Source organism: Chromatiales bacterium, assembly GCA_014762505.1.
Classification (GTDB): Bacteria; Pseudomonadota; Gammaproteobacteria; order SpSt-1174; family SpSt-1174; genus SpSt-1174.
This window is the reverse complement of the sequence record JABURS010000042.1, coordinates 223972-277590: the sequence shown is the minus strand read 5'-3', so window position 1 is coordinate 277590 and position 53619 is coordinate 223972. Positions and strand designations below refer to the sequence as shown.

General features: G+C 58.4%; 53 protein-coding genes, 3 tRNA genes and 1 pseudogene (1 of these 57 only partly in view). 44 read left to right on the top strand and 13 right to left on the bottom strand.

Annotation, left to right across the window (positions count from 1 at the left end; translation table 11 throughout):
- The 5 genes from HUJ28_11775 to HUJ28_11755 all read left to right on the top strand — a co-directional run.
- On the top strand, positions 1-632 hold a 632-nt coding region (locus HUJ28_11775; GenBank protein ID MBD3620139.1), incomplete at its 5' end, for a TauD/TfdA family dioxygenase.
- A 1-nt stretch (position 633) separates the two neighbouring features.
- Positions 634-819, top strand: coding sequence for a sulfur relay protein DsrC (locus HUJ28_11770; GenBank protein ID MBD3620138.1), 186 nt, complete (start codon positions 634-636; stop codon positions 817-819).
- Positions 820-832: 13 nt separating this feature from the next.
- Positions 833-1528: a type I-MYXAN CRISPR-associated protein Cas6/Cmx6 gene (cas6, locus tag HUJ28_11765; GenBank protein ID MBD3620137.1), complete on the top strand. Its 696-nt coding sequence runs from the start codon at positions 833-835 to the stop codon at positions 1526-1528.
- A gap of 37 nt (positions 1529-1565) precedes the next feature.
- Complete coding sequence (locus HUJ28_11760) at positions 1566-1907, top strand: TusE/DsrC/DsvC family sulfur relay protein (protein ID MBD3620136.1); 342 nt, start codon at positions 1566-1568, stop codon at positions 1905-1907.
- A gap of 112 nt (positions 1908-2019) precedes the next feature.
- On the top strand, positions 2020-2211 hold the full coding sequence (locus HUJ28_11755) for a hypothetical protein (GenBank protein ID MBD3620135.1): 192 nt from the start codon (positions 2020-2022) through the stop codon (positions 2209-2211).
- A gap of 76 nt (positions 2212-2287) precedes the next feature.
- On the opposite strand, the gene HUJ28_11750 is transcribed toward HUJ28_11755, so the two are convergent.
- Positions 2288-2968: a Fe2+-dependent dioxygenase gene (locus tag HUJ28_11750; GenBank protein ID MBD3620134.1), complete on the bottom strand. Its 681-nt coding sequence runs from the start codon at positions 2966-2968 to the stop codon at positions 2288-2290.
- A 76-nt stretch (positions 2969-3044) separates the two neighbouring features.
- Here HUJ28_11750 and HUJ28_11745 point away from each other — a divergent pair, with 76 nt between their 5' ends.
- Together HUJ28_11745 and HUJ28_11740 are read left to right on the top strand one after the other, a co-directional pair.
- A complete protein-coding gene (locus tag HUJ28_11745) occupies positions 3045-3368 on the top strand; it encodes a hypothetical protein (GenBank protein ID MBD3620133.1) in 324 nt (107 codons plus the stop codon).
- A gap of 12 nt (positions 3369-3380) precedes the next feature.
- Entirely contained in the window at positions 3381-3731 is a 351-nt protein-coding gene (locus HUJ28_11740) for a hypothetical protein (protein ID MBD3620132.1), read from the top strand.
- A 3-nt stretch (positions 3732-3734) separates the two neighbouring features.
- Here HUJ28_11740 and HUJ28_11735 read toward each other — a convergent pair whose 3' ends face one another.
- Both HUJ28_11735 and HUJ28_11730 read right to left on the bottom strand, forming a co-directional pair.
- Positions 3735-4334, bottom strand: coding sequence for a 2OG-Fe(II) oxygenase (locus tag HUJ28_11735; protein MBD3620131.1), 600 nt, complete (start codon positions 4332-4334; stop codon positions 3735-3737).
- Positions 4335-4448: 114 nt separating this feature from the next.
- Positions 4449-5495, bottom strand: a complete 1047-nt coding sequence (locus HUJ28_11730) for a hypothetical protein (protein ID MBD3620130.1) — start codon at positions 5493-5495, stop codon at positions 4449-4451.
- Between the two features lie 165 nt (positions 5496-5660).
- Here HUJ28_11730 and HUJ28_11725 point away from each other — a divergent pair, with 165 nt between their 5' ends.
- Positions 5661-6215, top strand: a complete 555-nt coding sequence (locus HUJ28_11725; GenBank protein MBD3620129.1) for a hypothetical protein — start codon at positions 5661-5663, stop codon at positions 6213-6215.
- 117 nt (positions 6216-6332) lie between these two features.
- Here HUJ28_11725 and HUJ28_11720 read toward each other — a convergent pair whose 3' ends face one another.
- On the bottom strand, positions 6333-6527 hold the full coding sequence (locus tag HUJ28_11720) for a hypothetical protein (protein ID MBD3620128.1): 195 nt from the start codon (positions 6525-6527) through the stop codon (positions 6333-6335).
- Between the two features lie 46 nt (positions 6528-6573).
- Entirely contained in the window at positions 6574-7692 is a 1119-nt protein-coding gene (locus HUJ28_11715; GenBank protein ID MBD3620127.1) for an anthranilate phosphoribosyltransferase, read from the bottom strand.
- A gap of 245 nt (positions 7693-7937) precedes the next feature.
- On the opposite strand from HUJ28_11715, the gene HUJ28_11710 reads away from it, so the two are divergent.
- From HUJ28_11710 to HUJ28_11680, 7 genes are all read left to right on the top strand, one after another.
- Positions 7938-8345, top strand: coding sequence for a sel1 repeat family protein (locus tag HUJ28_11710; protein MBD3620126.1), 408 nt, complete (start codon positions 7938-7940; stop codon positions 8343-8345).
- A 34-nt stretch (positions 8346-8379) separates the two neighbouring features.
- On the top strand, positions 8380-9423 hold the full coding sequence (locus HUJ28_11705; protein MBD3620125.1) for a MoxR family ATPase: 1044 nt from the start codon (positions 8380-8382) through the stop codon (positions 9421-9423).
- A 13-nt stretch (positions 9424-9436) separates the two neighbouring features.
- Positions 9437-10717 carry a hypothetical protein gene (locus HUJ28_11700; GenBank protein ID MBD3620124.1) on the top strand — a complete coding sequence of 427 codons (1281 nt, stop codon included), beginning with the start codon at positions 9437-9439 and terminating at the stop codon, positions 10715-10717.
- Positions 10718-10734: 17 nt separating this feature from the next.
- Positions 10735-11850 carry a sulfur reduction protein DsrS gene (locus tag HUJ28_11695; GenBank protein ID MBD3620123.1) on the top strand — a complete coding sequence of 372 codons (1116 nt, stop codon included), beginning with the start codon at positions 10735-10737 and terminating at the stop codon, positions 11848-11850.
- Between the two features lie 12 nt (positions 11851-11862).
- Positions 11863-12399: a hypothetical protein gene (locus HUJ28_11690; GenBank protein MBD3620122.1), complete on the top strand. Its 537-nt coding sequence runs from the start codon at positions 11863-11865 to the stop codon at positions 12397-12399.
- Positions 12400-12500: 101 nt separating this feature from the next.
- Complete coding sequence (cobA, locus tag HUJ28_11685; protein ID MBD3620121.1) at positions 12501-13901, top strand: uroporphyrinogen-III C-methyltransferase; 1401 nt, start codon at positions 12501-12503, stop codon at positions 13899-13901.
- A gap of 14 nt (positions 13902-13915) precedes the next feature.
- Positions 13916-14680 carry a DUF3050 domain-containing protein gene (locus HUJ28_11680; protein ID MBD3620120.1) on the top strand — a complete coding sequence of 255 codons (765 nt, stop codon included), beginning with the start codon at positions 13916-13918 and terminating at the stop codon, positions 14678-14680.
- Positions 14681-15067: 387 nt separating this feature from the next.
- Here the strand turns inward: HUJ28_11680 and HUJ28_11675 are convergent, their stop codons facing one another.
- The gene (locus HUJ28_11675; protein ID MBD3620119.1) at positions 15068-15736 is read right to left on the bottom strand and encodes a Bax inhibitor-1/YccA family protein; all 669 of its coding nucleotides are present in this window, start codon (positions 15734-15736) and stop codon (positions 15068-15070) included.
- 170 nt (positions 15737-15906) lie between these two features.
- On the opposite strand from HUJ28_11675, the gene HUJ28_11670 reads away from it, so the two are divergent.
- The 7 genes from HUJ28_11670 to folD all read left to right on the top strand — a co-directional run bounded on the left by HUJ28_11670 (position 15907) and on the right by folD (position 21020).
- Positions 15907-15994: transfer RNA gene (locus HUJ28_11670), tRNA-Ser, on the top strand.
- A gap of 323 nt (positions 15995-16317) precedes the next feature.
- Positions 16318-16953: a response regulator gene (locus HUJ28_11665; GenBank protein ID MBD3620118.1), complete on the top strand. Its 636-nt coding sequence runs from the start codon at positions 16318-16320 to the stop codon at positions 16951-16953.
- A gap of 63 nt (positions 16954-17016) precedes the next feature.
- Positions 17017-18858: an excinuclease ABC subunit UvrC gene (uvrC, locus tag HUJ28_11660; GenBank protein MBD3620117.1), complete on the top strand. Its 1842-nt coding sequence runs from the start codon at positions 17017-17019 to the stop codon at positions 18856-18858.
- Positions 18859-18871: 13 nt separating this feature from the next.
- Positions 18872-19441: a CDP-diacylglycerol--glycerol-3-phosphate 3-phosphatidyltransferase gene (gene pgsA, locus HUJ28_11655; GenBank protein MBD3620116.1), complete on the top strand. Its 570-nt coding sequence runs from the start codon at positions 18872-18874 to the stop codon at positions 19439-19441.
- Between the two features lie 43 nt (positions 19442-19484).
- A tRNA-Gly gene (locus HUJ28_11650) sits at positions 19485-19560 on the top strand.
- 77 nt (positions 19561-19637) lie between these two features.
- A tRNA-Cys gene (locus HUJ28_11645) sits at positions 19638-19711 on the top strand.
- A 457-nt stretch (positions 19712-20168) separates the two neighbouring features.
- Positions 20169-21020: a bifunctional methylenetetrahydrofolate dehydrogenase/methenyltetrahydrofolate cyclohydrolase FolD gene (folD, locus tag HUJ28_11640; GenBank protein ID MBD3620115.1), complete on the top strand. Its 852-nt coding sequence runs from the start codon at positions 20169-20171 to the stop codon at positions 21018-21020.
- A 214-nt stretch (positions 21021-21234) separates the two neighbouring features.
- On the opposite strand, the gene HUJ28_11635 is transcribed toward folD, so the two are convergent.
- Together HUJ28_11635 and lexA are read right to left on the bottom strand one after the other, a co-directional pair.
- Positions 21235-22773: a CDGSH iron-sulfur domain-containing protein gene (locus tag HUJ28_11635; protein MBD3620114.1), complete on the bottom strand. Its 1539-nt coding sequence runs from the start codon at positions 22771-22773 to the stop codon at positions 21235-21237.
- Between the two features lie 55 nt (positions 22774-22828).
- Positions 22829-23440 carry a transcriptional repressor LexA gene (gene lexA / locus HUJ28_11630; GenBank protein MBD3620113.1) on the bottom strand — a complete coding sequence of 204 codons (612 nt, stop codon included), beginning with the start codon at positions 23438-23440 and terminating at the stop codon, positions 22829-22831.
- Between the two features lie 279 nt (positions 23441-23719).
- On the opposite strand from lexA, the gene HUJ28_11625 reads away from it, so the two are divergent.
- Complete coding sequence (locus tag HUJ28_11625; protein ID MBD3620112.1) at positions 23720-24307, top strand: response regulator; 588 nt, start codon at positions 23720-23722, stop codon at positions 24305-24307.
- Between the two features lie 2 nt (positions 24308-24309).
- Positions 24310-24885, top strand: a complete 576-nt coding sequence (locus HUJ28_11620) for a response regulator (GenBank protein MBD3620111.1) — start codon at positions 24310-24312, stop codon at positions 24883-24885.
- A 12-nt stretch (positions 24886-24897) separates the two neighbouring features.
- Here HUJ28_11620 and HUJ28_11615 read toward each other — a convergent pair whose 3' ends face one another.
- Positions 24898-27912: a Tn3 family transposase gene (locus tag HUJ28_11615; protein MBD3620110.1), complete on the bottom strand. Its 3015-nt coding sequence runs from the start codon at positions 27910-27912 to the stop codon at positions 24898-24900.
- 96 nt (positions 27913-28008) lie between these two features.
- Here HUJ28_11615 and HUJ28_11610 point away from each other — a divergent pair, with 96 nt between their 5' ends.
- The 10 genes and pseudogenes from HUJ28_11610 to HUJ28_11565 all read left to right on the top strand — a co-directional run bounded on the left by HUJ28_11610 (position 28009) and on the right by HUJ28_11565 (position 37170).
- The gene (locus tag HUJ28_11610) at positions 28009-28317 is read left to right on the top strand and encodes a hypothetical protein (protein MBD3620109.1); all 309 of its coding nucleotides are present in this window, start codon (positions 28009-28011) and stop codon (positions 28315-28317) included.
- On the top strand, positions 28310-28672 hold the full coding sequence (locus HUJ28_11605) for a helix-turn-helix domain-containing protein (protein ID MBD3620108.1): 363 nt from the start codon (positions 28310-28312) through the stop codon (positions 28670-28672). The genes HUJ28_11610 and HUJ28_11605 overlap by 8 nt, the downstream gene beginning before the upstream one ends.
- Positions 28673-28893: 221 nt before the next feature.
- A complete protein-coding gene (locus HUJ28_11600) occupies positions 28894-29262 on the top strand; it encodes a hypothetical protein (GenBank protein ID MBD3620107.1) in 369 nt (122 codons plus the stop codon).
- Positions 29263-29343: 81 nt separating this feature from the next.
- Positions 29344-29760 carry a hypothetical protein gene (locus tag HUJ28_11595; protein ID MBD3620106.1) on the top strand — a complete coding sequence of 139 codons (417 nt, stop codon included), beginning with the start codon at positions 29344-29346 and terminating at the stop codon, positions 29758-29760.
- A gap of 17 nt (positions 29761-29777) precedes the next feature.
- Positions 29778-31016: a TolC family protein gene (locus HUJ28_11590; protein MBD3620105.1), complete on the top strand. Its 1239-nt coding sequence runs from the start codon at positions 29778-29780 to the stop codon at positions 31014-31016.
- A 15-nt stretch (positions 31017-31031) separates the two neighbouring features.
- A complete protein-coding gene (locus HUJ28_11585) occupies positions 31032-32438 on the top strand; it encodes an efflux RND transporter periplasmic adaptor subunit (GenBank protein MBD3620104.1) in 1407 nt (468 codons plus the stop codon).
- Between the two features lie 15 nt (positions 32439-32453).
- On the top strand, positions 32454-35651 hold the full coding sequence (locus HUJ28_11580; GenBank protein ID MBD3620103.1) for an efflux RND transporter permease subunit: 3198 nt from the start codon (positions 32454-32456) through the stop codon (positions 35649-35651).
- A gap of 62 nt (positions 35652-35713) precedes the next feature.
- Positions 35714-36631 carry a cation transporter gene (locus tag HUJ28_11575; GenBank protein ID MBD3620102.1) on the top strand — a complete coding sequence of 306 codons (918 nt, stop codon included), beginning with the start codon at positions 35714-35716 and terminating at the stop codon, positions 36629-36631.
- Positions 36632-36645: 14 nt separating this feature from the next.
- Positions 36646-36798: pseudogene (locus HUJ28_11570) on the top strand (hypothetical protein).
- A 96-nt stretch (positions 36799-36894) separates the two neighbouring features.
- The gene (locus HUJ28_11565; GenBank protein MBD3620101.1) at positions 36895-37170 is read left to right on the top strand and encodes a YnfA family protein; all 276 of its coding nucleotides are present in this window, start codon (positions 36895-36897) and stop codon (positions 37168-37170) included.
- Positions 37171-37182: 12 nt separating this feature from the next.
- On the opposite strand, the gene HUJ28_11560 is transcribed toward HUJ28_11565, so the two are convergent.
- The gene (locus HUJ28_11560; protein MBD3620100.1) at positions 37183-38211 is read right to left on the bottom strand and encodes a site-specific integrase; all 1029 of its coding nucleotides are present in this window, start codon (positions 38209-38211) and stop codon (positions 37183-37185) included.
- 205 nt (positions 38212-38416) lie between these two features.
- Here HUJ28_11560 and HUJ28_11555 point away from each other — a divergent pair, with 205 nt between their 5' ends.
- Positions 38417-39466, top strand: a complete 1050-nt coding sequence (locus HUJ28_11555) for a DNA-binding protein (protein MBD3620099.1) — start codon at positions 38417-38419, stop codon at positions 39464-39466.
- 178 nt (positions 39467-39644) lie between these two features.
- Positions 39645-40145 carry a hypothetical protein gene (locus HUJ28_11550; GenBank protein MBD3620098.1) on the top strand — a complete coding sequence of 167 codons (501 nt, stop codon included), beginning with the start codon at positions 39645-39647 and terminating at the stop codon, positions 40143-40145.
- 63 nt (positions 40146-40208) lie between these two features.
- Here HUJ28_11550 and HUJ28_11545 read toward each other — a convergent pair whose 3' ends face one another.
- On the bottom strand, positions 40209-42044 hold the full coding sequence (locus tag HUJ28_11545) for an adenosylcobalamin-dependent ribonucleoside-diphosphate reductase (protein MBD3620097.1): 1836 nt from the start codon (positions 42042-42044) through the stop codon (positions 40209-40211).
- 148 nt (positions 42045-42192) lie between these two features.
- Between HUJ28_11545 and HUJ28_11540 the strand changes: the two genes are divergently transcribed.
- From HUJ28_11540 to HUJ28_11530, 3 genes are all read left to right on the top strand, one after another.
- Positions 42193-42504 (top strand): hypothetical protein, encoded by a 312-nt coding sequence (locus HUJ28_11540; GenBank protein ID MBD3620096.1) that lies wholly within the window; start codon positions 42193-42195, stop codon positions 42502-42504.
- 91 nt (positions 42505-42595) lie between these two features.
- Positions 42596-42820: a hypothetical protein gene (locus HUJ28_11535; protein MBD3620095.1), complete on the top strand. Its 225-nt coding sequence runs from the start codon at positions 42596-42598 to the stop codon at positions 42818-42820.
- A gap of 63 nt (positions 42821-42883) precedes the next feature.
- Positions 42884-43282: a TraR/DksA family transcriptional regulator gene (locus HUJ28_11530; GenBank protein MBD3620094.1), complete on the top strand. Its 399-nt coding sequence runs from the start codon at positions 42884-42886 to the stop codon at positions 43280-43282.
- Between the two features lie 241 nt (positions 43283-43523).
- Here HUJ28_11530 and HUJ28_11525 read toward each other — a convergent pair whose 3' ends face one another.
- Positions 43524-44882 carry an adenosylmethionine--8-amino-7-oxononanoate transaminase gene (locus tag HUJ28_11525; protein MBD3620093.1) on the bottom strand — a complete coding sequence of 453 codons (1359 nt, stop codon included), beginning with the start codon at positions 44880-44882 and terminating at the stop codon, positions 43524-43526.
- 102 nt (positions 44883-44984) lie between these two features.
- Entirely contained in the window at positions 44985-46349 is a 1365-nt protein-coding gene (locus HUJ28_11520) for a lysine 2,3-aminomutase (protein ID MBD3620092.1), read from the bottom strand.
- Positions 46350-46600: 251 nt separating this feature from the next.
- Between HUJ28_11520 and HUJ28_11515 the strand changes: the two genes are divergently transcribed.
- The 5 genes from HUJ28_11515 to HUJ28_11495 form a co-directional block, all read left to right on the top strand.
- Positions 46601-47740: an aminotransferase class V-fold PLP-dependent enzyme gene (locus HUJ28_11515; protein MBD3620091.1), complete on the top strand. Its 1140-nt coding sequence runs from the start codon at positions 46601-46603 to the stop codon at positions 47738-47740.
- A gap of 92 nt (positions 47741-47832) precedes the next feature.
- Entirely contained in the window at positions 47833-48765 is a 933-nt protein-coding gene (locus HUJ28_11510; GenBank protein ID MBD3620090.1) for a hypothetical protein, read from the top strand.
- Positions 48766-48781: 16 nt separating this feature from the next.
- The gene (locus tag HUJ28_11505) at positions 48782-51208 is read left to right on the top strand and encodes an acyl-CoA dehydrogenase (GenBank protein MBD3620089.1); all 2427 of its coding nucleotides are present in this window, start codon (positions 48782-48784) and stop codon (positions 51206-51208) included.
- Positions 51209-51280: 72 nt separating this feature from the next.
- Positions 51281-52597, top strand: a complete 1317-nt coding sequence (locus tag HUJ28_11500) for an acetyl-CoA C-acetyltransferase (protein MBD3620088.1) — start codon at positions 51281-51283, stop codon at positions 52595-52597.
- A 2-nt stretch (positions 52598-52599) separates the two neighbouring features.
- A protein-coding gene (locus HUJ28_11495; GenBank protein ID MBD3620087.1) for an enoyl-CoA hydratase/isomerase family protein crosses the window boundary here: on the top strand, positions 52600-53619 show its 5' end (the start). The gene runs 1020 nt beyond the window's last position; the window shows 1020 of its 2040 coding nt (coding positions 1-1020); the start codon lies at positions 52600-52602; its stop codon lies beyond the right edge, outside the window.

Genomic DNA, 53619 nt, shown 5'->3' with positions numbered 1-53619 from the left:
GCGCCGAGGCGGACAGCATTACGTCGTTGACGGTGATCCCGGGGGGTAGACAAAATGGATATATGCCCTACTCAAACCGTCAATTAAACTGGCACACCGATGGTTACTACAATGCCGACGAGGCCCAGATTCGAGGTGTGATCCTGCACTGTGTCCAGGATGCGGCGCAAGGCGGACACAATGCGCTACTCGATCATGAGCTGGTGTATCTAATGATGCGTGATGCCGATCCGGCGATGGTCAAGGCCATGATGGCGCCGGATGTGATGTCGATTCCGCCCAATGTTGAAGGCGGCGAAGAGATCCGTGGTACACAGAGTGGGCCGGTCTTTTCCATCGACGAGCATGGCAACCTGCATATGCGTTACACCAAGCGCAAGCGCAATATCGACTGGAAAGCCGATGGCGCGACGCAGGAGGCGGTGGCCTTTATTGAAGAGTTGCTGGACTCCGACAGTCCCTACATCTTCCGCCATCACCTGCAGCCCGGTCAGGGCCTGATCTGCAATAACGTATTACACAGTCGGACCGAATTCGAAGACGATGAAATAGTGGGTAGCAAACGTCTTCTGTACCGGGCGCGATATTACGACAGAATCGCCCGGACAAATGTCACTGTAGAGGATATTTAACATGCTGTACTTGAGCGAAGTTCTGATACAGGAACACGAACTGGCTACCTTCAAAGAGTTGCTGGATGTTGTCAAACAACGTGGACAGTCGGGTGAGCGCTTCTTCCAGATGGATGTAAAGCCACCCTTCAAGGATACACCGGACGATTGGGAAGAACGCCTCGAAAGCGCGTTCACCTCACGCTAGTCGGAGTCGAGATATGTTTTGGGTCGAAGACGACAAGCAGGACGAATCACAACTGCAAGAGAACGCAGTCGATGTCGTGTTTACCGTGTCGGGTAAAACCCTTCCGGTGGATCACGCCCACGATTTGCATGAGACGATTGTTGATGAGCTGCCCTGGATGCAGGAAGAAGAAGACTGCGGTATCCATCTCATACATGTGGCAGAATCCGGCAACGGTTGGGAGCGGCCGGATGGAGATTTTCTCTATCTTTCCCGGCGAACCAAGTTTACAATACGCGTCCCCAAACAGCGCGTAAGTGACGCACAGCAACTGATAGGCAAGGTAGTGAATGTCGCAGGCCACGAGCTTGAGTTTACTAAGTCCGTGGTGCGCCCTTTCAATGCTCTGCCAACCATGTTCTCGCGTTACGTGTTGGGACACGCAAGCGAAAGTGAAAATGATTTTCTTCAACGCTGTGCATCGGAGTTGAAGGAACTGGGTATACCAGTGCGCAAGATGATGGCCGGTAAGACCCACACCTTCGAATTGCCAGAAGGTGAAAGACTGACACGTACACTGTTAGTTGCAGACTTGTCGCCCGAACACGCCTTATTGTTGCAACAAAAAGGCCTGGGCGAAGGACGTATGAAAGGTTTCGGACTTTTTATTCCACACAAGGGCATCACCGCGGTGACCAGTGAGGATGGGAAAGCCCAATCTATGGATTAATCTTACGTAAACTTCAAGACGAGGAGGTAGAAATACCATGGCTTACGAAGTGAATGGTAAAACTATCGAAGCTGATGCAAACGGTTACCTGGTTAACCTGGAAGACTGGAACGAAGATGTGGCCAAGGTCATCGCGGAAGCTGAGAGTATCGGCGAACTGACCGACAAGCACTGGGACATCATCAACTATCTGCGCGATGAGTACATAAACAACGGCAACAATCAGCCCAACGAGCGCACCATCCTCAAGGCGATGGGTGACAAATGGGGTGGCCGTATCGGGCAGAAGGATACCTTCGCACTGTTCCCGGGCATGCCCTCCAAGCAGGCCGGTAAGGTCGCGGGGCTGCCGGAAACTCGCCGTAAAGGCGGTTATTAATCTTTTTTGTAACCCGCACGGGGTGGGGTATACTACCAATTGGATATAGGTAGTTTCCCCCGCCCCGTGCTATAAAATGGCCCACCGTAACTCGGGCATAGAGGTAAAGAAAATGAGCGAAAAAGCAGCTTTGATCAAAGAAATGCTGGAAATGCAGCAGAAGTTCATGGAAGCCGAGCGTGCTGGCAAGATTTCCTCTCAGGAATACTTCGTAGGTGAGTACGTAGAGTATCGCCAGAAGTACAGCGAACTGGCAGCCAAGGTCAACGAAATGGCCCATGCCGACAAGGGTTCACGCCCTTAAGTTGCTGGCTTGAACCGTTTCCTGAGAAAAGGGCCGCTTATGCGGCCCTTTTCTTTTGCAATGAGTTTGTGTTGATTCAGACCTCGGACCACATCCGTACCAGGTTGACGTAACTGCGATCGACCTGTTTGGTCTCGGCGGCCTCGGGCGCAGACTTCAACAACTGCTCACGCGCCTGGTTGAGTTCGTACAGCAATTCTCGTTTTTGCGGGTCCCGTATCATGCTCTGCAGCCAGGTAACGGCAACAACACGCTCTCCGGATGTGATCTCGGCAACGTGATGGATGCTGGAGGAGGGATACATGATGGCATCCCCCGCCGGTAACTTGATGCTGCGATCACCGAAAGATGTTCGCACCACCAGCTCGCCGCCTTCATAATCCCCAGGATCATTTAGAAATACGGTAATGGAGAGATCGGAGCGGTACTGTTGTCCTGGACCCGGGCCCATGACCGGATCGTCGACGTGGTCGCCATAGGTCATACCCTGTCCATAGCGGGCATAAAATGGTGTGGCGATGCGTAGGGGCAGGGCAGCGTTGAGATAAATCGGATGTTGTACCAGGCGTCCCATGACTACGTTATTGAGCTGCTGCAACAGCTGTGTCTCTTCGCGCGCCACTTCCTGGTTGTTCTTGACGCGTTTTGCGGCCATGCCGGCAGAGAGCTTACCATCGACAAAGCGTGCCTTGCCCAGCAGACCATGGACATGTTCAAGGTCGTTTCGATTCAATACATTGGGAATATGCAACAACATGGACGCTTAACTCCTGGGCATTTATCACGTTACAATGCGTGATAATAACTTACTGTTTTTACACGGGTAAACACACATGATACTCAATGTTATTATCGATGGCCAAACCTTTGAAGTGACGGTGCCGGACTTCATGCTCGGTGAGGCCGATGAAATGTTCAACAAGATGGACGCAGACATGTCCAAGGGCTGGCAGATGGGCCGCACCTGGATCGATGACCCGACCACCAAGGAGCGGTGTCAAATTGTTGCGGATAAATTGCTGACAGCCATCGAGCAGGAAAACCAGAATATGGCAACCATGATGGCCGCTTACATCCTCAAGCGCATGCCCGGTGCAAAAGAGGTTATGTATGATGACGAGGGCGACATGATGCAGACCGAAATCTATGTGCGCTAGATCTAGATAGACATGGCCGAGATCTTTACAGTTACTTCACCCTTGATGATCAAATCACCCCATGGAGGTGAGAAGGTGATCGCCGAATTGTTTCCCCATCCCGACGGGATCCTGTTCTTTGAAATATTCTGGGACCAGATGGAAGCCAACGACGGGATCTATGTGATTAAAGGGGAATTAAAGGGAGAGGGGCCGTGGAAGGTCGGCGACTACATTATCAACCTGCTCGGATGTCAGGGTACGAACCCCGATCTCGCCGAAGACTTTTCTCAGTGGCAGATGTATCTACAGTCGCCTCTGAGTGACTATCCAAGCGAAGCAAGCCGTTTGGCATTGGCTCGCGAACATGGCGCCAGCATATAGCCCTCAGGCGAATACAATCCAGGTGGTTGCGATATACTTGACGCCCTTTTGAACCCGAGCGGCACGATGTTCATGCGTCCAGAAGGGTGGGAACAGGATCAGTTTACCTGCCTCGGGCGTAACCTTTACATCCTGGTATAAAAATTCCGTTTCACCGCCGGGACCGGGCACATCATTGAGATACCACAGGGCTACCAGTTGGCGTTGACTAAAGTCATGACTACCGCCATCAATGTGCCAGTGATAATACTCGCCGGGGTTATAACGCTGCAGGTTATAACCCATGTCCTTGAAGGGGCCCTTGAAATAGGGAAAGGTTTCGCGGAACTCCTTTAGTGCCATGCCCAGTGAGTAGTGCAGACCGTTGTCGACGTCCTTCCAGTTGTCCTTGCCACTGACGACCAGATCGGTGGTTTTCTTGATACTCTGATCCGAGGCAACAATCTGACCGATGCGGCCCTCATATTGTTCGTCTTCCTGTGCTTCGAAGCGGCGTATGATTTCTGCGCAGGCCTCCGCTGGAATGGAATTCCGTTGTTCGAAGATAAAGCTGTTTGGCTTGACCTCGACGATAGACTTGAGCGGTGTGATCTCTTTTTCCATTAATATCTTGGCTGATTAACTCGAATGGACGTGATTATATCATGGCTGGTGTTCGTATCCTGTCTGTCGACAGATACCAAATCGGATACTCGATGACATTAGTGTAATCGATACCTAGTGTGCGGCACTTTGTTCCAGCATTTGCTGCATCGCCTTCATGCCGGAAATACCTTCCTGCTTGTGAAGCTCAACCAGTCGCTGCGCCGTCTCCAGCCAGTGATCACGTCCCATTTGTGCGAAGCGTTCCATTTGCTCCAGATCGCCGCTCTCTATCCAGTGGTCATAGGCCTGCTTGAGACCGGGTGCGAGTTCCTTGCGCATGCCATTGAGGTTGGCGATATAGAGATGCAGGCTGGCCTCGTCCTGTTTCTCGAGCAGGTGAGGAAGGGTGGAGAGACTGTCGGCCAGCAGGTCACGTACGGCTCGGGCCATGAATTCAACACGTGAGCGGGGCAGGGAGATGAGCAAATCATGCCACTCTTCGCCCAACATCTCGCCGGCCTGCACCTCGCCAAACTCATGGTGAAGCACCGTATCGGTCTCGACAGCGGTCATGTGATCCAGTGCGCCTTCCAGGTCGCCTTCAATGTCAAAATGCGTCAGGGCGCGTGCCATGGCGTTCTGTGGCCGGTTCCAGTTCCAGTTCTCGAGACGCTCCCACATGGTTCGCCTGAGCGACTCGCGGCGTATATAGATGGTCTTACCCTGGCTCATGGCGGGGGGCGAGCTGAGATCACGTGCCAGCTCACGTCCGGCAACCAGGATGGTGGTATCGCCTATCTGATGGCGTTGCTCCATCTCGGCGAGGAAGAAGTGGGGGCTGGCGCCGATGCCCAGCCCCGCGCCATAGATATAACCATCTGCGTTGAGGCCCTGGTTGATGTTGTCCACATCGAAAGGCTCGAAGCTTTGCTGGCGTGTCTTGATAGGCAAAAAGTCATTAGCTTCCACCGACTCCCAGAGTGATTCTCGCTCACGCAACCAGTTACCCACCTCGTCCTTGGGCAGATGGTCCTGATAGCCCAGACCATTTTCCCAGCGAAAGAATTCACGCATCTTCATCAGGTAAATGCAGATGGTGTAATCGGCGGCATAGCGTGCGTCGGAGATGTGACAGTTTTGCTGGACATCGGTCTTGAGATCGTCGAGGAAGGTTCCCATAGAATGCACCGTCGTAATTTAAACTTGACTATATTGCTCTGATATTTATCCTAGCAAGCTTGCACAGTGGCTGCCACAGTTAGACAGCCATATTGCCAAAGAGTTACAGGTGACCGGCCCGAAGCGGTGTACAATGGCGCCTATCGCAAACAAGAGGTAGTCACGGTGAGAATCAAGAGCCGTTGGAATGTAAAAGACAAGGAACACAGCATTGAGGAGATCGCCGGTGCGCTCGCCTTTATCGCCTGGCGTATCGCCCAGAACCTGGTGCTGCGTATGGAGAACGAAGACTTTCAGACCGACACGCAGAAACAGCGCCTGGATGTGATCTTCGAAAGCATGGCCTTTCTGATCCATATCGCCGATCGCCTTGCCTATGAGTCCCTGGACGAAGAACAGCGTGCCACCTATGTCACCACCATGGCCATGAACACGCTACGCCAGATGAAAACCAATCTGAATGATTACGGCATGTCCAACGAGGAAGTGGACGCGGAATACATCCCCAAGCTCAATGAACGTATGGCTGACTACGCCGAGTTCAGTTTCGAGAACGAAGAGCCGAGTTTTAATATGTGCCGCTATCTTGGTGAAAAGGTGGCAGGCGCCATGGGGCCGAAGGACAATAAGTGGATACAGTCACAGATTATGGATATCGAGGTGCCCGAGGCGATGAAGAGTTTAAAGAAAGGATTCAATGACCTGTTCAAGACGGACTAGGCAGATCAGTGGATTGCTAACGCCGACGTTATTGTAAGCAGGCTCCTTTTTCCGGGCACAAAAAAAGGCGGGTCACGATGACCCGCCTTTTTTCGATAATCGAATAAAACTATTCGATTACTTGGCCCAGCTTGAGTAGCCGTCGGTCTTGCGAGCCTTGCCGTCTTCGTAACCGGCAGAGTAGGCTTCAGTCACGCGCTGCTCTTCACGCTCGGGGTTGTGCAGGTAACCACCCTGCCAGCCCTGGATGTACTCGGCGTCTACACCGGCCTTTTCCATTGCAACGGTGGTGTCGTAGTAAGTCTGATCCATTTTTTCCTCCTTAACTAACAGGGCCCGATGGATAAACGGGCATAACTTAAGTTAAAGCTCGTTGAAATCTTTCCAGTGCGGAACCATTGTCCAGTACATCCCGTACCGCATCTGCTGCTGACTGAAGTGAATCATAGCGCTTCAGGTGGTGTAAGCAAATCGCGGCAGAATATACCAGAGAATCGCGCATAGGTCCCGCTTTTCCTGATAATGCCTCAACTCCCATCTCGGCAGAGATGCGAGCCAGGGCATCGATATCGACAGCGCTGTCGATTTCATCCTTTTGTGAAGCAGCAGCGGGGACACTTTCCGGAATCGGAACCGCACGGCTGGCCTGATCGATGCCAACGCTTTTCGGATCCAGTTCCTGCATCTGCTCTTCACCCTTGTCGTAGTAGTACCAGTACTTGCCTGCCTGTTGCAGGGAAGGAATGATACCACCTTCTACACCACGGACGATCATGGCGGAGTCGAAGCCTGACTGGCGAGCCAGCCGGGCGTAGATGGGCGGATAGGCCTTGTGCACGTATCCGGTCATCAAGTGTGTCTGCTTGCGGCCGCGGATGGGACCGACCAATACCTCGACGGTGGTCATCACCTGGCGTTTGATCATGCGGGCACGCAAGGGAAGTAGCTCATGCAAACCGGGGTTGTAGACCTTCTGGTCGATATAGGCCCAACCGATATCGGGGTTTGCGATCTGTGCCTTGGCTTCATCCACGCTCATGTCCACCTTTTTACCGGCGGCTCTGAGGATCTTGTGATGAGTGGCACCGTACTTGGGACCGATGCTCTCGGCACCATGAGAGACGGCAGCGACGCCACAGGCCGCCAGTACCGGTGCCAGGAAGGGCGAGGCGGGAACGCCACGGGCATAGCCGTCATAGGGATCGGCAATGTCCACCAGTTCATCGACCTCGGCAGTGGCCGGTTTGACGTGATCCAGTATGGCTCGCAGGACACCCTCGTTTTCCTCATCGCTTTCGCGCTTCATACGCAGGGCGATGAAAAAGATACCGGCCTGGACGGGATCGGCCTGGCCCGACAGAATATGTTCCATGGAGACTCGGGTCTCTTCCACATTCAGGTCCTTACTGTATTCGGGACCGGTGGCGACCTTTTGTATGCTCTTTCGCAACACAGTTGCGGCGTCTTGTTCGTTCATGCGTATTGCTGTGCCTTTGGGTTAAGGGTTCGAACGACGGTGGGGAAGTATAGCCTTGCGGATCAGGTGCTTGAATATCCCCATGGAGCAGGTTCTATGGGCCCGTCGGTGAGATTTCAATACCCGATCTCTCGAAGGGGGTATACGCCGTCCGTATTTCTGGCGATAATATACATGAGTATTTTGGTAAGAAATAGGCCGAGCATCAAACCATGATCGAAACCGATATGAACGACAAGGAAATGATGGAATTCAACAGCGGCATGTCCGCCTTCGAATCCAAGCATTTCTCCCGCGCCATCCAGTATCTCTCCCCCTTTGCCGAGCAGGGCAATGCCGAGGCCCAGTACCGCGTTGCCATTATGCTGCAAAATGGACTGGGCATGGCCCCCAATCCCGAGAGCGCCCTGAAATGGATGCGGGCCGCGGCCGAGCAGGGGCACGCCATGGCCCAGCATGGCCTGGGATTCATGTACCTGGAAGGGGAGTGTACCGATAAGGACCCGGCCATTGCGGTGGAGTGGTTTACCAAGGCCGCCGAACAGGGCCTGCAGGGCTCCATGACCACCCTGGGCATGATGTATGAAGAGGGCAACGGGGTTGAAAAAGACCCGGAACAGGCCCAGAAATGGTACAAGCTGGCCGGATTCTAGGCCGCATTGCAGTCAAACAGAAAGGTAGTTCAGAATGCGTCCCGCTCAGTTGTTACCCATTCTCGAGAAGGAATTTCAAAGTGCCGCCAGCGGCCACCATACCCCGGTCATGCTGTGGGGGCCTCCGGGTGTCGGCAAGTCGCAAATGATCGCCCAGGTGGCGGATAAATTTAATGCCCCGGTGGTTGATGTGCGCCTGTCGCAGATGGAGCCCTCGGACCTGCGTGGCATTCCGTTTCGGGTCGAGGACAAGGTGGAGTGGGCCATCCCCGCCATGTTGCCCGATGCCGAGCGCCACGGACCCAAAGGGATTCTGTTCCTGGATGAAATCACCTCGGCGCCGCCCAGCGTCTCCGCCGCGGCCTACCAGCTAATCCTGGATCGTCGCCTGGGTAACTACCAGGTCCCCGAAGGCTGGGCCATCTTCGCCGCCGGTAACCGCCAGGGCGACCGTGGTGTGACCTACACCATGCCGGCGCCGCTGGCCAATCGCTTCTCCCACTTCGAAGTGGATGTGAATCTGGACGACTGGGTCGCCTGGGCCTATGAGCATAATATCGACGAGCGAATCATCGCCTTCCTGCGTTTTCGTCCCGACCTGTTATTCGATTTTGACCCGGCCCACAATCCGGTGGCCTTTCCCTCTCCACGTTCCTGGGAATTCGCCCACAACGCCTTGAAGAAGTTCGGTGACAACCCGCAATTGCTGCTGGGCACCCTGCAGGCCTGTGTCGGGCCCGCCGCCGGGATTGAGCTCAATGCCTTCATCGACAATCTCGACAACATGCCGGACCTTGAGTCCATTATCCTGGGTGAGGAAGTCGACGCCCCCAGGGAGATCGACCTGCAATATGCCGTCGCCTCCGCCCTGGTGGGACGCGCCATTCGTGCCCGCGGCACCGAGGCGGCCAACGACGTACACGGTAATATCCTCAACTACGCCGGTCGGTTCCCGCAAAAGGAGATGGGCGTGATGATGGTCTCCGATATGCACCGCGCCATCGGGCAGGACCTGTTCGCCGTGCCGCAGTTCGCCGACTGGGCCGAGGCCATCGCCGACCTGGTGATCTACGAATAACGGGGCCATGGGCATGGACACCGAGGCCATCGAGAAGAAGCTGGCGGCGGCACGGACGCGCCTGATCCTTGAGAAGCCCTTTCTCGGGGCTCTTGTGTTGCGCCTGCCCATGATCGAGGGCAATCCTGAGTGGTGCAAGACCACGGCCACCGACGCACGAAAGTTCTATTACAACGCCGAGTTTATCGATCACCTGACGCTCGACGAGACCCAGTTCATCCTCGCCCACGAGGCCCTGCATTGTGCCCTGTCTCATTTTGCCCGACGTCAGCACCGGGTCCGACATCGTTGGGACCTGGCCTGCGATTACGCCATCAACCCGCTGCTCATTAAGGATGGTCTGAAGCCGCCCATCGGCATGCTCCACGACAGTCGCTTTGAGGGTATGACCGCCGAGGAGATCTATCCCTCCATCGACGACAATAACAATGACCAGCCCATGGACCAGCACATCTACGACGACGAGAACCAGTCGGAGCAGAACCGGGGCAAATCCAGCGACTGGGAGCGGGGCGACGGCGACGAGGACAAGGGCGAGAGTGAGCCGGACGACCAGGGTGGCGAGCAGGACGAGGGCGAAGGCGAGAACGCAGGCGACAATAATCCCGAGGTCGATCCGGAAGCCGGTGGTGCGCCACAACCCAAGCCGCTAAACGATGCCGAGCGCGAGACCCTGGATGTGCAGTGGCAGCAGCGCCTGGCCGGCGCCGCCCAGCAGGCCATGCAGGCCGGTAAACTAGGCGGAGCCATGGCACGCATGGTGGATCACCTGCTACAGCCGCAACTGCCCTGGCGTATGCTGCTGGCCCGTTATCTCACCTCCATTGCACGCGACGACTACAGCTATTCACGTCCATCGGGACGCCGTGAGGGGCCGGCCATCTTCCCCAGTATGCGTAGCGAACAGATCGATGTGGTGGTGGCGCTGGATATCTCTGGCTCCATCGGCGAGCGCGAGATGGGCGAATTCGTCTCCGAGATCGATGCCATCAAGAGTCAGATGCGGGCCCGTATTACCCTCGTGGCCTGTGACGCCGAACTTGCCGAGGGTTGCCCCTGGCGCTATGAGCCCTGGGAGGAGTTCAGCCTGCCGAAGCAATTTAAAGGGGGAGGGGGCACCTCATTCTCCCCGGTCTTTGAGTGGGCCGAAAGACTGGACCGCCAGCCCGACATTCTGGTCTACTTCACCGATGCCGAGGGTCAGTTCCCCGAGCACGAGCCGCCATACCCGGTGATCTGGTTGATCAAGGGCAAGGCCAAGGTACCATGGGGTACCCGCATCCAGCTCAACTAAACACAAGAAAAAACTCAATGGAATTATCTGCTGAAGACAGCCTGCGCCTGAACGTTTTGCTGGCGCAAAACCTACATGCCGTGCGCATCGATGAGTCCAATTTGATCGTCTACGCCCTGTCCGATAAGGGCGAAGCCAAGGTCCAGTTGAATCCCAACTGCAAGGACGAAAAATACATCAAGATGGTGAAGGAGCTGTTCTCCACACACGTCCTGGGCTCGCCCGGCGGCTACCCCATCTACCTGCGTCGCTGGACCCGCATGGGCCAGCAACGCGCCGATAACCTGGAAAAGCTGTTGTTGCTGGGCGAGCCTGAGGCGGTGGTGGCAGTGGTCTATGCCGCTGGCATCACCGACGAGGTGGCACGACGGGCCTGGTGGGCCATGCCCAGTTCGGAAAATGCCCGCCGTATGCTGGACAGGCAGGAGGTTGTCGATGGCGAAATGGGGCCGGTCTTATCGGAATTCCTGGTGGAGTTTATGCCCTTCGAGGAAGAGCCCCTGGCACAGATGGAGTCGGTCCGACTGGTGTTGCAAACGCCCGGACTCATCGATGAAGCCACCCGAGAATCGATCTGGAAAAAGGCCAATCGCAAAAACGCCTTCTATGTCGGTTTTCTCGCCAGTCAACCCGACGACCTGCCCGATCCCGTTTCCGCCCATGCGGAGTATGAGACCGTGCATGAGGCGCTCGCGCCCCTTGTCGAGGCGGATAACCCGTTTGCCAAACAGTTCCTACGTCTACTCTCGACGCCTGGCCAGACCTATCTGTCGACGGTGGAAAAGGTCCTGAAAAAACCCTCCAACCAGGACGTGGTGGTACGCCTGTTTGACACCGTGCGCGATTATTTTGAGTCGGTCCGACAACAGGATGAGCCGATCCGCGAACTGGCCGAGATCGAACGCATCGTCGGTGAGACCCTGGCCAAACCACCCGAGGCACTACAGCAGGTTTTGACAACAGTCCCCGATCAGAAAACACGCATCGAATCCATGTTGTTCCTGTCTCTGATTGGCGAGCGACTGGTGGCGCCTATCTTTGCCCTTACGGATGCGGTGGGCAGTGTCATGCGCAAGAAGATCGAGCCGGTGGCGACGCCTATACTCGAGCATATCGGCAAGCTGGTTCGTTAAACGGGAGTCTGTGTGTCACTGCATTTCAATCACGTCAATCTGATCCTGCGCGTGACCATCGAGGACGATGTGCTGGCACAACACAGTGCCGCCTCACCGGAGATCGTCGGTACTGAGATCGCGCAACAGGTGATGGATTATGTACGTGACCACGATATGGGCTATTACCCCGCACTGGATTATTTCCGTCAGCAGGGCGGAATCGATGAGGAGTTGCTGGAGGCGGCGGAGAGTCTTGCCTGGCTGGCCTGCAATCTTGCGCGCGAAGAGGTCAAACGCAAGACCCGGGAGGTCTTCTCGAATGTTCAGTTTGAGGCGGTGCAGTCCCTGGCCTTTACCATGCCAACGGTTCGACCGGGGCAGAATAATGCCTACACACGGCTGTCCGACCACTATACGCCCAACTCGGTTAAACTGGACATGGACGTCAGCCTGATACAGAAACAGCCGGCCGATGCCTCCATCGAACGCTATTGCCGGCATGTGATCTCGCGCTGGCTCAAGCACTCGTTCCGGGAGCTTGAGGTCAGTGCCTATCTGTCCGAGTGACTTATCCCCTTAGGACTATTCCCCTCGGGATGACTCGGATATAGCATGCGCGGTTCTCTTCAACAGGGATCGCATCTCTTACAGGGTTATGAGGTAACTTGATGGATTTCTTTCCTATATTTTTGGACATCAAGTCCAAGCCCTGCCTGGTGGTAGGCGGTGGCTCGGTGGCGGCACGCAAGGTGACACAGCTGCTTCGTGCCAAGGCGCAGGTACTGGTCGTTGCTCCCACCCTGACGTCTGAATTACAGGCGCTGGCCGACAAGGGCGAGATAACGATTGCTCAGAGGGGCTTCGAACCCGGCGATCTCGAGAATCGTGCCCTGGCCATCGCCGCCACCGACAATGAGTCCGTCAATGAAGAGGTCTCACGCCTGGCGCAAGAGCGCTATATACCGGTAAACGTGGTGGACAACCCCGACATCGGCAGCTTCATCACACCGTCTACCATCGAGCGTGACCCGGTGCAGATCGCCGTGTCTACCGGTGGCGCCTCGCCGGTGCTGGCGCGTCAATTACGTGCCAAGCTGGAGAGCAGCATCCCGGCCGGTTACGGTCACCTGGCCTCGCTGGTTGAAGAATATCGTGACCAGGTTAAGGCCCGATTCGACAGCGTCGAACTACGGCGAAATTTCTGGGAATCCGTGCTCGAAGGGCGCTTTTATGAACTGGTGCTGGGCGGTAAGCTCAAGGCCGCACGCGAAGAGCTGGAGCGTGCCCTGGACGAAGCCAGCCATGTCACCGAACCCAGTGGCGAGGTCTACCTGGTGGGGGCGGGACCCGGTGATCCCGATCTGCTGACATTCCGTGCCCTGCGCCTGATGCAACGTGCCGACGTGGTGGTCTACGATCGCCTCGTCTCGCAACCGATACTCGATATGGTTCGGCGCGATGCCGAGCTCATCTACGCCGGCAAGGCTCGCGCCGATCACGCCATTCCCCAGGAAGAGCTCAACATGCTGCTGGCCCGTCTCGCCAAAAAGGGCAAGCGCGTGTTGCGACTCAAAGGCGGCGATCCCTTCATCTTCGGACGCGGCGGCGAGGAAATCGAAACCCTGATGGCCGAGGGCGTCGCCTTCCAGGTGGTGCCGGGGATCACCGCGGCCGCGGGCTGCGCCTCGTACTCGGGCATCCCCCTGACGCATCGCGACTATGCCCAATCGGTCTGTTTCGTCACCGGCCACCTCAAGGACGGCAGCATCGATCTCAACTGGCCCATGCTGGCACAACCTCAGCAGACCGTTGTGTTCTACATGGGATTGCACGGTGTCAAGGCGATATGCGATTCCTTAATCGCCCACGGCCGCGATGTCGCGACTCCTGCCGCCTTGGTGGAGAAGGGCACGACCCCGGAGCACAAGGTTCACATAGGCAATCTGGAGACCCTGCCTGGACTGGTAGAGCAACACGACATCAAGCCCCCGACTCTTATCATTGTCGGCGAGGTGGTCGATATGCACGAGAAGCTGTCCTGGTTCGAGCCGTCTGTTTCCAGTAATTGATTTTAAAGTCGAACATGTCCTTTGAAGTCACCGATCTGCGTGAGCAACTGGTAGACCACCCTCTTTATCGGCATTTGAACGATGAGACCAGCCTGCGAATATTCATGCAGGCCCATGTCTTTTGTGTGTGGGATTTTCAATCCCTGCTCAAGGACCTGCAAAGACGATTCACCTACGTCGGTGTGCCGTGGCTGCCTACAGAAGATGGCGAGGCGGCTCGGCTGGTAAATGAAATCGTGCTGGAAGAGGAGAGCGACGAGCACCCCACCCGCGGCTATGCCTCCCACTATCAACTCTATCTTGATGCCATGCGCAATTGCGGCGCGAAGACCCATGCAATAGAAGGATTTCACCAGGCCCTTGGTGCTGGACAGAGTCTCTCTACAGCCATGCAATCGGCCGAGGTGTCGCCTGCGGTGCAAAACTTTGTTGCAACGACGTTCAGGACCATAGCCGCGGAGGGTGACCACCGGGCCGTGTCGGTATTCACCCATGGGCGCGAGGATCTGTTGCCGGATATATTCATCAAACTGGTCGAGAGCCTAAGCCAGGATGCCCCGGAGCAGTGGGGGATGTTTCTGCATTATCTGAATCGGCACATCGAGGTGGACGGCGAACGCCATGGCCCAATCTCCCATGCCCTGTTGGCTCGGGTCTGCGGCAGTGATGCGCAAAAATGGCATGAGGCCGAGACCTCGGCGCGCGAGGCCCTGGAAGCACGAATTCGGTTATGGGATGCGCTATTACTCGAGATCCAGTCCGCAGAGGCGAAGGCCTAGTAAAACATCCTTCGTACTCGCCCTGTGTATACTTCAAGCTGAACTACAAGCACTACCGGTCAGCAAGGGTCATAGCACGATACGAATGGCTCACCATCTATCCGGCACAAAGCTTTAGATGCCGTGAGTCAAACTGCGGACAAGAGACTGTAACTGGCTCGGTTTTATCCCTTCAGGTGCGGACGTAGGATTGGTTGCCCACTGCTATCCCCCATTTCTGTTTCATAGTTTGTTATCGGGACATCGCCGAGCAATTTTTGAACGGATCGCAATGTCATACAAATCCATTGCATTACCGCATCCGGATGGCAGGAGGGAGCTGTTTATTCGATTATAAAAAAAGGCCCTCAAGCGAGGGCCTTTGTTCGATAAACAACCGGTGTTTGCTTAGTCGTCGCCCGAAAAGGCGCCGAGCAGATGGAGCAGGCTGACAAACAGGTTGTAGATGCTGACATAGAGGCTCACGGTGGCCATGATGTAGTTGGTCTCACCGCCGTGGATGATATTGCTGGTCTCGTACAGGATAAGTGCCGACATCAGCAGGATGAATCCAGCGGATACCGCCAGTGACAGCCCCGGCATGCTGAAGATGGCCGCAGCCAGCCCCGCAAGAAAGACCACCATGATACCAGCCATCAGGAAGCCGCCCATGAAGCTGAAGTCCTTACGCGTGGTGAGCGCATAGCCGGACAGACCCAGGAAGATTACCCCAGTACCGCCAAGGGCAGTCATGATGACCTCATTGCCGTTGGGAAGGGCCGTGTAGGCATTGAGAATCGGCCCAAGGGTATAACCCATGAAACCTGTAAGGGCAAAAACGGAAAGCAGGCCCCAGGCAGAGTTTCGCAGCTTGGCTGTGAGGAACAGCAGGCCGAAATAGCCCACCAGCGTAAGTATCATGCCGGGATACGGGGCATTCATCTGCATGGCTATGTAGGCCACGACACCACTGAAAATCAGTGTCATCGAGAGCAGCATGTAGGTGTTTTTCAGTACTTTATTCGTGGCTAATACCGATTCGGTTGCCCGGCTCGCCACGTGACCGTGTTCGCTCATGTTGTTATCTCCTGGTTACCTATTAACCAAAATAAGTGACCTAGTTGTAGACTATGTTTTATATAAATGGTTCACCAAGAATATAAACTTGGCCAGTCAATATCAAGCTGGCAATTCACCTGCATTTTGGGTAAGCTTTGGCGCCTGTCGAGTATGACAAATCAAATTTCGGAGAGCTGGCTGAGTGGTCGAAAGCGGCGGTCTTGAAAACCGTTGACGGGAAACCGTCCGGGGGTTCGAATCCCTCGCTCTCCGCCATCTATACCCCCTTCAATCCAGCAAAATACTGCCTGTCACGTGATATATCGCACGAGCCGAGCCCCTGACAGCAGTGGCCCTCCATTTCTCTTATATTTCGCCACCGGTTCTCTAATCAATCAGCCGTATGCGGGTCAGCCCACGACATTTGAGTGGGACCTGTCGCTTCGTACATGAAGCTATGCTCAACTAGCCGATCTGGGGGGAAACGATCAATTTCCTGACAATTAAGAGTAGAAAAATCGAGCGCGAAAACTTATTATCGAACATAAATAAGAATACTTAGATAAGTATTTAATTCTAAACAGAATTATGTGGATGCTATGGTAGATATCCTGATCGTGGATGACCACCAGCTGGTAAGGACCGGATTGAAGGGGATCTTGTCTGCCTCCGATACGTATCGCGTTGTCGGTGAGGCCGATACGGGTGAAGAGGCCCTGAATCTGGCGAAACAGCTCAAGCCTCAATTGGTGCTCATGGATATCAACATGCCGGGCATTGGCGGTCTGGAGGCTACACGTAAACTCCGTCACCTTGATCCCAATATTCATGTCATTGTCCTGACCATGCATAAAGAGGGTCCCTTTCCGTCCAATCTCATCAAGGCGGGCGCCAAGGGTTACATCACCAAGGACTGCGGGGTCGAGGAAACAATGGCCGCCATTGAAACAGTGATGAAGGGCGAGACCTATATCAGTAGCGATGTTGCACAACATCTGGCGGTAGAGATGTTGACATCGGGTAAGGATAATCCCCTGGATACCCTGTCACAGCGCGAACTGCAAATCATGATAATGATTCTTCAGGGTCATAAGGTCAGGGAGATTGCAGATAAACTCAATTTGAGTGCCAAGACCGTCAGTACGTATCGCCATCGCTTGTTTGAAAAACTGAAGGTGAAAAACGATTCCGAAATGGCCAGGTTGGCAATGAAATACGGCTTGCTCGATCAGTGAAGACCATGGCGTTCGCGATCCCTGCAGGCATACATTCGATTTAATTTTCCCTATAATCGCTCCGTGAGTTCACAACATTTTGATCACAAATCCTTTCTAAAAAATGTGCCGAATCAGCCCGGTGTCTATCGCATGCTGGATGAAGAGGGACAGACTCTCTATGTTGGCAAGGCCAAGTCGCTGAAAAATCGCTTGTCCAGCTATTTTCGATCCAACCTGGACAGTGCGAAGACACGCAGCCTGGTTTCACATATCAAAGACGTCGAGATCACGGTGACGCACACCGAGGGTGAAGCCCTCCTGCTTGAAAACAATCTCATCAAGGCTTTGTTACCCAGGTATAACATCCTGCTGCGAGACGATAAGAGTTACCCTTATATCTATCTATCGTCGGAGGATGAGTTTCCAAGGCTTGCCTTCCACCGGGGGGCAAAAAAGGCAAGGGGACGTTACTTTGGACCGTATCCCAGTGCCGGCGCCGTGCGCGATACCCTGAGCCTGATCCAGAAATTGTTCCCCGTTCGCCAGTGTGAAGACAGCTTTTTTCGCAACCGCTCTCGTCCCTGCCTGCAATACCAAATCAAGCGCTGTACGGCACCTTGTGTGGATTTAGTCAGCAAGCAGGAATACGCGCGTGATGTACACCATGCTGTGCTGTTTCTTGAGGGTAAGGACAGTCAGATTATTGAGGCCCTGGGCGAACAAATGGAACAGGCCTCTGCCAAGCTGGAGTTTGAAAGGGCTGCGCAATATCGGGATCAAATTGCGACTTTGCAGCGTGTGCAGGAAAAACAATATGTCAGCGGTCAACGAGGCAATATCGATGTGGTCGCTGTGTATCAGGAAAACGGTATTGCCTGTGTACAAATATTCTTTATTCGCGAAGGGCGCAATCTGGGTAGTAAACAATTTTTTCCCAAGCACACGGAGAATAGCAGTGAAGCTGAAATCCTCGGCGCCTTTATGGAACAGTATTATCTTGCTTCTCACCAACACGGTCGTGAGATTCCCAATGAGATATTGTCTGCATTCGAACCGGAGGATGATGAATGGTTGATGGCAGTCATCTCGGAGCAGGCAGGCAAATCCATTCGTCTTAGCACCCGGCCTCGTGCGGAACGGGCTCGTTGGTTGAAGATGTGTCAGTCCAATGCCCGTATTGCGGTGCGCAGCCGGTTGAATAGCCGTGCCAGCATGGGAGCAAGATTCGAGGCCTTGCAGGAAGCCCTGGAACTGGAAGCGGTGCCGCAAAGGATTGAGTGTTTCGATATCAGCCATACTATGGGTGAGGCGACAGTGGCTTCGTGCGTGGTCTTTGATGTCGAAGGCGCTCGTAAATCTGACTACCGACGTTTCAATATCGAAGGGGTGACCGCGGGAGATGATTACGCCGCCTTGAATCAGGCCCTGAGTCGTCGCTTTACTCGGCTCAAGAAGGGTGAAGGCAAGATCCCTGATATGCTCATCATCGATGGCGGTAAAGGTCAAATCGGTCAGGCACTTGCTGTGCTCGAGGAGCTCCAGGTCGAGGGTGTCACGGTGCTCGGTATCGCCAAGGGACCGAGTCGCAAACCGGGCCAGGAAACCCTGTTCTTGTCCGGGCGCGATGGGCCTTTTATACTTCCAGCTGACTCACCGGCCCTTCATCTGATCCAGCAGATCGATGGGGAGGCCCATCGCTTCGCGATAACAGGACACCGGCAAAAACGCTCCCAGGCCCGGAAAACGTCAAGCCTGGAAGGTATTGAAGGACTGGGGCCCAAACGCCGACAACAGATACTCAAGCATTTCGGTGGATTACAGGCAGTACAAAGGGCGGGTGTTGAGGATATCTCCCGTGTACCAGGCATTAGCCGCCAGCTTGCACAGCGTATCTATGATACTTTTCATACGGATGAACGATAAAGATTAAGCAAACATGGTATACAACTTACCCAATATATTAAGCATGCTCAGGATCATCCTGATACCGGTGTTTGTGATTTTTTATTATCTACCGGTTGAATGGTCGCACATCGCAACGACTATTATCTTTGGCGTCGCCGGGTTTACGGATTGGCTTGATGGCTATCTCGCGCGTAAGTGGGAACAGACATCGCCCTTCGGTGCCTTTATCGATCCGGTTGCGGATAAACTGATAGTCGTTGTTGCCCTGGTGTTATTGGCGGATACAAATCCAACGCCGTATGACGGTATGTTCATGGCGATACCCATCACCATAATCATTGGGCGTGAGATCGTGATTTCAGCTTTAAGAGAGTGGATGTCTGCAGTGGGTGCCCGTGGCATGGTTGCGGTCTCCTATATTGGCAAGGTCAAGACAACAGCGCAGATGTTGGCCATTGGTTTTCTTCTCTTTCATAAGCCGCTCTTGGGTCTGCCGATAGCGGAAATCGGATTTGTTCTTCTCTATTTTGCGGCACTGTTAACACTGTGGTCCATGCTGGTTTATCTGCGCTCGGCGTGGCCTCAACTGTCCGGAAAATAGTGCTTGACATGCGATCTTAGAACATTAAAATACGCTCCGTCGTGCGGGAATAGCTCAGTTGGTAGAGCACAACCTTGCCAAGGTTGGGGTCGCGAGTTCGAGTCTCGTTTCCCGCTCCAGCTTCAAAAAACCTCGGCATCGCCGGGGTTTTTTCTTTTCCAGGACGAGGTGCTATCATCCCCACCTCGTCATCTCCGGCTGAGTGGCAGAGTGGTGATGCAGCGGCCTGCAAAGCCGTGTACCTCGGTTCGATTCCGGGCTCAGCCTCCATATTTTCCTCCCGCCCGGGTGGCGAAATTGGTAGACGCAAGGGACTTGAAGTCGTTTGAGCACCGGGGTTGGAAACGCCCCGCGTGAATGGGGTCAAATTCGGGGAACCCTCAGCACCGTCCACAGGTGGTGGCAATCCCGAGCGAAGCCCTGCGAGGCAGGGAACGTGTAGAGACTTGACGGCCCCCGCCTACGTCGCCTGCAGTCGCGGCGATAGGGCGAAGAGAAAGTCCAGACCACAAACGAGTGATCGGCGGCGAAAGCCGTAGCTGGTAAGAAAATCCCTCGGTGGCGACACCGTGCCGGTTCGAGCCCGGCCCCGGGCACCATATCTTCAAGCTTCACTCTTCCTTGTCTTCTCCTTGAGCCAACGGCCGCTTTTGGCCACCTGTCCGGCCGTCTATAATGGCGGGCCATTCTCGACGGCAGCAACCGCGCGCGGCGCAAAGGGCAGATCATGATTCTCGACGGCAAGAAACTGGCAGGCGACATCGAGGCCGAACTCGCGCGACGCGTGGCGGCCATCAAGGAGACGTCGGGTGGAAAGACGCCGATCCTGGCCACGATTCTTGTCGGTGACGATCCGGCCTCGGCCACCTACGTGCGCATGAAGCAGAATGCCTGCAAGCGGGTCGGGATGGGGTCGGAGGCGGTGGAGCTCGGCAGCGACACCACCACCGAGCAGTTGCTGGCGGTGATCGACGAGCTCAACCGGAACGAGGAAGTGCATGGCATCCTGCTGCAGCACCCGGTGCCGTCGCAGATCGACGAGCGCGAATGTTTCGACCACATCGCGCTGGCCAAGGACGTCGACGGTGTCACCTGCCTGGGCTTCGGCCGCATGGCCATGGGCGAGCGCGCCTTCGGTTCGGCCACGCCCGCCGGCATCATGACTCTGTTGCGTCACTACGCGATCCCGCTTAGCGGCCGGCATGCCGTGGTGGTGGGCCGCAGCCCCATCCTCGGCAAGCCCATGGCGCAGATGCTGCTCAACGCCGATTGCACCGTCACCATCTGTCACTCCCGCACGCAGAACCTGTCCGAGCTCGTCCGCCAGGCCGATGTCGTCGTCGGCGCCGTGGGGCGTCCCGAGTTCATCAAGGGCGAATGGATCAAGGACGGCGCCGTGGTGGTGGATGCCGGCTATCACCCGGGCGGCGTCGGCGATATCGAGCTCTCGGCCGTCGCCGAACGCGCCAGCGCCTGGACACCGGTGCCGGGCGGCGTCGGCCCCATGACCATCTCCACCCTCATCACCCAGACCGTGGAGGCTGCCGAGGCGTATTACGGGGTGAAACGGGAGGGGTGAGGCGACAGGGCGGCCATGGGCCGCCCTATGTGTTCATGCCACAGAGGTCACAGAGGGCAGAGTGTTAAATCGGTGCTCCCTGACCTTTGTGTCCTCTGTGACCTCTCTGGCGCACAGACTTCCCTCCTCACTCCTCACTCCTCACTCCTCACTCCTCACTCCTCACTCCTCACTCCTCACTCCTCACTCCTCACTCCTCACTCCTCACGCCATCTCACAACCCCGTCAGTTCCCGCATCTCCCGCTTCCAGGTCGTCAGGTCGTCACGGTTGAACTGGTTCAGGTGCTCGTGCCCGCAGGCGCGGGCCATGACCTGCATGAGGGCCACCGAGCTTTCCAGGAACCGCGCCAGGCGGGCGGCGCCTGTATCCACGTCCAGGCGCTTGCGCAGTTCCGGGTCCTGCGTGGCGACGCCGGAGGGACACTGGTTGGTGTGACACATCCGTGCCGCCACGCAGCCCACCGCCTGGATCGCGCTGTTGGCCAGGGCGATGCCGTCGGCGCCCAGCGCCAGGGCCTTGATGAAGTCCTCGGGCAGGCGCAGGCCACCGGTGATGATGAGCGTGACATCCCCGGCGTCGCAGGCGTCGAGGTGGCGGCGGGCACGTACCAGTGCCGGGATGGTGGGCACGGAGATGTGGTCGCGAAACAGCCTCGGGGCAGCACCGGTGGCGCCGCCGCGGCCGTCCAGGATGATGTAGTCGGCGCTCGCCTCCAGGGCGAAGTCGATGTCGGCTTCGATGTGGTTGGCCGAGAGCTTGAAGCCGATGGGGATGCCGCCGGTGCGCTCGCGCACCCGGTCGGCGAATCCGCGGAAGTCCCCGGGGGTGACGAGATCGACGAAGGCCGACGGAGAGATGGCGTCCTGTCCCGGCCTCAGGCCGCGGACCCGGGCGATCTCCTCGGTGACCTTGCGCCCGGGCAGGTGCCCGCCGGTACCGGTCTTGGCCGCCTGTCCGCCCTTGAAGTGCAGGGCACGGATCCTGCCCAGGATCGCGTCGTCGTAGCCGAATTTCGCTGAGGCGAGCTCGTAGAGATAGCGGGGGTTGGCCTCCTGTTCCTCCGGCAGCATGCCGCCCTCGCCGGAGCAGATGCCGGTGCCGGCCCGGGCCGATCCCCTGGCCAGGGCGATCTTGGCCTCGCGTGAGAGCGAGCCGAAGCTCATGTCGGAGACGAACAGCGGGATATCGATTTCCAGCGGTCGCCGGGCCCTGGGTCCGATGACCAGACGGGTGCCTACCGGTGCCTCCTCGGCCAGCGGTCGGGTGGCGAACTGGGCGGTCAGGATCTGTATGTCGTCCCAGCGGGGAAGGTCGACGCGGGGTACGCCCATGGCCACCATCTCGCCGTGCGGCCCGGTCTGTTCCAGGCCGTGGCGGGCGAGGGCGTGCACGCGTTCGAGCGTGGGCTCCTCGCGGCTAGCCCCGGGCAACTGGTCCTGCGCGTCGTCGGCGCCGGCCTGTTCCTCCGCATCCTGTGCATCGGTCTGTGTGTCGGCCGTGTCCTGTTCATCCGGCAGGCTGGCATGACTGCCGTCGCAGTACGGGGGATTGTCGCTGTGCTTGCAGCGGCAGAGCCAGGCCTCGCCGTCTTCCTGCGCCGTGAAGGCCAGTGGCGTGAAATCGGTACCGGCGTGCGAGCCGTCGCAGAAGGGCTGGTTCCTGGATCGTCCGCAGGCACACCAGTAGTACTCCTTCCCGGCCTCGAGTTCGACGGCGATGGGGCTGCGGGCGGCGATCCTGGGCTGTGTCATCGACGGGGCTCCGGTCTGGGTAGGCCCCCAGCATACCCCAGCCGGCTGGCCGGGTTCAGGTGTAGCGGCGCATCTGGCCTACCAGCACGCCCTGGATGCGCACCCGTTCCGGGCTGTAGATCAGCGGTTCCAGGCGGGCATTGGCCGGATGCAGGACCACCCGGTCCGGGTGCTGCTCGATGCGCTTGAGCGTGGCCTCGCACTCGTCGATCAGTGCCACGACGATCTCGCCGTTGCGCGCCGTGTCCCGTTGCTCGATGACCACCCAGTCGCCTTCCAGTATCCCCGCCTCGATCATGGAGTCCCCGCGCACCTGGAGTACATAGCAATGACCGCGTGTGCGCAGGAAGGCGGGGACACTGACCTGCTCGGGTTGCGGCAATGCCTCGATGGGGCGGCCGGCGGCGATATAGCCGATGAGGGGGAGGGTGGTCTCCGGGCCGGGTGGGGCATCGACGGTGCGAAGCCGGATACCGCGCTGGCGCTGGTTCATGGGCTCGACCAGGCCGGCCCTGACCAGGGCGAGGATCTGCTTGTGCAGCGAGCCGCGTGAGCGCAGCCCGAGCGCCTGGCAGAGCTCGTCCAGCGTGGGCGGATGGGGAAAGTCCCCGGCATGTTTCACCAGGAACTGATGGATCTCCCGCTGCCGTCGGGTCAGTGCATCCAGGGAGCTGTCGGTCACGTCCGGGCCTCGATGTGTCAGAACGAATGGAAAACAGTATGATCGTCGTCGGGACGCAGGACAATCCCGTCCCGGTGGTGCATGCGGGTGCGCCTGTCGGATTTTTCGTGCCGTTGGCCGGTCCATATCCAATAAATGACATGAGATAGTGCTCCTATCCCATTGAATAGGTGTTTTTTTATCTTTCGGCGCCCCAAACTGTGATCATTGTCACAACTGTCATGTTAGTCATATAATCACACTCAGACATCGAGAGGTGATGCCATGAGTCCAACACGTTTCCTGACCACCGGTGAAATCGGAAAGTACTGCGGTGTACACTTTCGCACCGTCATCCGCTGGATCGAGCGCGGCGAACTCAAGGGGCACAAGCTGCCCGGACGCGGGGATCATCGGGTGCAGGTGGAGGACTTCGTGGCCTTCCTGCGCCGCAACCGCATGCCGATACCGGCGGAGCTCGCGCCGGTCGAGCCGAATCGGCGTGTGCTGGTGACGGATGACGACGACAACATGGCACGCGCCATGGCGCGTACGCTCAACCGTGCCGGCTATGAAACACGCATCGCCGGCGACGGTCTGCAGGCGGGTGTGCTGCTCGAATCCTACCGGCCCGGCCTGATGACCCTGGACCTGCGCATGCCGGGGCTCAGTGGCTTCCAGGTGCTGGACTTCATCCGCACGGAGTCCTGCCAGGACGACCTGCGCATCCTGGTCGTCTCGGCCCTGGACGAGAACGAGCTGCAACGCGCCGTCTCCCGCGGTGCCGACGACTATCTCATGAAGCCCTTCGAGAACGCCGAGCTGGTGTCCCGTGTCCGGGGCCTGCTTCCGCTGCCCCAGGCCGAGGCCTGATCATGCGCCGCCCCGGATCGCTTCTCTTCCTGCCTGCAGCCGCGCTGCTGGCAGGATTCAGCCTGCCTGCGCAGGCCATGCCGGAGCTGTTGCTCAGCGCGGGTCTGCAGTGGTGGGTTTGGCTGGCGCTGCTGGTGCTCGCCATATTCCTGACGGTGCTCGCGGCTGTCCTGCTCATTCCCGAAAACGGCCCCATGCGGGGGCCAGTCGGCATGGACACCGGATTGGCTGACCTTGAGTTGTGTGCCGGCAACTGCCGTGTGCTCGTGGTGGACGACAACCTCACGGGACAGCTGGTGCTGCGCCGTCTGCTGGAGCAGGTGGGCTATGTGGTGGACGTCGCAGGGGACGGCCGTGAAGCGGTTAACCGTTGCCGCACGACCGATTACGTCGCCGTCTTCATGGACATCCGCATGCCGGTCCTCGATGGATGCAGTGCGACGCGGCTGATCCGGGCGTTACCGGCCGGCGAGAGCCTGCCGGTGATCGGTGTGACGGCCGGGGACCGCGATTCACGCCGTCGCTGTCTCGAGGCCGGCATGAACGATTTCGAGGGTCGGCAACGATTCCTTAAATAAACAGCCACAAGATTAATTAATGATCAACCCGGTGTCTTTGTCTGGTATTGGGATTGGTATGTTAAACTCGATGTTGGGGACTTCCCGGTCCATATTCATTGAGTACGTTCCAAAACGATTGATATTGCCCCTGCGAAAAGGTGATGTCCCGGCAAGCACTTCGGGGTCAATCGGATAGCCCTCTTCTGCCAACTCCCCAAGCGCCTTTGTCATTGTCACCACGTTGTAAAGAATAATCATGTTGGCGACAAGATGATTATATTTGATGATTTTTTGCTGTTCGTGCCGAACGTTCTCCGCGATCAAGCCATCATTGCCAAACATCACCCACTGCAAGAAATCGTTAAATTCCTCACTTTTGCACGTCGCGGCCTGGATCATTTCCCTGATTTCAGCCTCCGCAATGTATTGCAGCAGGAAAACGGTCCGAACGACTCGACCGAGCTCTCGCAAAGCCAGGTAAAGCTTGTTTTTTCTGGAATAGGTTCCCAATCGTCGCAGAATGGTCGATGCGTTGATTCTTCCGGCTTTCACTGATAACGCAATGCGTAGCATATCGGGCAGACACGATTCGATCAGCTCCCACTTTATGGTGTCCTTGAACAAGGTATCGATATGCTTAAAGTGATCCTCTTTGCTGATCCGGTAGAGCTTCAGATGTTTAATGCCTCTAATCCTGGGCATCAGCTTGATGCCCAGCAGGTAAGCGAGCCCGAACACCGCTTCACTCTGGGATTGGGTATCTCCATGTATGGTATCGGGCTGAATGTCTGACTGATTTTTCAATAATCCATCGAGGATATACACGGCCTCATAAACACCACAGGGAATGAAGTGGCTGAATAACGCAATATAGGTATCAGACAAATGATAGTAGCCGAGGCCACCGGTACCCAAATACCGCAAATGGTGTTCACTCAAAAGATTTTGCTCGTAAAGATCCCATTTGGTGCCGTCGGCTGACGCCGTCTTGCCGGTACCCCAAATCTTCGGTAGGGAGAATCGATTGTAGGCATTGATGACCTTGGTAATGGCCTCATCGATCTTCTCCTCTGTCGAATGACGCAGGTTCAACCACGCAATCTGGCGACGGTTAATGCCCTCAATGGAACGGGAGGTTTGTGTGGGCCCCAGGTTGCAGCCGAAACAAAATAAGGTAACGATAAAGCGACGCTGATGATCGGTGAGTTTGGTTTCATGCCCCGATAATGGCTTGAAACCCTTGCTTAATCCCAGCCATTTTTCCATATCAATTAATACGTCGAGGATGCTGGTTTCCGACAGCCGGTCATCCAATGCACGATTGATTCTTTCCAGTGCGGCGGGAATGGGTTTGCGTTTAACGCGCTGAATGACCAACTCACCTTTTTCAATTCTGACCTGATCATTGCCCGGAAATTTTTTATCGGTTTCATTCGATGACTTTCTCAACCAACGTTTAAGTTCGGCAATAAGCGCTTTGGGGTCGGTAATGATGCCGGCCAGTTCACCGTACTCGGCGATCTGTTCGTGATACTCCTCCCAGCTCACCAACTGGTCTCTAAAATCGCCATATTTATCACTGCCCATGATCACCACGTCGCCAGACTTCAACTCCTGGGCCAGCGTTGTTAACAAGCAGAGTTCGAAATATTTTCGATGCACTTCCGTGTTGTTTCTGTTGCGGGTCGTTTTTCCAGTGACCAGTTTTAACCATTTATCGGGTATCCACGACAGATCAAGCGGCTCGCCCTTGGCATTCACGGCATCCAGAGTCGGCTTACGACTACGACGATGCCCCATGATTAAGGCCAGAGCATCGAGCGTCGATTGATCCTGAGTCGTCGATTGTAAATCCATGTGGGCAACGCAATCGAACAACAGAGCCCGCTTGCTCCGGTAGAGTGACAGCATAAAGGGCAGATAATTATTGTTGGCATAGGCCAACTGCTCGTCACAGCGCTTTTTAAGTTCGTCGGGTTCTCCCTGAAATGCCTGGGCAATCGCGTCGAGGCGCTCTATCTCGGTACCGGGAATCTGATACGCCTGGATAACATCCCGTAATGCCGCGATTAGAGCGTCAACCTGCTGAGTTTGTGAGAGCTGATGCTGTTTAAGGGCTTCATTGGCGTGATTGATCAGATTCTGGACGATACGGATAAAAATGTCGGCAATGTCATCAGAGGCTTTTCCTGTCTGGGCGCGAATGAAAAGTGCCGCCAAGGCATAGCGCTTATGCTCGGCCAACTCATTCATGTTGGCGACGTTGAGGGCTCTAGCTTCAATGACAAAGCGCTTGAGCTTGGGCGCGGGTAGCATCAGGTCTTTCGGCAGACAATCGTCAAAGGTTCTCAACCAGCGGAGGTGGTCTACAAACTCTTTCACGTTGCTGACCGTCGGCTTTCGTGGCTCCTGCTTGATGAGGTCCCAAAGGCTCTTGGATTGGCTCGTTTTCGTAGTGGGCGTCAGAACCTCTTGAATACGGGTTTTGGCGCTTTCAGACAGGTCATGGTATACAGCCTCGAACAACTCACGATTGACCTGTGCTCTCGCTGCTTTTGCCTCACGCACGAAGGTACCAAATGCTGGCAGTTCGTACCGGGCCTTTGCCATCGACTCCAGGCCCACGTTGATGATATCCGGGATCTCGTCTTTGGTGGTGGCCGCCTCACGCAAAGCAGACTTGAGAAACTCAAGAGTGGTGTCGCTAACCGGGGTAATACCCAGGAAGTCTCGGATCGACTTGAGATGCCGCTGACGAGTGCCGGAAGTATCGTAATTTTCCAGAGGAGCGGCCTGACTTTTGAGTTCCAGGCACGTCATCAGATGGTTCAGTATTGCCTCCGGCACTTCAGCAATGGGAACAAAATAGCCCAGACGCTGAAAGGTCTTTAGTAACACCATGAATCCCAAGCGAGCGGTAGGCTGGCGAGTCTGGGATCGAACCAGCTCAAGCTCTTCCTGGTTCGGCGTATAGACGGTAACCAGATCCTCAGGTGTCGGCTGAGACTTTAACCGCGGATAAGCGGTTTCATGTAAGGCGGTCATGATTATTCTAGATTTTTATAACGTCGGTTGCATTCCACAGAATTCGATACTATACACCACTATCACGCATATACGCCATATGGTATCATTAGCCATATGAAAGCAGAATTACTCTTCAGGGACAAGTACGTCTACCGGGACGGCGCCATCCGCGAAATGGTGATCTGGCGACTACCGGCTCCCGACGCGGAGCGACCACATGGGTTGAAATACCGGCTCTATTACGGCCAGTCCGGCCACTGCCTGGTCCGCTATGACAATGAGCGCGGCAAAGGGGATCACCGGCATTACGGAGACGCTGGAGGACAAGAGCACGAAGAGAATTACACCTGGATCTCCGTACAACAACTTATCGCCGACTTTAAAGCCGACATCGAACGACTGCGAGGTGAACAACATGACTAAACAGCATATCCATATTGGCACTGAAAATCCTGACAAAGGGTTTGATCGCTTTGTGGATGCCTGGCAACGGGCAGAACGCGGCGAGAAAATCGATACAGAGGTTCACTTGAATTTCGAAGACCTCTCCATGCTTCTGGCGGTGATCACCCCTCGACGTCTGGAGGTGCTGAGGACGCTCCGCCAACAGGGCCCGATGAGTGTACGGGCGCTGGCAACCACATTGGCGCGTGACTACAAGAATGTTCATGCCGATACCCGCGCCCTGGAGGAAGCGGGTTTGTTGAAGCGGACGGAAACCGGCGCCTTGCAGGCCCCTTGGGATGTCATCGATGCCCACTTGAACCTGGTGGCATGATGGTTTGCGTTGTATACAATTGGATACTGTCTAATGCGGCAACCGTTAATGTCGAGACCCTCTGCTTCAGCTCCCACCTAAATGCAGGAGAAGCTGCTGTGGTGATTAATGCACGCTGTAGAACGGTCTACTCGGAAAAGACTGAAGAAACTTTTCTATAATATGATAGTCTTTAGCAGCTAGTGTTTTGAACCTGACAGCATAAGGGCTCCACATTCCACATGAACATCCGCCATTACTTAACTTGTCTACTGGCCTTACTGATTGCCCTGCAATCTGTGGCTGCCATGGCGGACGTTCACCAGCTTCATCAATCCGGGACGGAGCACCTGGAATTCGACCATTCGCATCAATCCACTGCCACTGATACCCACAACGACAATCTGCTCGCCAAGCAGACACCCGATCAGCCCGGACAGTCTGTATATGACTGCCACCATTGCTGCCATTGTCATGGCCACGGCTCTGTCGTTCTGATCGGAGCCACTTCACACTTAGCCGATTTATTCTCAGAAAACGGACAAGCCGACTATCAGGCCAACCTCACCTCTGGTATTCCCCCCTCTCTGTTTCGCCCTCCAATCGCCTGATCGCGCCTCAACAGCACGTCATCAGCCTCTGTAGCCTTGGGTTACAGCGAACAATTGGTATTTATTTTAGGGTGAAACATCATGAAACAGATCGCTATTGGGCTCGCGCTTGTCAATTCCGCTCAGGCCGAAAACAGCTTGCCTGAAATTGAAGTCGTCAATACCGACAACCAACGCTGGCATTTCCGCCAGGTGACCGTGAACCATACCGCCGCGGAGCTGACCGTCTTCGGACGGATGGATGCTCACCTGCGCTACGGCCTTCCCCGAGGCCATGTAGACATCGCAGCCTGGTCTGCTGATAACGAATTGATTGCGGAAACAACCACTGATTACTCACCGCGCCTTCTCACCAGACGCGCATCACGCAAGGGCGGCGTGCGTTTTTCTGCAAAGCTCCCCGCCTTGCCTGGTGATACCGTAATAAAGGTCGCCTTTCACCGGGATGAACCCCAACAACGGCAAAATCCGGTGCACGACCAAACCGTCGCACGCTGAATTTCAGGAGCATCAATATGAGACGATTTGACTGGCCCAGACGGGCCTTGCTGGGCGCGTGCGTGCTTTTTCTGCCCATGTTTGCTTACGCAGAGACATCGAGTTGGAGCGCCTGGCTCGCCTCCCAGATACAACAACACCCCGAGGTGCTTGCCGCCCGCGAGCAATTGCTGGGCTCCAACGCCAGCGCCGATGCGCTGGAGCAGCCGCTTTACAACCCGGAGCTGTCCACCGATTTGGAGCGTAATGGAGAGGAAGACAACTACCGGGTCGGCGTTCAGCAGACCATCGACTGGTGGGACAGACGGGGTGCAAGACGGCAGCAGGCGGGCTTTATGCGAAGCGCCGCCGAAGCGCTGTACCAGCAACAAGTGTTGGACAAAACCGCCGAGGCGCTTGCCGCACTGGTGGAGTGGCATGCCGCCAACCGCGCCGCCGCCATTGCCCAAGCGCAACAGCAGCAACTTAACGCCTTGCTCGAACAGGTGGATAAGCGCCAGCAGGCAGGTGATCTGGGCAGCATCGATGCCGAACTCACCTTTCTGTCCCTGTCACAGCAGCTGGCTCAGGTTGCCGAGGCCGAAGCCGCGATACAGAAAGCCGAAATCCGGGTTCGCGAGCTGCTGCCCGCATGGGCGCCCACGCGAGGCGGCATTCCTGATGATTTCTGGCCCTCCCAGCCAGACTTGACCTCGGATCAGGAGTTACTGCAACACCCGGCCGTAGCCAGCGCCCACGCCCGCTGGCAGTCGCTGAAGGAGGAAGCTGAAGTGACACGGCGTACCGCCAAGGCGGAGCCCACCTTTGGCGTCAATTCCGGTCGTGATGGTGGAGAGAGCGTTGTCGGGCTGACCTTCTCCATCCCGTTGAATGTCCGCAACAACTTCAGTGCAGAAACTCGCGCCACCGAACGCATAGCGCTGGAGGCCGAGGCTCGTTTTCAGGCTATCTACCGCAAGCAGCGCTTTGACTGGCAGGCTGCACAGGCCACCTGGCAGCGCTTTGAACAGCAATATCGCCGCTGGCAAGAGGTTGTTCAGGGTCGGGTCGAGAACAGCGCCGAACTGCTGAAACGGCAATGGCGCACGGGTGATCTGTCCACCACTAATTATCTGCTGGCCTTGAATCAACGCACCGAAAGCCTGCTGGCAGGCATTGAGCTGGAAAAGCAGACACGGCTTGCGCTCACCGAAGCACTTCAGCAATCGGGCCACCTGATCAACGCAATAAAGTCATCGACCGCGTCAACGAATTAAACAGGAATGATAAACATGAATAAAACACTGGTAGCCATCTTGGTGGCGGGTCTTGCGACCGCAACCGCCAGCCACGCCAAAGAATCTGAGTCTGAGCATGCACGTGAGCATGGGCAGGAAAAAGCGATAACGGCGGCACCCCATAGCGAACAGGATAATCATGACGATCATCGTGAGGAAAACCATGAAGAGCATGATGACCATAAGCCTGACACCGAGCACGGCCACGCGGAACACGGCGAGGACGTCAATAGTGATCACAAGGATGCGCACGATGATCATGGCGACGAAAATCATGATGAACACAGCGCCCACGACGAGCACAACTCCGGCTCAGAACACGGACATGAAGAGCATAGCGAGGGCGGTGACCACGGTGATCATGGTGGGCATGGAGGTCACCAAGAAGCTGCTTCTGCGTCACTGAACCCGGCGCAAATGACCCTGGCCGATATTCAGATCAACCCACTGACTCCCAGAAAGGTCGATTATCAGCTTTACGCACCGGGGGAGATCCTTTCCAACGGTTACACCAGTTACCGAGTATCGCCCCGGGTGCCTTCCGTGGTGCTGCGCCGCCATGTCGCCCTCGGCGATCACGTCGAACAGGGTCAGCCGCTGGTTACTCTGTTCAGTGAAGCCGTGGCGCAGGCACAAGCCAATTACCGCACGGCCTGGCCTGAATGGCAAAGAGTAGAGGAACTTGGGCGCAAAACCGTGGGTGAACAGCGTTACATCACGGCCAAAACCAGCCTGGAGGCAGCCCGGGCGACGCTGCTGGCCTACGGCCTTTCGGCCTCGGACTTGCAAGCGTTGGTCGCTCCTCAGCAATCTGTTGCATTAGGGGAGTATACCCTGCATGCCGAGATTGACGGCGCGGTGCTCAGCGATGATTTCGAGCAGGGGCAGCGCATCGAGGCGGGCGCGCCCTTGATTGCGTTGGCCGATGAAAAGCAACTCTGGGTGGAGGCCCACCTGCCCGCCGATCTCTCCCTGACGCTGGGCGCGGGAACAAGAGCGGAAGTGGTGGCTGGGGATGTCCGTGTAAACGCCAAGGTCACTCAGGAGGCGCACACCATTGACCCCATCACCCGTACCCGTACCGTGCGCCTGTTGGTCAATAACCCGGAACACCGCCTGCACCCCGGCCAGTTCGCCGAGGTGTATTTCCGATTCCAGACTAAAAGACCCGTGCTGGCGGTACCCGAAACCGCACTGATGCGCGGCGCAGACGGAGATTGGACGGTATTCGTGGAAGACCATCCTGGCGAATTCCAGCCAGTGGAGGTGAAGCTGGGTCGAGCGCTCGGGCCGCTACGTGAAATTAGCGGTGTCGGTCCGGGGGCTCGCATCGTCACTCAGGGCGCTTTCTTTGTTGCCTCTCAGATCGCCAAGGGCGGCTTTGACCCCCATAACCACTAAGCAGTAGGAGACCCCATGTTTAACCGAATTATCGATTGGGCGGTCATCAACCGATTGCTGGTGGTGATAGCCCTGATCACACTAACGGTCAGTGCCGTTTTTATTATTCCAAAACTGAATCTGGATGCTTTTCCGGATGTGACCAACGTGCAGGTATCTGTCAATACCGAAGCACCGGGGCTGGCTGCCGAAGAGGTGGAACAGCTTATTACCTATCCCATCGAAGCCGTGATGTACGCCTTACCGGATGTGGAAGAGGTGCGCTCCATTTCCAAAACCGGCCTGTCCGGCGTCACCGTAGTCTTTAAAGAAGGCACCGATATCTATTTTGCCCGGCAACTGGTATTTGAGCGGCTTCAGGCTGCCAAGGAGCTGATCCCCGATGGCGTCGGCACGCCGGAAATGGGCCCGAATACTTCCGGTCTGGGTCAGGTCTATCAGTATCTTCTCGTGGCCGAACCCGATGCCGGTTTCGATGCCATGGCATTGCGCAGTTTGAACGACTGGGTGGTGAAGCTGCTATTGATTCCGGCCGAGGGTGTGACCGATGTGCTATCGTTCGGCGGTGAGGTGCGTCAGTACCAGGTAAACCTGAACCCGTCCCGACTGTTGGCCTACGAGCTGACCCAGGACGAAGTCATGATGGCACTGGAGCGCAACAACACCAACGTCGGCGGCTGGTATATGAACCGGGGCCAGGAGCAACTGGTGATCCGGGGTACGGGTTGGCTGGATCATGGTGAGAAGGGTTTGGAACAGATCCGTCAGGTGCCACTGAAAACCGTGGACGGTACTACGATCACCGTGTCCGATGTGGCGCAAGTGGCGCTGGGCAGTGAGATCCGTCAGGGCGCGGTGACCATGACGCGCAAGAACGCCGACGACAAGGTGGAGAATCTCGGCGAGGTGGTGTCCGGCATCGTGCTCAAGCGAATGGGGGCCAACACCAAGGCCACCATTGATGGAGTCAGTGCGCGCATTGAGCGTATTAACCAGGCATTACCGGAAGGTGTTCGCTTCGAGGCATTTTACGATCAGGCGGATTTGATCACGCAGGCGGTGCAGACTGTGGTCAATGCCCTGCTGCTGGCGTTTATTTTCATCGTCGTGATCCTTGCGCTATTCCTGATGAACCTGCGCGCCACCTTTCTGGTGTTGATGTCCATCCCGATCTCCATTGGAATCGCTTTAATGGTGATGGCGTGGTTCGGATTGTCGGCCAATCTAATGTCGCTGGGGGGGATTGCGGTCGCCATTGGCATGTTGGTGGATGGCTCCGTAGTGATGGTGGAGAACATGTTTAAACATCTGACGCACCCGGATGCTGAACATGATACCAAGAGACAATCGCGGGTGGATTCCGATGACGTGGACCCTTTTGATGTGGCCCACGACCGTCATGGTATTGCCTTGCGCCTGCAGGAAGCCGGTAAGGAAGTCGCTCGCCCCATCTTTTTTGCCACGGCCATTATTCTGGTTGTCTTCATGCCGCTGTTTAGCTTTGAAGGTGTCGAAGCCAAACTGTTTCAGCCCATGGCCATCAGTATCATGCTGGCTATGCTCTCGGCAGTGTTAGTGGCCTTGATCATCGTACCTGCACTGGCCACCTACCTCTTTCGCAAGGGTGTGCGTCAACGCGATAGCTTTGTGTTGAAGCCGCTCGACAGGCTCTATCGTAAAGGATTAGCCTGGGCGATGGGGCACAGCAAAATGGTGGTGGGTGTTGCAGCCGTTATGGTGATAGCGGCTGCGCTGGTGCTGCCCCGCCTGGGTACGGAGTTCGTGCCCGAACTGGAGGAAGGTACCATCAATCTGCGTGTCACCCTGGCACCTTCTTCCAGTCTGGACACGGCCCTGGAAGTGGCCCCCAAACTGGAGGCCAAGTTGATGGAATTCCCGGAGGTAACCTATGCGCTGTCGCGCATTGGCCGGGCTGAAATCGGCGGCGATCCTGAGCCGGTGAATAACATCGAGATCTATATTGGCCTTAAACCGGTGCCGGAATGGACCAGTGCAGACAACCGATATGAACTCCAGTCATTGATGGAACAGAAACTGGAGCAACACCCAGGCTTACTGCTCAACTTCTCGCAACCCATCGCAACCCGTGTGGACGAGTTGCTCTCGGGCGTCAAAGCGCAGCTGGCCATCAAGTTGTTTGGTCCCGATCTTGCCGTGCTGGCCGAAAAGGGCCAGGCCATTGAGGCCGCAGTGAAAGAAATCGAAGGGGCGCGCGATGTGGCCATGGAGCAGATCGCCGGTGAATCTCAACTGGTGGTGAAGCCGAACCGCAGAGCTTTGTCCCGTTACGGTCTGGCCGTGGGCGACGTGATGGAGCTGGTACGCGAAGGGCTGGGAGGTGCCAGTGCCGGCCAGATCATCAATGGCAACGAGCGTTACGACATCTACGTGCGGCTCGCCGAGCGGTTTCGCGAAGACCGTGAAACCATTGCCGATCTGCGCTTACAGGCCCCGTCAGGTGCCTGGGTACGCCTAGGGGATGTGGCGGAAGTCAGTATCGCATCTGGACCACCGCAGGTACGTCGTGATGACGTGCAGCGTCGGGTTGTAATTCAGGCCAATGTTCAGGGACGGGACATGGGCAGCGTGGTTGCCGATATTCGTCAGGCGATTGTGGAGCAAGTGGACCTGCCCACCGGCTATTCCGTCGATATCGGTGGCCAGTTTGAAAACCAGCAGAGAGCGCAAAAGCGTTTAGCACTGGTGGTGCCGGTTTCGCTGGGATTAATTGCCTTGTTGCTTTATTTTGCCTTTGCCTCGGTTGGCCAGGCCATGCTGATTCTGGTGAATGTCCCGCTGGCGGTGATTGGTGGCGTGTTTTCACTCTGGATTTCCGGCCAGTATCTGTCGGTACCCAGCTCAGTGGGCTTCATCACCCTGTTCGGGGTCGCTGTACTGAATGGCGTTGTCATGGTGGAAAGCATCAATCAACGGATTGCGGACGGCCTTAAAGTATCGGATGCGGTGTTTGATGGAGCGGTTTCAAGGCTAAGGCCCGTGTTGATGACTGCTATTACCTCGGCACTGGGCCTGATCCCCATGCTGCTGTCGAATGGTGTCGGCGCAGAAATCCAAAAGCCTCTGGCGAGTGTGATCGTGGGCGGGTTGGTAACCGCTACGTTCTTGACGCTGTTTGTATTGCCGGTGCTGTTTGCCTGGTTTTCAAAAGGCAAGTTAAGCGACATGGCATAAACGTTGTGCCTGCCCTTATCGTTACGGTCAGGGCAGGTACATTTATTGTGTAAGGGTTGCTCATGCATCAACACGATCATTCACACCACAAAGATGAAAGTGCAAGCCGCATAGCAATGGCGTTCTTTCTTAACGTGGGCTTTACCATCATCGAATTCATCGGCGGCTGGCTCACCAACAGCACGGCTATCATGGCCGATGCGGTGCACGATCTGGGCGACAGTCTGTCCATTGGCAGCGCCTGGTTCCTGAACCGGCTGGGACGTAAATCCGCCGACACCGAATTCACCTATGGCTACCGGCGGTTGTCCCTGTTCGGCGCCCTGATCAACGGCCTGGTATTGATTGCCGGATCGCTGTGGGTATTAGGCGAAGCAATTCCCCGACTGGCCAATCCAGTGATGCCCGTCACCGAGGGCATGTTAGCGCTGGCGATTCTGGGCGTCACCGTCAACGGTATTGCTGCTTATCGCCTTAGCAAGGGAAATACGCTGAACGAAAAGGTATTGAACTGGCATTTATTGGAAGATGTGCTGGGGTGGGTGGCAGTGCTGATTATTTCAATCGTTTTGCAGTTTGCCGACTGGCCTATTCTCGACCCATTGTTATCGGTGGGGTTTACTCTCTTTATTCTGTTTAATGTGTGTCGGAATCTTTGGGTAACCTGCAAGCTTTTCTTTCAGGCTGTTCCAGATAAGGCGCTTCACGAAGAGATCCGGCGAACACTAATTGGCATTAATGGCATCAGCGGAATTCATCACCAGCACCTCTGGTCCCTGGATGGTGAACAGCATGTATTGACGGCCCATATCGTAGCGGATCACGAGGGAGTTTTTGGCCCTGACGAATACTGTGCCATCAAACAATCCATTGCTATGGCGCTCGAACAATACCCGCTGGCTCACACCACAATTGAAATCGAACTGCCCGAAGAAGCTTGCCGGGATCAACCCGTGCCCAGCCAAACGGATCAGCACTAACAAGAGAACTTCGTATGTCCATCCTCTACACGCTCGGTTTGTTTATCATCACAGCTATTGCGGAAATAGTCGGCTGCTACCTGCCATACCTCTGGCTGAAGAAATCGGCATCCGCATGGGTTCTGCTGCCGGCTGCGTTCAGCCTGGCGTTGTTTGCCTGGTTACTGTTGTGGGCAAACAAATAAGTCTGTAACTGGACAGTGCTGGAGCCCCGATTCTACCGTCGTCAGATATGCCTTACCGAAAATTATATTTGTAACTGAATGAACGATTTTCGCCTTAAATCACGCTACAGCCTGCATTCCACCGTTTTAGTTACAGACTTATTTGTTACGGTTACAAACATATTTGTTCAACTACAACTGTCTCTTCATCCAACCACCGCGGGCCGGGTTTATGCCGCCTATGGCGGCGTCTATGTTTCGACAGCCATGCTGTGGCTATGGGGTGTGGATGGGATTCGCCCGCACCTATGGGATTTTGTTGGCGTGGCCGTCACTCTGGTAGGGATGGGCATTATCATGTTCGCACCGAGATGATTTCGATCCTGTTTACTTTCCCTTTTTTGGAGATTCAGCGTTCAGCAGCAAACTCATTTTTTCCATCAGAATGACTGACGCGTTATTGTTGAACTGCTGTCCTTCCTCAATGTACTCCCAAACGGTAGCATCACTTTTCCAACCTCCTTGCTTTTTAATCAGTTCATAGTCCACGCGTTCCCGAGCCGCCGAGGTAGAGAGGCCGCGACGAAAACTGTGACTGCTCAGTTCGGGGACAAAATCGAACTGACAGGCTTTACCAAGGGTTTTGAGCACATCATTGATTGCCCCAGGATTCAATTGCCTGGCTTGAACCTGATCCCAGCGATTGACCGGCCGAAACAGCGGACCAATCGCTATATCAGCGGTATCCATCCATTGCTTTATTGCTCTGGCTGGACAACAGGTTGGATTCCCTGCAAAAGGCAGGGCTCGCACTAAGCCAGTAGCTTGCTGATCGGTCTTGGAACGGGGCAGCCGAATGATCAAGCCCTCAGGCTCCCACACCAGGTCCGTGACTTGTATTGCGAGCAACTCGCTGCGACGAAACGCCCCGAAGAAGCCCGTTAGCACCAGTGCGATATCCCGATACTTCTTCTTGCTATCTGGTAGTTGCTGGAGATGCTTTACCATCTGTGCGATGTGCTCCAGGCGCAGCGCCTTGGCTTTGCGTTTGGGTTGGCCGTGAGTGCGGCGGATGCCTTCCATCGTTTTGCGCACGAGAGGATCTTTTACTGGATCAGCGACTCCCTGGTAGTAGTGCCATTGGCCGATGGCCGTCAGGTGGAGATCCAGTGTCCGAGGGTTGAGAGATTCAGCTTTGATCAGTAGATAGCGCACGACAGTATCCCTGTCGGTAGGCAGTCGGCCACCCCATTTTTCGAATTGGCGAATGGCCGAGCGATACGCTTTGCGCGTGTTGTCAGAGGTGGCTGCCTGGAGATAGTGACGCAGCGCTTCGGATTCCCGATGGGCAATCTGATATGATCGCTCATTACGTAATGATAAGTCAGTGGTCAATTTGGGTGGTTTGCTGTGCATGAATCGAATTCCTATCGCGGTCGCTCAAAAGGCGGCTATGTACCGGCGTTACAAGTGAAAAAATTATGCCTGATTATCATAACCAACGATAATGGTCATTATCGTTAGTTAATATTTGAAATTCAATTAGTCTTGAAAATCATAAATATAATGTAATAATACGTTATACATAATACGGTACCAAATAATCTGAGAGGAAATCCCTATGGCACGCGCCGGAGTCACTTACCACGATGTTGCCAAAGCCGCTGAAGCCATCAAAACGAAAGGCCAAGAACCTACGGTGGATCGGGTGCGCGAACATTTGGGCACCGGCAGCAAAAGCACGATCGCGCCACTACTCAAGCGCTGGCGTTCCGATAACGGGGACGCGGCCGATACCAATGGACTCCCGAGCGACTTGGTGGAGGTCGTGAAATCTCTCCACGAACGAGTGCAGCAGATGGCCGACCACCGCATCGAGCAGGCCCGACAGGAGTTCAAAGGGCTGAATGAAGATCTCCGGAAAAAGCTCGACGACGCCAGCAACGCGATTACGCAGCTCACTGCCCGCCAGAAAGATTTAGAAATCCAGATCGGGCAACTTACCAACGAAGTAGACCAGAAAACTCAGGCTCTGGAAGATACACGCATCAACCTGACCAAGGCAGAGATGCAACGGGACGAGGCTATTGCCCGGACCGCCGATTTGAAAGAAACCGTCACGGAACTCAAGCAGGAAAACCGGGATATCCGTGACCATTTCGAGCATTACCAGCAGCGAACAGCCGAAGATCGTCAACAGGAGCGCGAACAATTTCGTTCGGTTAACCAGGGATTGAAAGACCAGATCCTGGATCTGCAACACCGGCTCACCCAGGCCGAGTCAAGATCGTCCGAGCTGTTGGATGCCAATGCGCAGTTAGAAAACAATGCCGATAAACTTGAACAGGCCAATGCAACGCTAAACAGGGACCTAAACGGAAAGGTAGATGATATCCAGAAGCTGAAACGCGACCTTGAAGACGCCATGACGAAGAACCGGAAAAACCAGCATAAAAATGAGCAATTGGCAGAAAAAATATCTGCTCTCACTGTTCAGAAAGCAGAAGTCGATAAGGAAGTGGCCGTGTTATCACAGGCTTTGGAGGCCACCAAAACCGAATTGAAAACCACACAGGATAAAGTGACGTATCTGACCGACGAGAACAAAGCAATTCTTCAGGAAAAGGCGGTGATCCAGGGGCAATTTAAACAGCTCCAGGGTTCGCTATAATTATGGTCAAACTTGTCAAATTTGGAGGTTCTTCCACAAGGAAAATGGCAGGTTAGCGCTTTTGTACGAAAACCTACACTTGCAAGGACTCAAGAGGACTGAAACCGCAGGATCTGATTCTGACCAATAAACGACCATCTGGCTGTTTAATGAAGTAATCGTTGCCGACCCTCATTTCATGGAAAAGCCCCTGAGCAAGGCCGACCTGCAGCGGGTGCTCACCCGCTGGCTGGGGCGTTTGCCCATGCCGCTTCCGGAGACGCAGCCTGGAGAGCGGGCAGGGCAGCCGCACCGTGTCTTCAGGGAACGTTTCCTTTCCCTCGTCGCCCGCCAGGTGACGAGCCTTACCCCTCAGGCAGTCGATCTGGTGGCTCGCAGCGTCATGGATGAGATCGAATTGCACATGAGCCGGCTTCACGAGTCGCCAGACGCCGAGTCCGCCGGGCCGGCGCTGGATGGCCTGGAGCGCCTCGCGACAGAACTCGAAGAGGCGCGCCTGGCGGACCTGGTGGCCGGCCTGCGTATCGCCTGGCGGAAACAGGACGACGATCGGCTACCCTGGGCCCTGCATGACCTGGAGCGTGAGACGCAGCGACTGCGCGAGGCACTGGAGTCGCTTGTCGCGCAGACCGGCAGCGCTGACACGAGGCAGGGGGGCAGTATTCACACCGGCACCTGACGACAACCTCGAGCGCTGATGATCCGCGTCCATAACATTTAACATAATATAGATTATGCGTACTTATACGGCCGGGACGGCAGGCGGTATCCCCGGTATCCCGCAGCAGGCACTCACCCCGTCGCCCGGTTGCAGGATGGCATCCCGGCTGCCGCCCGGACGGTATGTCGTGCAACCCTTCGCGCCTGCCCGGTAGGCAGAGACATAGATCGCACCGTAGGTTTCGAAGTCGATGTCCGTCGGGACATTCACCGTCTTCGAGATCGCGTTGTCGACGAATTCCTGCAGGCAGGCCTGCATGGCGATGTGAGCCTCGGGCACAATCTCGGCGGCGGTCACGCAGGCCGGCGGCTGGCCTCTGTCGTTGCCCGTCTGTTCCCGCCAGGCCATGACGGCTGCATCCGTGACACGCCAGCGTACGGGATCGCCGCGGTGGTCACGCACGCGCCGCTCGGCATCGACCGCATAGACCGGCTCGATGCCGCTGGAGATGTTGCCGGCCAGGAGGCTGATGCTCCCGGCAGGCGCGATGGCCAGCAAGTGGCTGTTGCGCAACCCGTAGCGCGCGATGGCTGTGCGCAATTCCCCGGGCAGGCGCTGCACGAAGGGCCGTTCGGGAAGCCCGGCCTCGGCACAGCGTGCAAAGGGACCTTTCTCGCGTGCCAGTGCGACAGAGGCCTGGTAGGCCGCATCCCGCAGGACCTGCATCACCCGGCTGGCCAGGTGGCGTGCGGCCGGGGCGTCGTAAGGGATATTTAACATAATCAAGGCATCGGCCAGCCCCGTGATGCCAAGCCCCAGACGGCGCGTGGCCTGGGCATGGGCCTGCTGGGCCGGCAGCGGGTACGGCGAGAGATCGATGACGTTGTCGAGCAGACGCACGGCGACCGGCACCTGGGCGGCCATGGCCTCCAGGTCCAGCCGGGCCGAGTCGGTAAAGGGCGCCTCCACGAAGCGTGTGAGGTTGAACGAGCCCAGGCAGCAGGCGCCATGGGGCGGCAACGGCACCTCGCCGCAGGGATTGGTGGCGCTGATCTGCTCGATCGCCGCGAGGTTGTTCTCGGCATTGATCCGGTCGATGAAGAGCACGCCGGGCTCGGAGCTCTCATGGCTGGCCTGCAGCAGGTGTTGCCAGAGCCGGCTCGCAGGGATCTCGCCGAGGACGGCGCAGGCCACCGGCTGTGCGTATCCGGGCCAGTTGCGTTCGACGTGCGGCCGGTCCGGCCAGCGTCCGTGTTGCGGATCGGGAAAGACCAGCGGCCAGCCCTCCCCTGCCTCGACGGCCTGCATGAAGGCATCCGTGACCAGGACGGAGAGATTGAAGTGGCTCAGGATGCCGGGGCGCCGCTTGGCCTCGATGAAGGCCTCGATATCCGGGTGATCGCAGCGCAGCGTGGCCATCATGGCCCCGCGCCGGGCGCTGGTTTCCAGCAGGGTGGCGCACATGCTCTCCCAGACCTGCATGAAGGAGACCGGCCCCGAGGCCCGTCCCCCGGTGCTGGAGGCCGGTGCCCCCGCAGGTCGCAGGGTGGAAAAATCGACGCCGATGCCCCCGCCCTGCTGCATGGTCAGGGCACTTTCGCCGAGCACGCGGAAGATGCCGGCCATGGAGTCGTCGATACGGTCCATGACGAAGCAGTTGAAGAGCGTCTGGCTGCCCTCGCGACCTGCATTGGCGAGTATCCGGCCGCCCGGCAGGAACCGGTAATCGGCGAGCAGGGCGAAGAAACGCATCGCCCAGTGTTCCTGTGCCTCGCCGCGCTCGCACGCAGCCAGGGCCTGCGCGACCCGGCGCCAGCTGTCTTCGATACCCTGCTCTCCCGGCACGCGGTATTTTTCCCGCCACAGGGTCTCCGCCAGTCGTGCCGTTTCCTCCCCTCTTGCCGCGCCGGTTCCCATGTGCCATTCCCTCCGTGTGGCCAGTACTTTGATTTGTCATGAGTTTACACGCGCGAGACATGGCCCGTGTGCAGGGTGTCGCCCGACGTGCTAATTAAGTACAGACACGTATTGGATTCCAGAACCAATGCGGTCAGGGAGGTGCTGAATGATTCATGAGACCAATCCGGAAATCGGTCAGTGGTATCGCCGCCTGGACAAGCGTGAACGCTTCGAGGTGGTCGCCGTCGACGAGGACGCGGGGATCGTGGAGGCCCAGTACTTCGATGGCGATATCGAGGAATTCGAGCTTACCGACTGGTTCCTGCTGCCCATCGAGGCGATTGCCGAGCCCGAGGACTGGACGGGTCCGATGGACGACATCGAACCCGACGACCTCGGTTACACGGAAACCGAGCTGGGCACCAGCGACTGGGACGCCTCGCAGCGCGCCCTGCGCATGTTGCAGTCGGAATCCTGAATGGAAAATCCCGACTGCAGATGACATGCGTCATTGCCAGTGACTCTGTGCAGGTTCAGGATAGCGATAGTCAATTATCCGAGGACAACTCATGGCAACGACCCAGCTGCCGGACGTCGGCGCGCCGGACCCGGAACGCCGTACCTCGCCGATCGCGGACGAACTCGATGAGGAGACCGAGGCCCTGAGCCAGCAAATGCCGGGGGACATCGTTTGCTATTTCAACGACCAGGGATTTGGCCATGGCGAGGAGATACGCAGCGGCCAGGACATCCTGCGCTGTCACCATGGGCTCTGGATACGCCGCAGCGAGTGATCGCCAGGGCCTGAAGGGCTCTGCCCCGCCCGCCACCCCCATCACCTGACCCACAGAGACCGTATGCCGACAGACATCAGCGAACAAGATCGCAGTCATTTCCGCCGCCTGCTGGAAGCCCGCCGCAAGGATCTGCTGGAGGACATCCGCACGATCCTGCTGGAACAACAGGAGCAGCACTTCGTCGACCTGGCCGGCCGGGTGCACGACCTTGAAGAGGAATCCGTCGCCGACCTGCTGGTCGACCTCAACATCGCCGCCATGGAGCGGCACATCGAGGAGCTCCACGACATCGAGAATGCGCTGCGCCGCATCGAACGGCAGACCTATGGCGAATGCGTCGATTGCGGTGTATCCATCGACAAGCCCCGCCTTGAGGCCTACCCCACGGCCAAGCGCTGCCTGGACTGCCAGCAGCGCCACGAACAGACCCACGCGGGCAACCGCCATCCCACGCTATAGGCTTCATTTTCGAGCCACAGAGGTCACAGGGGAAACCGCTTTTTTCTCATCCCACCTTTTGTCACAGCCCATCATAGGGTGGCCCATGGCCGCCGTGCGCATGCCGCTTCGCCACCGTTCGTCCAGCGGCGGCCACGGGCCGCCCTATCGGGATGATCGAGGGATGAGGGCGTAAACCGTGGATGGCGCGGGGCGCCTACACCAGTTTAGCCACAGAGGGCTTTCACGCCCATCGCCCAATTCAGTCCCGGCAGGCCAGGTCGATTCCTTCATGCATCACCTTCGCCAGGTGATGAATCTGGTCCTCGTCGATAACGTAGGGCGGCATCAGGTAGCTGACATGGCCCAAGGGGCGCAACAGCGCCTGGTTGGCGAGCGCGTGGCGATAGATGCGCAGGCCGCGTCGTTCCTGCCAGGGATAGGGTTCGCGTGTCGCCTTGTCCCTGACCAGTTCCACCGCGAGTATCATTCCCGTCTGACGTACCTCGGCCACGTGCGGATGGTCCTCGAGGTGTGCCGTGGCATCGTGCATGACCTGCGCCAGTCGACGATTGTTGCCGATGACATCCTCTTTCTCGAAGAGATCCAGCGTGGCGTTCGCCGCCGCACAGGCGAGCGGGTTGCCGGTATAGGAATGCGAGTGCAGGAACGCGGTGAGCCGTTCGTAGTCGTCGTAGAAGGCCGCATACACCTGCTGCGTGGTGAGCGTGACCGACAGCGGCAGGTAGCCGGCGGTCAGCCCCTTGGAGAGACACATGAAGTCCGGGGTGACGTCAGCCTGCTCGCAGGCGAACAGCGTCCCCGTGCGACCGAAACCCACGGCGATCTCGTCGGCGATGAGGTGCACGCCGTAGCGGTCGCAGGCCTCGCGCAGCAGGCGCAGGTATTCCGGGTCGTACATGCGCATGGTGCCGGCACACTGCACCAGCGGCTCGACGATCACGGCACAGATCTCCTCGTGCCGCTCCTCGAGGGTGCGCTCCATGTGTTCGAACATGTGTCGTGCATGCTCGGCGCAGGACTGGCCGGGTTCGCGGTGATAGCAATCCGGCCCGGGCACGGTGATGGCCTTGAGCAACAGTGGTTCGTAGGTGCTTTTGTAAAGTGCCACGTCGCCCACCGCCAGTGCGCCCAGCGTCTCGCCATGATAGCTGTTGCTCAGGCAGACGAAACGGGTCTTCTGCGGTTTGCCCACGTTGCGCCAGTAGTGGAAGCTCATCTTCAGCGCCACTTCCACGGCCGACGAGCCATTGTCGGCATAAAAGCAGTGCGCCAGGCCCGGCGGGGTGATCTCCACCAGGCGTTCGGACAGACGCACCACCGGCTCGTGCGTGAAGCCGGCCAGGATGACATGCTCGAGCTGCTCGAGCTGCTCGCGGATGGCCCGGTTGATATACGGGTTGGCGTGGCCGAACAGGTTGACCCACCAGGAACTCACGGCGTCGATGTAGCGGTTGCCGTCATAGTCCTCCAGCCATACCCCCTCCCCTCGCCGGATTGGTATCAGCGGCAGCTGTTCGTGATCCTTCATTTGCGTGCAGGGGTGCCAGACGTGCCGCAGGTCGCGTTGGGTGATGCTCTGGTTGGAGGTCACGTTCATGCTCTCTTTTCGTGATGGTCCATCGCGGGGATGCTAGTGAAAGTGTCGCCCAGAAGAAAGGCCGCGTGAAGACGCGGCCTTGAGAAGGAAGCGGGCACCGACTCAGCCGATCCGGCTGGTGATCTCCCGATACTCGTCCTCGAAGAAGAACTTCTCTTCACCGAAGGCGGGCTTGAGATCGTCGAGCCAGGTGGCTTCTTCGTCGTAGCGGGCGAAAAACGGTCGTTGCACCCAGTCCGGGTTACGGCCCTGGATGAAGCGCAGGGCGAAGACCTTCTCGCCGTTGATCTCGGTGACCCCCTGGATCTCGATCTTGCCCGGACCGGCGCTCATGGATGGCCCACGGGCGGTGCGCGCCAGTCCCGAGACCTGCTGCATGGCGTCGCGGTAGATGTGCCAGGCCCTGGCGAGTGGCACCTCGAAGTAGCACTTCGCACCGGTATCGCGCTCCACGAACATGTAATACGGGATGATGCCCAGACGTACCTGCTCGCGCCACATGCGCGCCCAGTCGTCGGCATTGTCGTTGATGTGTGCAATGAGCGGGCCCTGGCTGCGGATCTGCGCGCCGGTGGCGCGGATGCGGCGAATCGCCTCGCGACAGATATCGGTATCCATCTCGCGCCAGTGGTTGAAATGCGCCATCAGCGCCACATGCTTGCCCGACTGGACCAGGCGGGCAAGCAGGTCCAGCAGTTCCTCGGCGTCGGGATCGGTCACGAAGCGATAGGGCCAGAAGGTCAGTGCCTTGGTGCCGATGCGCACGGTCTGTACGTGACCGAGATCCTCTTCCAGCAGGGGTTCGAGATACTGCTTGAGGTTTTTGGTCTTCATCACCATCGGATCGCCGCCGGTGAGCAGCAGGTCGGTGACCTGCGGGTGCTCGCGCAGATAGGCCATCATGGTGTCGGCCTCGCGGCTGGCGATGCGCAGCTCCTTGTCGCCCACGAACTGTGCCCAGCGGAAACAGAAGGTGCAGTAGGAATGGCAGGTCTGCCCCTGAGCGGGGAAGAACAGCACCGTCTCGCGGTACTTGTGCTGCAGGCCGTTGATCACCTCGCCGTTGATCCTGGGCAGGTTGAGCTCCATCTGCCCGGCCGGATGGGGATTGAGGCCGGCACGGATCTCGCTGGCCAGTGCCTGGATCTCCTTCTTCTCGGCGCCGGCCCGATGCAGGGCGGCCATGCGCTCGAAGTCGGTTTCGTTCAGCATGCCCTTCTGGGGAAAGGTGAGCTGGAAGATCGGATCATCCGGGATATTGTCCCAGTCGATCAGTTCGTCGATCACGTACTGGTTGACACGAAACGGCAGGACGCTCGCCACGACCTGCATCTCGAAACGTTGTGCTTCCGGCAATCTTTCCAGCGGCTTGATGCGGTCCAGATGTCGTTCCGTATAGACCTCGAACGCACGCGGCTCGAATGCATCGCTGGAAACGGCTTCGAACTTGAGAGCTGCGGTTCTCATTTCGTTACCACCTCAGGTTGTAGTTATCGACAGAACGCCGCCAGTGCGTCCCGGTGTGGCCTCGTCGGCCAGCGCATGCCATCATCCGATGGCACAAACGAAGGCCGGCGTCGTGATGAGCGGCCGGCCCGGTGTTGGTGTTGCCAAATTCCGACCTAATTTATCAGAATTCCCTTTTTGGGGCAAATTTGCGCGGAAAATCATAAGGTTAAGAGATGGTGTCAGACGCGGAAAGCGCATGGGAACAGGCCCTGGCCCGGGAGTTCGGGCTGGATGGGGATGTCCTGCATCTCAATCATGCGGGGGTGGGGCCCTGGCCAAATCGCACTGTGCAGGCCATCAGGGAATTCGCCGAAGAAAACCGCCACCGGGGTTCCGAACACTTTCAGCGCTGGGTGCAGACCGAGACCAAGCTGCGCGGTCAGTTGCGTGCCCTGATCAATGCCGAGTCCTCGCAGGAGATCGCGCTGCTCAAGAGCACGTCGGAGGCGCTCTCGGCGGTCGCCTATGGCCTCGAGTGGCAGCTGGGAGATCGCATCGTCACCGCGCGCCAGGAGTTCCCCTCCAACCGCATCGTCTGGGAATCACTGCGCACCCGCTATGGCGTCGAAGTCGTGGAGGTGGATATCTCGACAGGTGACGACCCGGAGGCGCTCATCGAGGCGGCCATGACTGAGGGCACCCGGCTCGTGGCCCTGAGTGCCGTGCAGTACGCCAGCGGGCTGCGCCTGGACCTGGAACGCATCGGTCGTGCCTGCCGGGCGCGGGGTGCGCTGTTCTGCGTGGATGGCATCCAGCAGATCGGTGCCCTGCCCTTCGACGTGCGCGCCATCGGCGCGGACTTCGTGGCGGCCGATGGTCACAAGTGGATGCTGGCGCCCGAGGGGCTGGCCTTGTTCTACTGCCGCGCCGAGCTGCGTGATCGCCTGGTGCTGCGCCAGTACGGCTGGCACATGGTGGAGCACCTGGGCGACTTCGAGCGCAGCGGCTGGCAGCCGGCCGACTCCGCGCGCCGTTTCGAATGCGGCAGCGCCAACAATCTGGGCATTCACGCCCTGTCGGCCAGCCTGGGGCTGCTGCTGGAGGTTGGTATGGCGCGCGTCGGAATGGCCGTGCTGGAGAAGACCGACCACCTGGTCGATGCCCTGCAGGCAGGCGGATTCGAGGTCCTGTCCGATCGCTCGCCGACCCGCCGTTCCGGCATCGTGGTCTTCCGCCATCCCGGCTGCGACAGCGAGACGCTGTACCGCGAGCTGCAGGCCAGCGGCGTGGTGTGTGCGCTGCGTGGTGGTGGTGTGCGATTCTCACCGCATTTTCACACGCCTCGCGAGACACTGGATCGTGCCGTCGAGGCGGCCATGCGCGCCGTTCATCGGTCCGATGCGGGTTGAACGGGCTGTACGAACCCGGCTTGCGAAAGATTGTCTAGACTTGAAGTAACGCGCCCACGCACGGTACGCGCCACCCGTCACGGGAGAGGTGTATGTTCAAGCGGCTGCAGACATGGATATGGAGGCGGCTGACCCACTGGCTCGAGACCGAGGTCGGTCCGGCGGCCATGCAACCTTCCGACTTCGAGCGCCTGCGCTTCGAGGTGAAGCCCTGTGATGTGGTGCTGGTCGAAGGGCGCAGTCGCATCAGCCGCATGATCAAGACACTCACCCTCTCCGGCTGGACCCATGCGGCCCTCTATGTCGGTCGTCTGCACGACATCGAGGATGCCGACATCCGCGCACTGATCGAGCGTCACTGGGAAGGCGACCCCGGCGAGCCGCTGGTGATCGAGGCCCTGCTCGGCGAGGGCACCATTGTCGCGCCACTGAGCAAGTATCGCCGCTATCACCTGCGCATCTGCCGGCCTGCCGGGATCTCGCGCCGCGATGCCTTCGATGTCATACGTCATGCTGCCGGTCGACTCGGTCTGGACTATGACCTGCGCCAGGTCTTCGATCTCGCCCGTTTCCTCTTCCCCTGGGGGATCATCCCGCGGCGCGGGCGTTCCAGTCTGTTCGTGCACAACGCCGGCGCGCCCACGCACAACGTCTGTTCCAGCATGATCGCCCGCGCCTTCCACTCCGTGCAGTACCCGGTGATGCCGATGTACGTGCACGATGCGGAGGGCAAGCTGCGGCTGTATCAGCGCAACTTCCGCCTGTTCACCCCCAAGGACTTCGACAGCTCGCCCTACTTCGAGATCATCAAGTACCCCCTGTTCGCCTTCGATGAGCTGGCCATTTACCGCAGCCTGCCCTGGGATACCGAGGGGGTGCTCAGTGAAGACGCGGGACGGCATGCTGATCCTGCTGTCGATGGGCGCCTCGTCGAGGCGCGTGCAGCGGGGCAGGCTGAAGCCGACGACACATTCCAGTCGATTAACCTGCTCGACGACATGGCACCCAAGACCTCCTCTTCCTGACGATAAGGGAATCGGCATGCTCTGGTTCGCAGTCCTGCTCCTGGTCCTCGGCGCGCTGGCCTATCTGCGCGTCAACCGACTGCCCGCCACGTTCGTCGTGGCCATCACCCTGGCCGGCGCGACTGCCCTGCAGGGCCTGAGCTGGGGGCTGGTTGTCGCCTGGCTGCTGTTCGCCGGACTGGCCGTCGTGGTGAACACGCCCACCCTGCGGCGCCGGCTCGTCAGCCGGCATGTGCTGCGGCTGCTGCGGGCCGCCCTGCCCGCCATCTCGCAGACCGAACGCGAGGCGCTGGAGGCCGGTTCCGTGTGGTGGGACGCCGAGCTCTTTTCCGGCAAGCCCGACTGGCGTCGCCTGCAGGAGATGCCGGCCTCGCGGCTCAACGAGGAGGAACAGGCCTTTCTCGACGGCCCGATCGAACAGCTGTGCACGATGCTCGACGACTGGCAGATCACCCACGAACTCAAGGACCTGCCGCCAGCGGTCTGGGACTTCCTCAAGCAGGAGCGCCTGTTCGGCATGATCATCCCGAAGCGTTATGGCGGTCTGGAGTTCTCCGCCCGCGCGCACTCGGAGGTGGTGATGAAGCTCGCCAGTCGCAGCCTCACCGCCGGGGTCACGGTGATGGTGCCCAACTCGCTGGGCCCGGCAAAGCTGCTGCTGGAATACGGCACCGAGGAGCAAAAGGACTACTACCTGCCCCGTCTGGCGCGCGGCGAGGAGATCCCCTGCTTCGCCCTCACCGGCCCCGAGGCCGGCAGCGACGCCGGCTCCATCCCGGACACCGGCATCGTCTGCCGCGGCGACTGGCGCGGCGAGCAGGACGTCCTCGGCATACGGCTCAACTGGGAGAAGCGCTATATCACCCTGGGCCCGGTGGCCACGCTGCTGGGGCTCGCCTTCCGGCTGAAAGACCCGGATCACCTGATCGGCAGCGAGGAGGACCTCGGCATCACCCTGGCGCTGATCCCCACCGACCTGCCGGGCATACGCATCGGCAACCGCCACTACCCCCTCAACATCCCCTTCCAGAACGGCCCCAACAGCGGCACGGACGTCTTCATCCCGCTCAGCCAGATCATCGGCGGTCCGGAGCGCGTCGGTCAGGGCTGGCGCATGCTCATGGAATGCCTGGCCGAGGGTCGCGGGGTGTCGCTGCCGGCCCTGGCCACCGGCGCGGGCAAGGTGATGAGCCGCATCACCGGCGCCTATGCGCGGGTGCGCCGCCAGTTCAAGCTGCCCATCGGCCGCTTCGAGGGCGTCGAGGAGCCGCTGGCGCGCATCGCCGGCGAGACCTACATCATGGATGCCGCCCGGCGGCTGACGCTCTCCGCCCTCGACGCGGGCGAGGAACCGGCGGTGATCTCGGCCATCATCAAGTACCAGCTCACCGAACGCATGCGCCGGGTGATCAACGATGCCATGGACATCCAGGGCGGCTCCGGTATCTGCCTGGGACCGCGCAACTTCATCGCCCGCGCCTACGAGGCCATCCCCATCAGCATCACGGTCGAGGGGGCCAACATCCTCACCCGCAGCATGATCATCTTCGGCCAGGGGGCGATACGCTGTCACCCGCACCTGCTGGACGAGATCAATGCCGCGCAGGATGAAGACGGGACGCGTGCACTGGCGGCCTTCGACCAGGCCTTCTTCGGCCACCTCGGCTACACGGCAAGCAACCTGGTGCGCGCCTTTTGGCTGGGACTGACCAACGCGCGCGTGGCCGTCACGCCGGGCGATCGCCACACGCGGCGCTATTATCGCCAGCTCACGCGGCTGAGTGCGGCATTCGCCCTGGTCGCCGACGTCGCCCTGCTCTCGCTGGGCGGCGGGCTCAAGCGTCGGGAGCGCCTGTCCGGCCACTTCGCCGACGTGCTCTCCAACCTCTACCTGTGCTCGGCCGTGCTCAGGCACTGGGAGGATGAGGGGCGGCAGGAGGACGACCTGCCGTTGCTGCACTATGCCTGCCACCAGACCATCTACCGCGCCCAGCAGTCCTTGCTGGCCGTGTTCTGGAATCTCCCCAACCGGCCGCTGGCCTACCTGCTGCGCGCCCTGGTCTTCCCCGGCCGCAAGCCCTATCGCCCGGCCAACGACGCGCTCATCCACGCCACCGCGGCCCTGCTGCTCGCACCGTCGCCGGTACGCGATCGCCTCACGGCCGGCATCTACACCACGGCTGACCCGGACGATCCGACCGGGCGCATCGAACACGCGCTCAACACCACTGTGAGCAGCGCCGAACTGGAACAGCGCCTGGTGGAGGCGGTGCGCGAGGGGCGGCTCGGCTTCAGCGGCCAGTTCCCCGATCTCGAGGCCGCCCGGGCCATGGCGCTGCTGAACGCGGAGGAGCTGGAACAGCTGCGCGAGGCGCGCCGGGCCAGCCGCGAGGCCATCATGGTGGACGACTTTACGCCCGAGGCCCTGCGGCATGTACACTGAGGGCCAGGACCCGGCGGTCCGCGCCCCGCGCGCAGCCAGCACACAGAACAACGCATAACAACGGAGCATGGAATGGCACAGACCACCAGACGCAATCCCGGGCGTCCCGTCTATGTCGTGGACGGAAGCCGCACGCCGTTTCTCAAGGCGCGTGGCGGTCCCGGCCCGTTCAAGGCGGTGGAGCTCGCCGTGGCGGCGGGCCAGCCGCTGCTGCTGCGCCAGCCCTTCGAGGCCGAGCAGCTCGACGAGGTGATCCTCGGCTGCGTGGCCCCGGGGCCTGACGAGGCCAACATCGCGCGCATCAGCGCCCTGCGCCTGGGCTGCGGCGAGCGCGTGCCGGCCTGGACGGTGCAGCGCAACTGCGCCTCGGGCATGCAGGCCCTGGACGCGGCCTTTCACAACATCGCCGACGGCCGCTCCGACCTGGTGCTGGCCGGTGGCGTCGAGGCCATGAGTCACTCGCCGGTGCTGCTGAGCGAAGGCATGGTCGCCTGGCTGGCCGACTGGCGGCGTGCGCGCGGCCCGCTGGCGAAGGCACGCCAGCTCGCCCGCCTGCGCCCACGCGACCTCGCCCCCGTGGTCGGCCTGTTGCGCGGCCTGCGCGACCCGGTGGTGGGCATCTCCATGGGCCAGACGGCGGAGAACCTGGCCCATCGCTTCGGCATCACGCGCGAGCAGATGGACCGCTTCGCCATGCACAGCCATCAGCGCCTGGCCCAGGCCATAGAGGCCGGCCACCTGGCCGACGAACTCGCGATCGCCTACACCAAGGACGGTCGCCACTTCGACCGGGACGACGGCCTGCGGGCCGATACCGACATGCAGCAGCTCGCCCGGCTCTCCCCCGTCTTCGACAGGCCCTTCGGCAGCGTCACGGCCGGCAACAGCGCGCAGGTCACCGATGGCGCCGCCTGGCTGCTGCTGGCCAGCGAGAGGGCGGTCAAGGCCCACGACCTGCCGGTGCTGGGCAGGATCGTCGACAGCGAATGGGCCGGCCTCGATCCGGCGCAGATGGGGCTGGGCCCCGTACATGCCAGCGTGCCGTTGCTCAAGCGCAAGCGCCTGGCACTGGATGCGATCGACTACTGGGAGATCAACGAGGCCTTCGCCGCCCAGGTGCTCGCCTGCACGGCGGCCCTGCAGGACGATGGCTACTGCCGGCAGGAACTCGGGCTGCGCAAGGCCATGGGCGAGATCCCGCCCGAGCGCCTCAACGTCGATGGTGGCGGCATCAGCCTCGGGCACCCGGTAGGCGCCTCCGGCGCGCGTATCGTGCTGCACCTGCTGCATGTATTGCGGCGCGAACACGCGCGGCGCGGGGTGGCGACCCTGTGCATCGGTGGCGGCCAGGGCGGCGCCATGCTCGTCGAGAACACGGCAACGGAGTGAACATGAGTCTCAACGCTAGCGACACCACCTACCGGAACTGGCATCTCGAGGAAGACGCCGACGGCATCGTCTGGCTGCGGATCGAGACGGCCGACCAGCCCACCAACGTGCTCACGGCGGAGACGCTGACCGAATTCGAGGTCATCCTGGGGCAGCTGGCCGCGGCACCACCGCGCGGGCTCGTGATCGGCTCCGCCCGCGACAACGGCTTCATTGCCGGGGCCGACGTCAAGGCCTTTACCCGCATCGCCACCGAAGAGGAGGCCCTGGCCCTGATCCAGCGTGGCCAGGCCGTGATGGATGCCGTGGCGGCCCTGCCCTGCCCGACCGTGGCGCTGATCAACGGCTACTGCCTGGGCGGCGGCCTGGAACTCGCGCTGGCCTGCGACTACCGCATCGCGCTGGACGACCCGCGCACCCGCCTCGCCCTGCCCGAGGTGAAGCTCGGCATCCACCCGGGGTTTGGCGGCAGCGCGCGTGCCATCCGCCTGCTCGGCGTGCTGCGCGCCATGGACCTGATGCTCTCTGGTCGCAGCATCGACGCCAAGAGCGCCCGGCGCATGGGCCTGGTGGACTACGTGGTACCCGAACGGCAGCTGCAGCGCGCCGCCCACGACACGGTACTGGCGCGCCCGGCCCCGGCCCGGCGGCCGTGGCTGCAGGGCGTACTGGACCGCCGCCCGCTGCGCCCGCTCGTCGCCCGGCTGCTGCGCCGCCAGGTCGCGGCCAAGGCCCCGCACGCCCATTATCCGGCGCCCTATGCCCTCATCGACATCTGGGAACAGCACGGGGATTCCTCGGCGCGCCTGTTTCGCGAAGAGGCGCTCTCGGTCGCCCGCCTCATCACCGGCGACACCGCGCGCAACCTCATCCGCGTCTTCCAGCTGCAGACGCAGCTCAAGGGGCTGGGTGACCGCAAGGCCTTCACGCCGCGTCACGTCCACGTGATCGGCGCCGGCGTGATGGGCGGCGACATCGCCATCTGGTGCGCCCTGCAGGGCCTGCGCGTGACGGTGCAGGAC

What these genes read in the sequence shown, in the direction of transcription:
- HUJ28_11550 (MBD3620098.1), top strand. Translation starts at nt 39,645, where the DNA reads ATGGAAAAGCCCCTGAGCAAGGCCGACCTGCAGCGGGTGCTCACCCGC.
- HUJ28_11735 (MBD3620131.1), bottom strand. Translation starts at nt 4,334, where the DNA reads ATGGAAAAAGAGATCACACCGCTCAAGTCTATCGTCGAGGTCAAGCCA.
- HUJ28_11770 (MBD3620138.1), top strand. Translation starts at nt 634, where the DNA reads ATGCTGTACTTGAGCGAAGTTCTGATACAGGAACACGAACTGGCTACC.
- HUJ28_11605 (MBD3620108.1), top strand. Translation starts at nt 28,310, where the DNA reads ATGACTAAACAGCATATCCATATTGGCACTGAAAATCCTGACAAAGGG.
- HUJ28_11680 (MBD3620120.1), top strand. Translation starts at nt 13,916, where the DNA reads ATGTCCTTTGAAGTCACCGATCTGCGTGAGCAACTGGTAGACCACCCT.
- HUJ28_11595 (MBD3620106.1), top strand. Translation starts at nt 29,344, where the DNA reads ATGAAACAGATCGCTATTGGGCTCGCGCTTGTCAATTCCGCTCAGGCC.
- HUJ28_11625 (MBD3620112.1), top strand. Translation starts at nt 23,720, where the DNA reads ATGAGTCCAACACGTTTCCTGACCACCGGTGAAATCGGAAAGTACTGC.
- cobA (MBD3620121.1), top strand. Translation starts at nt 12,501, where the DNA reads ATGGATTTCTTTCCTATATTTTTGGACATCAAGTCCAAGCCCTGCCTG.
- HUJ28_11665 (MBD3620118.1), top strand. Translation starts at nt 16,318, where the DNA reads ATGGTAGATATCCTGATCGTGGATGACCACCAGCTGGTAAGGACCGGA.
- HUJ28_11675 (MBD3620119.1), bottom strand. Translation starts at nt 15,736, where the DNA reads ATGAGCGAACACGGTCACGTGGCGAGCCGGGCAACCGAATCGGTATTA.
- HUJ28_11705 (MBD3620125.1), top strand. Translation starts at nt 8,380, where the DNA reads ATGCGTCCCGCTCAGTTGTTACCCATTCTCGAGAAGGAATTTCAAAGT.
- HUJ28_11610 (MBD3620109.1), top strand. Translation starts at nt 28,009, where the DNA reads ATGAAAGCAGAATTACTCTTCAGGGACAAGTACGTCTACCGGGACGGC.
- HUJ28_11710 (MBD3620126.1), top strand. Translation starts at nt 7,938, where the DNA reads ATGGAATTCAACAGCGGCATGTCCGCCTTCGAATCCAAGCATTTCTCC.
- HUJ28_11530 (MBD3620094.1), top strand. Translation starts at nt 42,884, where the DNA reads ATGCCGACAGACATCAGCGAACAAGATCGCAGTCATTTCCGCCGCCTG.
- HUJ28_11565 (MBD3620101.1), top strand. Translation starts at nt 36,895, where the DNA reads ATGAACGATTTTCGCCTTAAATCACGCTACAGCCTGCATTCCACCGTT.
- HUJ28_11545 (MBD3620097.1), bottom strand. Translation starts at nt 42,044, where the DNA reads ATGGGAACCGGCGCGGCAAGAGGGGAGGAAACGGCACGACTGGCGGAG.
- HUJ28_11500 (MBD3620088.1), top strand. Translation starts at nt 51,281, where the DNA reads ATGGCACAGACCACCAGACGCAATCCCGGGCGTCCCGTCTATGTCGTG.
- HUJ28_11750 (MBD3620134.1), bottom strand. Translation starts at nt 2,968, where the DNA reads ATGTTGTTGCATATTCCCAATGTATTGAATCGAAACGACCTTGAACAT.
- HUJ28_11560 (MBD3620100.1), bottom strand. Translation starts at nt 38,211, where the DNA reads ATGCACAGCAAACCACCCAAATTGACCACTGACTTATCATTACGTAAT.
- HUJ28_11575 (MBD3620102.1), top strand. Translation starts at nt 35,714, where the DNA reads ATGCATCAACACGATCATTCACACCACAAAGATGAAAGTGCAAGCCGC.
- HUJ28_11720 (MBD3620128.1), bottom strand. Translation starts at nt 6,527, where the DNA reads ATGGATCAGACTTACTACGACACCACCGTTGCAATGGAAAAGGCCGGT.
- cas6 (MBD3620137.1), top strand. Translation starts at nt 833, where the DNA reads ATGTTTTGGGTCGAAGACGACAAGCAGGACGAATCACAACTGCAAGAG.
- HUJ28_11730 (MBD3620130.1), bottom strand. Translation starts at nt 5,495, where the DNA reads ATGGGAACCTTCCTCGACGATCTCAAGACCGATGTCCAGCAAAACTGT.
- HUJ28_11755 (MBD3620135.1), top strand. Translation starts at nt 2,020, where the DNA reads ATGAGCGAAAAAGCAGCTTTGATCAAAGAAATGCTGGAAATGCAGCAG.
- HUJ28_11615 (MBD3620110.1), bottom strand. Translation starts at nt 27,912, where the DNA reads ATGACCGCCTTACATGAAACCGCTTATCCGCGGTTAAAGTCTCAGCCG.
- HUJ28_11510 (MBD3620090.1), top strand. Translation starts at nt 47,833, where the DNA reads ATGTTCAAGCGGCTGCAGACATGGATATGGAGGCGGCTGACCCACTGG.
- folD (MBD3620115.1), top strand. Translation starts at nt 20,169, where the DNA reads ATGATTCTCGACGGCAAGAAACTGGCAGGCGACATCGAGGCCGAACTC.
- HUJ28_11535 (MBD3620095.1), top strand. Translation starts at nt 42,596, where the DNA reads ATGGCAACGACCCAGCTGCCGGACGTCGGCGCGCCGGACCCGGAACGC.
- HUJ28_11520 (MBD3620092.1), bottom strand. Translation starts at nt 46,349, where the DNA reads ATGAGAACCGCAGCTCTCAAGTTCGAAGCCGTTTCCAGCGATGCATTC.
- HUJ28_11580 (MBD3620103.1), top strand. Translation starts at nt 32,454, where the DNA reads ATGTTTAACCGAATTATCGATTGGGCGGTCATCAACCGATTGCTGGTG.
- HUJ28_11620 (MBD3620111.1), top strand. Translation starts at nt 24,310, where the DNA reads ATGCGCCGCCCCGGATCGCTTCTCTTCCTGCCTGCAGCCGCGCTGCTG.
- HUJ28_11760 (MBD3620136.1), top strand. Translation starts at nt 1,566, where the DNA reads ATGGCTTACGAAGTGAATGGTAAAACTATCGAAGCTGATGCAAACGGT.
- HUJ28_11590 (MBD3620105.1), top strand. Translation starts at nt 29,778, where the DNA reads ATGAGACGATTTGACTGGCCCAGACGGGCCTTGCTGGGCGCGTGCGTG.
- HUJ28_11600 (MBD3620107.1), top strand. Translation starts at nt 28,894, where the DNA reads ATGAACATCCGCCATTACTTAACTTGTCTACTGGCCTTACTGATTGCC.
- HUJ28_11715 (MBD3620127.1), bottom strand. Translation starts at nt 7,692, where the DNA reads ATGAACGAACAAGACGCCGCAACTGTGTTGCGAAAGAGCATACAAAAG.
- HUJ28_11740 (MBD3620132.1), top strand. Translation starts at nt 3,381, where the DNA reads ATGGCCGAGATCTTTACAGTTACTTCACCCTTGATGATCAAATCACCC.
- HUJ28_11695 (MBD3620123.1), top strand. Translation starts at nt 10,735, where the DNA reads ATGGAATTATCTGCTGAAGACAGCCTGCGCCTGAACGTTTTGCTGGCG.
- HUJ28_11525 (MBD3620093.1), bottom strand. Translation starts at nt 44,882, where the DNA reads ATGAACGTGACCTCCAACCAGAGCATCACCCAACGCGACCTGCGGCAC.
- HUJ28_11505 (MBD3620089.1), top strand. Translation starts at nt 48,782, where the DNA reads ATGCTCTGGTTCGCAGTCCTGCTCCTGGTCCTCGGCGCGCTGGCCTAT.
- HUJ28_11540 (MBD3620096.1), top strand. Translation starts at nt 42,193, where the DNA reads ATGATTCATGAGACCAATCCGGAAATCGGTCAGTGGTATCGCCGCCTG.
- HUJ28_11745 (MBD3620133.1), top strand. Translation starts at nt 3,045, where the DNA reads ATGATACTCAATGTTATTATCGATGGCCAAACCTTTGAAGTGACGGTG.
- HUJ28_11635 (MBD3620114.1), bottom strand. Translation starts at nt 22,773, where the DNA reads ATGACACAGCCCAGGATCGCCGCCCGCAGCCCCATCGCCGTCGAACTC.
- HUJ28_11585 (MBD3620104.1), top strand. Translation starts at nt 31,032, where the DNA reads ATGAATAAAACACTGGTAGCCATCTTGGTGGCGGGTCTTGCGACCGCA.
- HUJ28_11700 (MBD3620124.1), top strand. Translation starts at nt 9,437, where the DNA reads ATGGACACCGAGGCCATCGAGAAGAAGCTGGCGGCGGCACGGACGCGC.
- HUJ28_11555 (MBD3620099.1), top strand. Translation starts at nt 38,417, where the DNA reads ATGGCACGCGCCGGAGTCACTTACCACGATGTTGCCAAAGCCGCTGAA.
- pgsA (MBD3620116.1), top strand. Translation starts at nt 18,872, where the DNA reads ATGGTATACAACTTACCCAATATATTAAGCATGCTCAGGATCATCCTG.